General features: G+C 65.8%; 57 protein-coding genes and 1 pseudogene (1 of these 58 running past the window's edge). 29 read left to right on the forward strand and 29 right to left on the reverse strand.

Going from position 1 to position 55487, the window contains the following annotated elements:
• The 9 genes and pseudogenes from QQK95_RS12315 to QQK95_RS12355 form a co-directional block, all read left to right on the forward strand.
• Positions 1-517: LysR substrate-binding domain-containing protein (locus tag QQK95_RS12315; RefSeq protein ID WP_284272634.1), on the forward strand; the 517-nt coding region annotated here is incomplete at its 5' end.
• Positions 518-675: 158 nt separating this feature from the next.
• Positions 676-2589: a diguanylate cyclase gene (locus QQK95_RS12320; protein ID WP_284272636.1), complete on the forward strand. Its 1914-nt coding sequence runs from the start codon at positions 676-678 to the stop codon at positions 2587-2589.
• Between the two features lie 66 nt (positions 2590-2655).
• A complete protein-coding gene (locus tag QQK95_RS12325) occupies positions 2656-2988 on the forward strand; it encodes an ArsR/SmtB family transcription factor (RefSeq protein ID WP_284272638.1) in 333 nt (110 codons plus the stop codon).
• Positions 2989-2995: 7 nt separating this feature from the next.
• On the forward strand, positions 2996-3697 hold the full coding sequence (locus QQK95_RS12330) for an aquaporin (RefSeq protein WP_284272640.1): 702 nt from the start codon (positions 2996-2998) through the stop codon (positions 3695-3697).
• Positions 3694-4116 carry an arsenate reductase (glutaredoxin) gene (gene arsC, locus QQK95_RS12335; protein WP_284272642.1) on the forward strand — a complete coding sequence of 141 codons (423 nt, stop codon included), beginning with the start codon at positions 3694-3696 and terminating at the stop codon, positions 4114-4116. The genes QQK95_RS12330 and arsC overlap by 4 nt, the downstream gene beginning before the upstream one ends.
• A 65-nt stretch (positions 4117-4181) precedes the next feature.
• Complete coding sequence (locus QQK95_RS12340) at positions 4182-4502, forward strand: ArsR/SmtB family transcription factor (protein ID WP_284272645.1); 321 nt, start codon at positions 4182-4184, stop codon at positions 4500-4502.
• Positions 4503-4544: 42 nt separating this feature from the next.
• A pseudogene (locus QQK95_RS12345) lies at positions 4545-5937 on the forward strand (NAD(P)-binding protein).
• The gene (gene arsK, locus QQK95_RS12350) at positions 5934-7175 is read left to right on the forward strand and encodes an arsenite efflux MFS transporter ArsK (protein WP_284272646.1); all 1242 of its coding nucleotides are present in this window, start codon (positions 5934-5936) and stop codon (positions 7173-7175) included. The pseudogene QQK95_RS12345 and the gene arsK overlap by 4 nt, the downstream one beginning before the upstream one ends.
• A gap of 184 nt (positions 7176-7359) precedes the next feature.
• The gene (locus QQK95_RS12355; RefSeq protein WP_284272648.1) at positions 7360-7956 is read left to right on the forward strand and encodes a class I SAM-dependent methyltransferase; all 597 of its coding nucleotides are present in this window, start codon (positions 7360-7362) and stop codon (positions 7954-7956) included.
• Between the two features lie 21 nt (positions 7957-7977).
• On the opposite strand, the gene QQK95_RS12360 is transcribed toward QQK95_RS12355, so the two are convergent.
• From QQK95_RS12360 to blh, 5 genes are read right to left on the reverse strand one after another with little or no spacing between them, the layout of a single operon-like run.
• On the reverse strand, positions 7978-8760 hold the full coding sequence (locus tag QQK95_RS12360; RefSeq protein WP_284272650.1) for a sulfite exporter TauE/SafE family protein: 783 nt from the start codon (positions 8758-8760) through the stop codon (positions 7978-7980).
• Positions 8757-9191: a DUF6691 family protein gene (locus tag QQK95_RS12365; RefSeq protein WP_284272652.1), complete on the reverse strand. Its 435-nt coding sequence runs from the start codon at positions 9189-9191 to the stop codon at positions 8757-8759. Before QQK95_RS12365 ends, QQK95_RS12360 begins: the two co-directional genes overlap by 4 nt.
• Positions 9188-9598 carry a YeeE/YedE family protein gene (locus QQK95_RS12370; protein WP_284272654.1) on the reverse strand — a complete coding sequence of 137 codons (411 nt, stop codon included), beginning with the start codon at positions 9596-9598 and terminating at the stop codon, positions 9188-9190. The genes QQK95_RS12365 and QQK95_RS12370 overlap by 4 nt, the downstream gene beginning before the upstream one ends.
• A complete protein-coding gene (bigR, locus tag QQK95_RS12375) occupies positions 9595-9900 on the reverse strand; it encodes a sulfite-sensing transcriptional repressor BigR (RefSeq protein ID WP_284273007.1) in 306 nt (101 codons plus the stop codon). The genes QQK95_RS12370 and bigR overlap by 4 nt, the downstream gene beginning before the upstream one ends.
• Positions 9901-9926: 26 nt before the next feature.
• Positions 9927-11222, reverse strand: a complete 1296-nt coding sequence (gene blh, locus QQK95_RS12380; protein WP_284273009.1) for a bifunctional sulfur transferase/dioxygenase Blh — start codon at positions 11220-11222, stop codon at positions 9927-9929.
• A 163-nt stretch (positions 11223-11385) separates the two neighbouring features.
• Between blh and QQK95_RS12385 the strand changes: the two genes are divergently transcribed.
• Genes QQK95_RS12385 through QQK95_RS12395 form a run of 3 tightly spaced genes read left to right on the forward strand, consistent with a single transcriptional unit; the run spans position 11386 to position 13864 of the window.
• Positions 11386-12594 (forward strand): adenosylhomocysteinase, encoded by a 1209-nt coding sequence (locus QQK95_RS12385; RefSeq protein WP_284272657.1) that lies wholly within the window; start codon positions 11386-11388, stop codon positions 12592-12594.
• A gap of 44 nt (positions 12595-12638) precedes the next feature.
• A complete protein-coding gene (locus QQK95_RS12390; RefSeq protein ID WP_284272659.1) occupies positions 12639-13421 on the forward strand; it encodes an IclR family transcriptional regulator in 783 nt (260 codons plus the stop codon).
• The gene (locus tag QQK95_RS12395) at positions 13418-13864 is read left to right on the forward strand and encodes an SRPBCC family protein (protein ID WP_284272661.1); all 447 of its coding nucleotides are present in this window, start codon (positions 13418-13420) and stop codon (positions 13862-13864) included. The genes QQK95_RS12390 and QQK95_RS12395 overlap by 4 nt, the downstream gene beginning before the upstream one ends.
• A gap of 29 nt (positions 13865-13893) precedes the next feature.
• Here the strand turns inward: QQK95_RS12395 and QQK95_RS12400 are convergent, their stop codons facing one another.
• Positions 13894-14724 (reverse strand): helix-turn-helix transcriptional regulator, encoded by an 831-nt coding sequence (locus QQK95_RS12400; protein WP_284272663.1) that lies wholly within the window; start codon positions 14722-14724, stop codon positions 13894-13896.
• Positions 14725-14802: 78 nt separating this feature from the next.
• On the opposite strand from QQK95_RS12400, the gene QQK95_RS12405 reads away from it, so the two are divergent.
• Positions 14803-15687, forward strand: a complete 885-nt coding sequence (locus tag QQK95_RS12405) for an SDR family oxidoreductase (RefSeq protein WP_284272666.1) — start codon at positions 14803-14805, stop codon at positions 15685-15687.
• Positions 15688-15699: 12 nt separating this feature from the next.
• Here the strand turns inward: QQK95_RS12405 and QQK95_RS12410 are convergent, their stop codons facing one another.
• Entirely contained in the window at positions 15700-16398 is a 699-nt protein-coding gene (locus QQK95_RS12410; protein ID WP_284272668.1) for a RibD family protein, read from the reverse strand.
• 359 nt (positions 16399-16757) lie between these two features.
• Between QQK95_RS12410 and QQK95_RS12415 the strand changes: the two genes are divergently transcribed.
• The 3 genes from QQK95_RS12415 (at position 16758) to QQK95_RS12425 (ending at position 20400) form a co-directional block, all read left to right on the forward strand.
• The gene (locus QQK95_RS12415) at positions 16758-17705 is read left to right on the forward strand and encodes a substrate-binding domain-containing protein (protein ID WP_284272670.1); all 948 of its coding nucleotides are present in this window, start codon (positions 16758-16760) and stop codon (positions 17703-17705) included.
• Between the two features lie 83 nt (positions 17706-17788).
• Positions 17789-19387 (forward strand): sugar ABC transporter ATP-binding protein, encoded by a 1599-nt coding sequence (locus tag QQK95_RS12420; RefSeq protein ID WP_284272671.1) that lies wholly within the window; start codon positions 17789-17791, stop codon positions 19385-19387.
• Entirely contained in the window at positions 19384-20400 is a 1017-nt protein-coding gene (locus QQK95_RS12425) for an ABC transporter permease (RefSeq protein WP_284272674.1), read from the forward strand. The genes QQK95_RS12420 and QQK95_RS12425 overlap by 4 nt, the downstream gene beginning before the upstream one ends.
• A 209-nt stretch (positions 20401-20609) precedes the next feature.
• On the opposite strand, the gene QQK95_RS12430 is transcribed toward QQK95_RS12425, so the two are convergent.
• The gene (locus QQK95_RS12430) at positions 20610-21185 is read right to left on the reverse strand and encodes a flagellar basal body-associated protein FliL (RefSeq protein WP_284272676.1); all 576 of its coding nucleotides are present in this window, start codon (positions 21183-21185) and stop codon (positions 20610-20612) included.
• A 338-nt stretch (positions 21186-21523) separates the two neighbouring features.
• Between QQK95_RS12430 and QQK95_RS12435 the strand changes: the two genes are divergently transcribed.
• Complete coding sequence (locus QQK95_RS12435) at positions 21524-22789, forward strand: hypothetical protein (protein WP_284272678.1); 1266 nt, start codon at positions 21524-21526, stop codon at positions 22787-22789.
• A gap of 193 nt (positions 22790-22982) precedes the next feature.
• Here QQK95_RS12435 and QQK95_RS12440 read toward each other — a convergent pair whose 3' ends face one another.
• The 4 genes from QQK95_RS12440 to QQK95_RS12455 form a co-directional block, all read right to left on the reverse strand.
• Positions 22983-23564 (reverse strand): hypothetical protein, encoded by a 582-nt coding sequence (locus tag QQK95_RS12440; protein WP_284272680.1) that lies wholly within the window; start codon positions 23562-23564, stop codon positions 22983-22985.
• Positions 23561-24166, reverse strand: a complete 606-nt coding sequence (locus QQK95_RS12445) for a hypothetical protein (RefSeq protein WP_284272682.1) — start codon at positions 24164-24166, stop codon at positions 23561-23563. Before QQK95_RS12445 ends, QQK95_RS12440 begins: the two co-directional genes overlap by 4 nt.
• Positions 24163-24744 carry a hypothetical protein gene (locus tag QQK95_RS12450; RefSeq protein WP_284272684.1) on the reverse strand — a complete coding sequence of 194 codons (582 nt, stop codon included), beginning with the start codon at positions 24742-24744 and terminating at the stop codon, positions 24163-24165. Before QQK95_RS12450 ends, QQK95_RS12445 begins: the two co-directional genes overlap by 4 nt.
• A gap of 101 nt (positions 24745-24845) precedes the next feature.
• Positions 24846-25208, reverse strand: a complete 363-nt coding sequence (locus QQK95_RS12455; RefSeq protein ID WP_284272686.1) for a hypothetical protein — start codon at positions 25206-25208, stop codon at positions 24846-24848.
• Positions 25209-25381: 173 nt separating this feature from the next.
• On the opposite strand from QQK95_RS12455, the gene QQK95_RS12460 reads away from it, so the two are divergent.
• Entirely contained in the window at positions 25382-25684 is a 303-nt protein-coding gene (locus QQK95_RS12460; protein ID WP_284272688.1) for a hypothetical protein, read from the forward strand.
• Between the two features lie 162 nt (positions 25685-25846).
• On the opposite strand, the gene QQK95_RS12465 is transcribed toward QQK95_RS12460, so the two are convergent.
• Complete coding sequence (locus QQK95_RS12465; RefSeq protein ID WP_284272690.1) at positions 25847-26035, reverse strand: hypothetical protein; 189 nt, start codon at positions 26033-26035, stop codon at positions 25847-25849.
• A gap of 136 nt (positions 26036-26171) precedes the next feature.
• Positions 26172-26876 (reverse strand): XRE family transcriptional regulator, encoded by a 705-nt coding sequence (locus QQK95_RS12470; protein WP_284272692.1) that lies wholly within the window; start codon positions 26874-26876, stop codon positions 26172-26174.
• 74 nt (positions 26877-26950) lie between these two features.
• Here QQK95_RS12470 and QQK95_RS12475 point away from each other — a divergent pair, with 74 nt between their 5' ends.
• Both QQK95_RS12475 and QQK95_RS12480 read left to right on the forward strand, forming a co-directional pair.
• Positions 26951-27334, forward strand: a complete 384-nt coding sequence (locus QQK95_RS12475; RefSeq protein WP_284272694.1) for a hypothetical protein — start codon at positions 26951-26953, stop codon at positions 27332-27334.
• A 129-nt stretch (positions 27335-27463) separates the two neighbouring features.
• On the forward strand, positions 27464-28141 hold the full coding sequence (locus QQK95_RS12480; protein ID WP_284272696.1) for a GcrA family cell cycle regulator: 678 nt from the start codon (positions 27464-27466) through the stop codon (positions 28139-28141).
• Positions 28142-28143: 2 nt separating this feature from the next.
• Here QQK95_RS12480 and QQK95_RS12485 read toward each other — a convergent pair whose 3' ends face one another.
• Together QQK95_RS12485 and QQK95_RS12490 are read right to left on the reverse strand one after the other, a co-directional pair.
• Entirely contained in the window at positions 28144-28461 is a 318-nt protein-coding gene (locus tag QQK95_RS12485) for a DUF982 domain-containing protein (protein ID WP_409371685.1), read from the reverse strand.
• A gap of 84 nt (positions 28462-28545) precedes the next feature.
• Positions 28546-28827: a DUF982 domain-containing protein gene (locus QQK95_RS12490; RefSeq protein ID WP_284272701.1), complete on the reverse strand. Its 282-nt coding sequence runs from the start codon at positions 28825-28827 to the stop codon at positions 28546-28548.
• Between the two features lie 86 nt (positions 28828-28913).
• Here QQK95_RS12490 and QQK95_RS12495 point away from each other — a divergent pair, with 86 nt between their 5' ends.
• The 3 genes from QQK95_RS12495 to QQK95_RS12505 are packed head-to-tail and all read left to right on the forward strand — an operon-like array spanning position 28914 to position 30537.
• Positions 28914-29669 (forward strand): YdaU family protein, encoded by a 756-nt coding sequence (locus QQK95_RS12495; RefSeq protein WP_284272703.1) that lies wholly within the window; start codon positions 28914-28916, stop codon positions 29667-29669.
• Entirely contained in the window at positions 29590-29898 is a 309-nt protein-coding gene (locus QQK95_RS12500; protein WP_284272705.1) for a hypothetical protein, read from the forward strand. Before QQK95_RS12495 ends, QQK95_RS12500 begins: the two co-directional genes overlap by 80 nt.
• Before the next feature lie 45 nt (positions 29899-29943).
• On the forward strand, positions 29944-30537 hold the full coding sequence (locus tag QQK95_RS12505) for a DUF6456 domain-containing protein (protein WP_284272707.1): 594 nt from the start codon (positions 29944-29946) through the stop codon (positions 30535-30537).
• A gap of 57 nt (positions 30538-30594) precedes the next feature.
• Here the strand turns inward: QQK95_RS12505 and QQK95_RS12510 are convergent, their stop codons facing one another.
• The 8 genes from QQK95_RS12510 to QQK95_RS12545 form a co-directional block, all read right to left on the reverse strand.
• Positions 30595-30897, reverse strand: coding sequence for a hypothetical protein (locus QQK95_RS12510; protein WP_284272709.1), 303 nt, complete (start codon positions 30895-30897; stop codon positions 30595-30597).
• A gap of 314 nt (positions 30898-31211) precedes the next feature.
• Positions 31212-33188 carry an acyltransferase family protein gene (locus tag QQK95_RS12515; protein WP_284272710.1) on the reverse strand — a complete coding sequence of 659 codons (1977 nt, stop codon included), beginning with the start codon at positions 33186-33188 and terminating at the stop codon, positions 31212-31214.
• A gap of 141 nt (positions 33189-33329) precedes the next feature.
• Positions 33330-33827 (reverse strand): DUF2306 domain-containing protein, encoded by a 498-nt coding sequence (locus tag QQK95_RS12520; protein WP_284272712.1) that lies wholly within the window; start codon positions 33825-33827, stop codon positions 33330-33332.
• A 139-nt stretch (positions 33828-33966) separates the two neighbouring features.
• Positions 33967-34275: a hypothetical protein gene (locus tag QQK95_RS12525; protein ID WP_284272714.1), complete on the reverse strand. Its 309-nt coding sequence runs from the start codon at positions 34273-34275 to the stop codon at positions 33967-33969.
• A gap of 448 nt (positions 34276-34723) precedes the next feature.
• Positions 34724-35551: an ABC transporter permease gene (locus QQK95_RS12530; RefSeq protein ID WP_284272716.1), complete on the reverse strand. Its 828-nt coding sequence runs from the start codon at positions 35549-35551 to the stop codon at positions 34724-34726.
• A 2-nt stretch (positions 35552-35553) separates the two neighbouring features.
• Positions 35554-36834, reverse strand: coding sequence for an ABC transporter permease (locus QQK95_RS12535; protein WP_284272719.1), 1281 nt, complete (start codon positions 36832-36834; stop codon positions 35554-35556).
• Between the two features lie 6 nt (positions 36835-36840).
• Positions 36841-37893 (reverse strand): ABC transporter substrate-binding protein, encoded by a 1053-nt coding sequence (locus QQK95_RS12540; protein WP_284272722.1) that lies wholly within the window; start codon positions 37891-37893, stop codon positions 36841-36843.
• A gap of 48 nt (positions 37894-37941) precedes the next feature.
• Entirely contained in the window at positions 37942-39087 is a 1146-nt protein-coding gene (locus QQK95_RS12545; RefSeq protein WP_284272724.1) for an ABC transporter ATP-binding protein, read from the reverse strand.
• Positions 39088-39375: 288 nt separating this feature from the next.
• Here QQK95_RS12545 and QQK95_RS12550 point away from each other — a divergent pair, with 288 nt between their 5' ends.
• Both QQK95_RS12550 and QQK95_RS12555 read left to right on the forward strand, forming a co-directional pair.
• Entirely contained in the window at positions 39376-40764 is a 1389-nt protein-coding gene (locus tag QQK95_RS12550; protein ID WP_284272726.1) for an aminotransferase-like domain-containing protein, read from the forward strand.
• A gap of 30 nt (positions 40765-40794) precedes the next feature.
• The gene (locus QQK95_RS12555) at positions 40795-42039 is read left to right on the forward strand and encodes an NAD(P)/FAD-dependent oxidoreductase (protein WP_409371686.1); all 1245 of its coding nucleotides are present in this window, start codon (positions 40795-40797) and stop codon (positions 42037-42039) included.
• Here the strand turns inward: QQK95_RS12555 and QQK95_RS12560 are convergent.
• The 3 genes from QQK95_RS12560 to QQK95_RS12570 all read right to left on the reverse strand — a co-directional run bounded on the left by QQK95_RS12560 (position 42036) and on the right by QQK95_RS12570 (position 46024).
• Positions 42036-42710, reverse strand: a complete 675-nt coding sequence (locus tag QQK95_RS12560; RefSeq protein WP_284272729.1) for a GntR family transcriptional regulator — start codon at positions 42708-42710, stop codon at positions 42036-42038. The genes QQK95_RS12555 and QQK95_RS12560 overlap by 4 nt on opposite strands.
• Positions 42711-42862: 152 nt before the next feature.
• The gene (locus QQK95_RS12565; protein ID WP_284272731.1) at positions 42863-43627 is read right to left on the reverse strand and encodes a helix-turn-helix domain-containing protein; all 765 of its coding nucleotides are present in this window, start codon (positions 43625-43627) and stop codon (positions 42863-42865) included.
• A gap of 1365 nt (positions 43628-44992) precedes the next feature.
• Complete coding sequence (locus QQK95_RS12570) at positions 44993-46024, reverse strand: hydroxyacid dehydrogenase (RefSeq protein WP_284272733.1); 1032 nt, start codon at positions 46022-46024, stop codon at positions 44993-44995.
• Positions 46025-46229: 205 nt separating this feature from the next.
• On the opposite strand from QQK95_RS12570, the gene QQK95_RS12575 reads away from it, so the two are divergent.
• Together QQK95_RS12575 and QQK95_RS12580 are read left to right on the forward strand one after the other, a co-directional pair.
• Positions 46230-47282 carry a LacI family DNA-binding transcriptional regulator gene (locus tag QQK95_RS12575; RefSeq protein WP_284272735.1) on the forward strand — a complete coding sequence of 351 codons (1053 nt, stop codon included), beginning with the start codon at positions 46230-46232 and terminating at the stop codon, positions 47280-47282.
• Positions 47283-47344: 62 nt separating this feature from the next.
• The gene (locus QQK95_RS12580) at positions 47345-48199 is read left to right on the forward strand and encodes a sugar phosphate isomerase/epimerase family protein (protein ID WP_284272738.1); all 855 of its coding nucleotides are present in this window, start codon (positions 47345-47347) and stop codon (positions 48197-48199) included.
• 772 nt (positions 48200-48971) lie between these two features.
• Here QQK95_RS12580 and QQK95_RS12585 read toward each other — a convergent pair.
• Complete coding sequence (locus QQK95_RS12585) at positions 48972-50180, reverse strand: FAD-dependent oxidoreductase (protein ID WP_284272739.1); 1209 nt, start codon at positions 50178-50180, stop codon at positions 48972-48974.
• A gap of 89 nt (positions 50181-50269) precedes the next feature.
• Positions 50270-51793 carry a glucosamine inositolphosphorylceramide transferase family protein gene (locus QQK95_RS12590; protein WP_284272741.1) on the reverse strand — a complete coding sequence of 508 codons (1524 nt, stop codon included), beginning with the start codon at positions 51791-51793 and terminating at the stop codon, positions 50270-50272.
• 352 nt (positions 51794-52145) lie between these two features.
• Between QQK95_RS12590 and QQK95_RS12595 the strand changes: the two genes are divergently transcribed.
• Both QQK95_RS12595 and QQK95_RS12600 read left to right on the forward strand, forming a co-directional pair.
• Positions 52146-54212, forward strand: coding sequence for a GumC family protein (locus tag QQK95_RS12595; protein ID WP_284272743.1), 2067 nt, complete (start codon positions 52146-52148; stop codon positions 54210-54212).
• A 1-nt stretch (position 54213) separates the two neighbouring features.
• Positions 54214-55487, forward strand: the 5' portion of a protein-coding gene (locus tag QQK95_RS12600) for a VpsF family polysaccharide biosynthesis protein (RefSeq protein WP_284272746.1). It continues 100 nt past the right edge of the window; 1274 of the gene's 1374 nt are visible here — the first part of the coding sequence; the start codon lies at positions 54214-54216; its stop codon lies off the right edge, out of view.

The following is a 55487-nucleotide window of genomic DNA, read 5'->3' on the forward strand; positions in this document are numbered from 1 at the left end:
CAGTTTCGTCGACATACTGGCGAGCGGCTGCGACGCCGGCATCCGCTATGAAGAGCGGCTGGAGCAGGACATGATCGCCGTACCGATCGGTCCGCGCCGGCAGCACTACGCCACCGCCGCCGCGCCGGCCTATCTCGACCGGCATGGCCGGCCCGAGCACCCGCGCGACCTGCTGCGCCACGCCTGCCTGCGCGGCCGCTTCGCCAGCGGCCTGACGCCGCCCTGGGAGTTCGAACGCGACGGCGAGGTGGTGAGCGTCGAGCCGACCGGCCCGCTTCTGGTCAGCACCGGCACGGCCATGGCGCTTGCGCTTGAAGTGGCGGTCGCCGGCGGCGGCATCGTCTCGCTGTTCGAGGACTGGCTGCGCCCCTATTTCGACGATGGCCGGCTGGAGCCGGTGCTGGAGCCCTGGTGGCAGGAATTTTCCGGCCCGTTCCTCTACTACCCCGGCCGCCGCCTCACACCGGCGCCGCTACGCGCCTTCATCGATTTTGTCGGTGGGATGCGGTGGGGGTGATTTCGGGCTGATATCGCGCCGCCGGATGTGCCCGATCGGCCCTGCCTGCCACCGGCTCCTGAGCCACAGAGTCAAATGCCTGACGTAACACTTTGTTGTCATTGAGGGACTATCGAGGGGGCGATACGGCGAAAGCCCGGTGACAGGAAAGGCGCGCAATGGGTTCGCCCTGGTCCGAATTACTGGCCAATCTCGCGGTCGTTGCGATGTTCGTTTCGGTCTGGATCCACACGCATGTGTGGCTGGATCGCAGGCCGGCCGCGGTGAAGGCCACGGCCTTCGGCCTGCTGATGGGCGCCGGCGCCATCATCCTGATGCTGACACCCATGCAGTTGCAGCCGGGCGTGCTGGTCGATCTCAGGGCGACGATGATTGCGATTGCCGGCTTCTTCGGCGGCCCGGTCGCCGGCATCGTCGCAGGCGTCATGGCAGGTGCTTTCAGGACCTTCGAGGGCGGCATCGGCGCCTTCGCCGGAGCGGTCGGGATCGCGGCCACCATGCTGGTCGGTATAGCCGGCAATCTTGCGCTGAGGGGCCGCCGGCCGACAATGGCGGACATCATGATCCTGGGCGCCGCGACGGCGTGCGGATCGCTGCTTGGTCTCAGCGCCCTGCCACGGTCGATCGTACAGACGGTTCTGCCGCAGGTGGTGTTCCCCTCCACCCTGCTCATCTTCGTCTCCGTGGCGATGTCGGGGCTGGCGCTCTACCAGGAGCGGCGACGCCTGGAGGCGCTGCAGTCGCGGCGCATCTTCAAGGCCGTGGTCGAGACCTTGCCGGATTGCCTCAACGTCAAGGATCTCGACGGGCGGTTCATCGTCGCCAATCCGGCGACGGCCGAGCTGATGCAGGCGGCAAACGCGAAGGCGCTGATCGGCAAGACGGATTTCGATTTCTACCCCAGCGAAACGGCGCGGCAATTCCGCGAGGACGAGCTTGCCGTCCTGGCGTCCGGCGTTGCCTCCACGATCGAGCAGCGTCTTCACCATGAGGACGGCACCGATGGCTGGCTGGCGACGTTGAAGGCGCCGTTTCGCGACAAGGCCGGGGCCGTCATCGGCCTGATCACGCACAATCGCGACATCACCGAGCGCAAGCGGCTGGAGACCGAACTGGCGGAAAGCCAGGCAAGGCTGGGCGACGCGCTCACGCACATGGCCGACGGGCTGGTGATGTTCGATCCTGAGGGAAAGCTGATGCTGTGCAACGCCCAGTATCGCGCGATGTTTCCGAAGACGGCCGACATCAGGGTTCCCGGCACCGACTATCGCGACATACTGCGTGCCTCGGTCGCACGCGGCGAAAGCATCACGCCGCCCGACGCCGTCGAGGGCTGGATTGCCGAGATCATGGCAACGCAGACGCATGCCAGCCACCGCCAGATCCGGCTCGCCGACGGGCGTTGGCTCGACGTGCGGACCCGTCCGACCGGCAATGGCGGCAGCCTGAGCGTGTTTTCCGACATCACCGAGGCCAAGCAGGTCGAGGCCGAGCTGCTCGCCGCCAACGAGAAGCTGAACCTCCTGGCGCATCGCGACGGCCTGACCGAACTGATGACAAGGCGGGCCTTCGACGAGGCGCTCGCGCGCGAATTCGCCCGCGGCCGGCGCAACGCCACGCCGCTCAGCCTGCTCATCATCGATGTCGACTGGTTCAAGCGGTTCAACGATCATTATGGGCACCCTGCGGGCGACGAATGCCTGCGCGCGGTCAGCGGCTGCATCGAGGCGACGGCCCGCCGGCCAGCCGACGCCGCGGCCCGTTATGGCGGCGAGGAGTTCGCGCTCATCCTGCCCGAAACCGATGCAAGGGGCGCCTTCGTCATCGCCGAAACGCTGCGCGGCAAGGTGCGCGACCTCGGTCTTGCCCATGCCGGCAGCGAAAAGGGCGTCGTCACCGTCAGCATCGGGGTTGGCACTTTCGACGGGAGCGCCGACATCGAGATCGCCGATCTGCTGCGGCGCGCCGACGAGGCCCTCTATGGCGCCAAGGCCGCCGGGCGGGATCGCGTGCATGGCTGGCGCCCGCATCTGAGCGAACCAAGCTCGACGGGTTCCAAGCGCAAAGCGTAAGCCCTGGCTGTCACACCACTGTCATGGTCCGCTGCCATCAATCCATAAATCTGGATATGTGGATTGATGGGCAAGGCAACGGCATTGCAGGCGCTCGCAGCACTCGGCCAGGAAACCAGGCTGGAGGTGTTCCGGCTGCTGGTGCGGGCCGGGGCCGAGGGCGTGCCTGCAGGCGAGATCGCGACGCGGCTCGGCACCGTGCAGAACACCATGTCGGCGCATCTGAAGATCCTTGGCCAGGCCGGGCTGGTGCAGGCCGAACGCGACGGGCGCAGCATCCGCTACGCGGCCGACATGACCGGGTTTCGCGATCTGCTGGCCTATCTGATGGAGGATTGCTGCAATGGCGCGCCGGAGCTTTGCCAGCCGATCCTCCAGGCGGTGACCTGCAAATGCTGAGCTCGACATGACCGACCTTCGACGCCGCCTCGCAGCCGAAGCGCTGGGCACCGCCATGCTGGTCGCCACGGTGGTCGGCTCGGGCATCATGGCCAGCCGGCTGACCGGCGATACAGCGCTTTCGCTGCTCGGCAACACCATTCCGACCGGCGCCATGCTGGTGGTGCTGATCACCACGCTGGGGCCGGTCTCCGGCGCGCATTTCAACCCGGCCGTCACGCTGGTTTTCGGGCTGCGGCGCGACATCGGCTGGCTGGCGGCGCTGGGCTACATTGCTGCCCAGATTCTCGGCGGCCTCGCCGGCACGCTGGTCGCGCATGCCATGTTCGAGCTGCCCTTGCTCGAGGTGTCGGCGACGGTGCGCAGCGGGCAGGGGCAGTGGCTGGCCGAGCTGGTCGCGAGTTTCGGTCTGGTCTTCACCATCCTTGCCGGCCTGCGCTTTCGGAGCGACGCCATTCCCTGGCTGGTCGGGCTCTACATCACATCAGCCTACTGGTTCACGGCCTCGACCTCCTTCGCCAATCCGGCGGTGGCCATAGCGCGTGCCTTCTCCAACACGTTTGCCGGAATCCGGCCCTCCGATGTGCCGGCCTTCATGGCAGCGGAACTGGCGGGCGCGCTGCTGGCGCTGGCCTTGGCCGGCTGGCTACTGGCCGACCCCAAGACCCTCACTGACAAGACCGTTTCCGAGATGAAAGCCGCGCCATGACCATCACCATCTATCACAACCCGGACTGTGGCACGTCGCGAAACACGCTGGCGATCATCCGCCAGTCCGGCGAGGAGCCGCAGGTGATCGAATATCTGAAGACGCCGCCGTCGCGTGACAGGCTCGTCGAACTGATCAAGGCGATGGCGATGACGCCGCGCCAATTGCTGCGCGAGAAGGGCACGCCCTATGCGGAACTCGGCCTTGGCGACCCCAAATGGAGCGACGACCAGATCATCGATTTCATGCTGGCGCACCCGATCCTGATCAACCGGCCGATCGTAGTGACGCCGCTGGGAACAGTCCTGGCCCGGCCGTCCGAAGCGGTGCTCGATATCCTGCCCAACCCGGATATCGGCCCGTTCACCAAGGAGGACGGCGAAGTCGTCATCGACGCGACCGGCAAGCCGGTCGTCTGAAGTCTATTTCGATATTTTTCGAAATAGGGCTTGACGGTTTCCATCGTCGGCAGCATGCTATTTCCATGAAACTCGAACAAGCAGCGAAACAATTGGAAGCGCTCGGCAATCCGACGCGGCTGAACCTCTATCGCATCCTGGTGCGGGCCGGCGAGGCGGGTCGGCCGGTCGGTTACCTGCAGGAGAGCCTCGGCATCGCCGCCTCGACGCTGTCGCACCATCTGCACCGGCTGATCCTGACCGGGCTGGTCAGCCAGGAGCGGCAGGCGACGACCCTGATCTGCCGCGCCAACTACCCCGTGATGAACGATCTCATCGGCTTCCTGGCCGACGAATGCTGCGCCGATGCTGCCTGCAATCCGGCAGCGGATGACGCGGCCGCCTGATTTTTTGCCTGTTATTTCGATAATACCGGGAGGATAGAAGATATGGCCCTGCAAGAAGATCCGCCCATCGCCGTCATCGGCGCCGGCCCGGTTGGCCTGGCGGCCGCCGTTCATCTCATCGCCCGGGGCCTGCCGGTGAAGCTCTATGAGGCCGGCAGCGGCGTCGCCGCCAATCTGCGGGATTGGGGGCATGTGCGGGTGTTCACGCCCTGGCGCTATTGCGTCGATGAGGCGGCCAAGGCGTTGCTCGAAGCCCATGGCTGGCGGATGCCCGACGCGGAAGCCTTTCCCACCGCCGACGAACTTGTCGCGCACTATCTCGAGCCGCTCGCCAGCCTGCCGGAACTGGCGCCGGCGATCGAAACCAATGCGCGTGTCGTGGCCATATCGCGCTGGGGCGCCGACAAAGGTGCGCGGCAGTGAGCGCGGGACGCGGCCCTTCATGCTCGTGGTCGAGACCGCCGATGGCACAAGGCGCGACAGTGCCCGCGCGGTCATCGACGCCTCGGGGACATGGCGCACGCCCAACCCGCTCGGCGCCGGCGGCATCGCCGCGGAGGGCGAGGCGGACTTCGCCGACCGCATCGCATATGGAATACCCGACATTCTGGGCCGCGACCGCGCGCTCTATGCCGGCCGCACGACGCTGGTTGCGGGTTCCGGCCATTCGGCGGCCAATGCCTTGCTCGACCTTGCCAGGCTGGCGGAGGGCGCACCCGGCACGGCCTTCATCTGGGCGGTGCGCGGAACCGACCTCGTGCGCATCTATGGCGGCGGCGATGCCGACCAGCTGCCGGCGCGCGGCGAACTCGGCGCCGATGTGCGCGACCTCGCCGAAAGCGGCCGCGTCCAGCTGGTGACCGGCTTTGCGACGCTTGCCATCCGCGCGCATGACGGAAGACTGATCGTCGAGGGGCAAAGCGAGGAGGGGTTGCTGCAACTCGGCCCTGTCGACCGCATCATCGCCGCGACCGGGCAGCGCCCGGACCTGTCGCTGACCCGCGAGCTCAGGCTCGATCTCGATCCGTGGCTGGAGAGCGTCAAGGCGCTCGGTCCGCTCATCGATCCCAACGAGCATTCCTGCGGCGACGTGCCGCCGCACGGCCACCGCGAGCTCAGCCATCCGGAGCCCGGCTTCTATACGGTCGGCATCAAGAGCTATGGCCGCGCGCCGACCTTCCTGCTGCTGACCGGCTACGAACAGGTGCGCTCGGTCGCGGCGGCGCTCGCCGGCGACGTGGCGGCGGCCGACGCGGTGCAACTGGTGCTGCCGGAAACCGGCGTCTGCACGGTGCCGGCGGGCCGTGCGTCGCAGGGTTGCTGCGGCGGACCGGCGCCTGCGGCGACCGATGCCTGCTGCGTGGCGGATGCCGACGCCAAGGCCGCCGGCAAAATGGGTTGCGGCTGCGTCGGCAAGATGGAAGCGGCCGAGTGAGCGACGCCAAGATTCCTGCTTCCGCCATCTGGGCTCTGGGCACCACGCAGATCATCGGCTACGGCACGCTCTACTACAGCTACAGCATCCTGGCGCCGGCGGTGGCGGCGGAACTCGCCTGGTCGCAGCAATGGGTGTTCGCCGTGCTGTCGGTGTCGCTGCTGGCAAGCGCCATCCTGGCGCCGTTCGCGGGCAGCCTCGCGGACCGGGTCGGGGCAGGGCGCCTGATGGTGCCGGGATCGCTGGCGGCGGCGGGCGCATTGCTGTTGTGTGCGCTGGCGCCGGGGCGCGCCGGCTTTGCCATCGGCGTGCTGGCCATGGAACTCGCCTCCTGCTTCGTCCTCTACAGCACGGCCTTCGTCGCCATCGTGCAGCTCGGCGGCGCGCGGCGCGGCATCACCCATCTCACCCTGATCGCCGGCTTCGCCTCGACCCTGTTCTGGCCACTGACGACGCTGCTGCATCATCACCTCGGTTGGCGGGAGGTTCTCGCTCTCTTTGCCGCGCTCAACGCCTTTGTCTGCCTGCCGATCCATTGGTGGCTGGCCCGGCTTTCCAGCCATACCGTCAGGGCGCGGGAGCGGATCGTCCCGGACACGGCGGGCCTGTCGGAGCCCGTGCCCGGCGGGCGATGGTCGCTCCTGTTCGTCCTGGTGCTGGCCGGCTTTGCCATAGAGGGCTTCATGCTTTCGGCTGTTCTCGTGCAGATGGTGCCGCTGCTCACTTTGGTCGGCCTCGGCGGCGCCTCGGTGCTGGTCGCCAGCCTGTTTGGGCCGTCGCAAGTGGCGAGCCGGCTGGTCAACATGCTGTTCGGCCGGGGCCTGACACAGACATCGCTGGCGCTCGGTGCGACCGCCGCACTCGCCGGCGGCCTTGCGGTGCTGCTGCTGGTGGCACCCTCCGTTCCCGGCGCCATGCTGTTTGCCGTGCTTTTCGGCTTCGGCTCGGGCCTGATGAGCATTGTCGGCGGCACGCTGCCGCTCGAATTGTTCGGCCAGGAGCGCTACGGCTCCTATGTCGGCTGGATCACGGCGGCGCGACAATTCAGCTCCGCCTTCGCCCCGTTCGGCCTGACCCTGATGATATCGGGCCTCGGCGTTTTCCCGGCCCTGTGGCTCAATGTCGTGGTTGGCCTGTTCGGCATCGCCGCCTTCGCCGCCGTCGCGCTGATCAGCCGGCAGTCGCGCAGGGGTGAGGAGAGCGGCACGGCCGCGGTCGCGCCCAACGCGGCTGGATGACAGCCTCCGGTGCCCCGGCCACCAGAACTTATGCAGGGGCGCCGCCTTTGGTGCCGGGGCCGCAAGGGCTCAGGCAGATTTCGCCGACCGCCATCGGATCGATCCGTCGTCGGCAACGGAAGCGTTGCCTTTGGCGACGTGCCGGTCAAAGCTGCTCCGCAGCGCAATTCTAGAGCGTCCGCCCATGACTGGAATGTTTCCCGCCACCTCCATGCCTGACCGCGATTGGTGGGAGGCGCTTTGGCCGGACCCGTCGGGCCTCCTGCTGTCGTTGGGCGTTGAGCCGGGCATGACGGCTCTGGACCTGTGCTGCGGCGACGGCTATTTCACCGCCCCGCTTGCGAAAATCGTCAGTGGCCGCGTTTATGCGCTCGACCTCGACCCGGAAATGATCGTGGCGGCCAAGGCCGAGGTGAAGCATCTCGGCGTTTCGGTCCTGAAATGGATTGTCGCGGATGCCGGCGACGTCGCGGAACTGATTCCCGAAAAGATCGATTTTGCGCTGATCGCCAACACCTTCCACGGCGTGCCCGATCAGCCGGCCCTCGTCAAAGCCGTGGCTCGCACGCTTAAGCCGCGCGGTCTGTTTGCGCTCGTCAATTGGCATCAGCTGCCGCGAGAGCACACGACCGTGCTTGGTCAGCCCCGCGGCCCCAGGGCGGAGATGCGCATGTCACCCGAAGCGGTGGCGGCGGTTGTGGAAGCTGCTGGTTTCCGGCTTCTGCGAGTGGTTGATCTGCCGCCCTATCACTACGGGGCGGTGTTTGAACACAAGGGGTGATACGGAAGTCCGGATCGGCCGCTATCCCAGGGTGAACGCGCCGATGCTGCGGTAGAGGACATAGCCCGCAACGACAAAGATCAGCGCGGCAAAGATGCGGTTGAGCACGTTCTTGTAGGATGCCAGGCGGGTCGCCGCCAACATGCCGATCAAGCCACCACCAACGCCGCCAATGATGAATTCGCCGGCCAGCTGCCAGTCGACCATTCCCGATAGCGCGTAGTTGAAGGCCGTGGCGAGACCGAAGGCCGCGACGGCAAGCAGGGACGTGCCTATCGCATTGATTGTCGGCATTCCGGTGGCCAGGATCAGCCCGGGAACGATGAGGAAGCCGCCACCGATGCCGAAGAAGCCGGAGGCCGCGCCGGCGACGATGGCGACCGCTGCGGTCATCGCGCACATCTTGGCGTCGACGGGCCGGGCCGTGGCCGACGTGCCACGCCTGGGAAGGACCATCAAACCGCCAACCACCAGCATGAGCAGTCCGAACAAGAAAAGCAGGTGCGCCCCGTCGATCGACTTTCCAAGCGTCGATCCCGCCAGGGCCCCGACGGAACCCAGTGCGGCGAAGACAAGCGCGCAGCGCCACCAGACGTGACCCTTCAAGGCATGGCCGCCAAGGTTCGCGAATGCGTTGGCGGCCACCGCAAGCGCGCCTGTGCCGATGGCAATATGGGGCTGGGCGACGCCGACGACATAGAGCAGCAGCGGCGTGGCAAGGATCGATCCGCCGCCGCCGACAAGACCAAGGGTGAAACCAACCAGGCCGCCAGAGCCCAGGGTGGCAAGTAATGGAGCGCTCATGATGGCCGCCCGACGAAGAAGCGGTCATGGGCGACCATGCCCGCCAGCATGAAGGCCACGAAGACCAGGGTTGGCGTCAGCCCGAGCGACAGCGAAGCCACCGCCGGGCCGGGGCAAAACCCGCCCAGGCCCCATCCCAGGCCGAAGATTGCCGAGCCGACGACCAGACGGGCGTCGATCGGCGACTTCATCGGCAAATGGAAGCGATCCGCCAGCAGCGGCCGCGACATCCGCCGCAGCCAGGCCATGCCTGCCATCGCAACCGCGACGGCACCGCCCAGCACGAAGGCCAGGCTCGGGTCCCACGCGCCAAAGATGTCGAGAAAGCCCTGGACGCGGACAGGATCGAGCATGCCCGACAGTGCCAGGCCAAGCCCGAAAAGGGTGCCCGCGGCCAAGGCGGCAACAGGCTGCAGTTTGGTGTGTCTCACAGGACTGCTCCGCGAAGAAGCGCGACGGCCGCGATGCCGCTCGCAAGGAATGTCAGGACCGCGGCGATCGAACGTGGCGATAGCCGGGCCAGCCCCATCACGCCGTGACCGCTGGTGCAACCCGAGCCCATCCGGGATCCGAAGCCGACCAGCAATCCCGCGAGCATGACCAATGGCAGCGATGCCGTCACCGTCACGGTGGGCCAATGACGAAAGGCGGCGAAGTGCACCACCGGGCCAAGCAGCAATCCGGCGACGAAGGCGCCGTTCGTCCAGACACCGACGCCTTGCACCGCCCTGCCGACAATCCCGCTGACGCCGGCGATCCTGCCGTTCAGCATCAGCATTATGACCGATGAGAGACCGATAAGGGTCCCACCAAGAAGGGATACGAGATAAGAGGTCATGGTTGGCCTTCCGAACAGAAGATCGTGTAAAGCGCTGCAACCAGTTGAGCGGCCTTCTCGGCGGTCAGCCGGTAGAAGATCTGTTTCCCGTCTCGCCGCGTTTCCACGATGTTGGCGTCGCGCAACACCGTCAGTTGCTGGGAAAGGTTCGGTTGGTGGATGTCGAGCATCTCTTCCAGCCGGCTGACCGAATACTCGCCTTCGACAAGGGTGCAGACGAGCATCAGCCGCATCGGATGCGCCAGTGTCTTCAACAAGGCCGCCACTTCGCCGGCGCGCGATTCCATGGCGGCGGGCGACATGTTCACCACATCGGGCTGGATCTCGCTCACCACACGGCTCCTTGCAATGCGTCGAGGGGAAATTTCAGATAGCGCGTACCGTTTGCCTCCGGCTCCGGCAGACGCCCCGCCTGGATGTTGACCTGCAAGGCATGCAGGATGAGTCTCGGCATCGGCAGCGTTCGGTCACGCGCCGCTCGCAGTCCGGCAAAGGCCTCTTCGTCCACGCCGGCCAGGTGTGCATTGGCGCGCTTCTGTTCGCCGACCGTGCTTTCCCATTTCGGCGCGCGTCCACCCGGCTGGTAGTCATGGCCCGTGAACAGGCGGGTTTCGTCCGGAAGCTCCAGGATCTTCTGGATCGATTTCCACAGGATGCGAGCGTCACCACCGGGAAAATCGGCACGAGCCGTGCCGCTGTCAGGCATGAAGATGGTGTCGTGAACAAAGGCCGCGTTGCCGATCACGTAGGTGATCGACGCCAGGGTGTGACCGGGCGAAAACATCACGCGCGCGGCTATGGAGCCGACCTTGAAAGTGTCGCCATCCGAGAACAGCCTGTCCCACTGCGAGCCGTCGACGCGAAGTTCCGGCCAGTTGTAGATGCCCCGCCACAGGCGCTGGACATCGACCACCGGCGCGCCGATCGCGGTCGGGGCGCCCGTCTTCTCTTTCAGATACTGCGCGGCCGACAAATGGTCGGCGTGAGGATGGGTGTCGAGAATCCATTCGACGCTCAACCCGTTCTCGGCAATGTAGGAAAGCATCGCGTCGGCGTTGCGCGTCGTGGTCGCTCCGGACTTCTCGTCGAAATCAAGAACCGGATCGACAATGGCGCATTTTCGGGTGTCCGGGTCCGAAACCACATACTGCGCGCTCCCTGTCCGGGGATCGAAGAATCCCTTCACGTCAGGTCGCAGTTGCCTGTGCGCTTCGAACCATCGCGCCGCCGCCGACAGGTCGATGCCGAGCTTCTGTCCGAGAGCCGCGATATCCTGGGACGACATACGGCCGTCGAGCGCTTCGCCCAATGCATACAGGGTCAGGGCGCGCGTGCCGGTCTTGCAATGCGCAAAGACCGGGCCGCCGGTATCGGCCATGGCCGCCTGGAAGGCCCGCACGTCCGCCTCGGTGATGGTCGGCATCGTGACGGGTATGAAGGTGTAGGAAACATCGGCGTGATCAGCCGCCTCCCGCTCGGCGACGTTTCCGGGCTGGGAGGCCTCTTCCCCGTCAGGCCGGGCGTTGATCAATCCCGCAAACCCATGGCCGGCAAGCGACCGGATTTCGGAGATCGAGGGCTGGGGGCCAACGCTCAGCACGTCATTTACACGGATCATGGTCATATCGAGCACCTGGGGTTCTCATCAATATACAATTGCAAATAATGTATAATGATGACTCGCGCAAGGTGCCTGCCTGGAAATTTCGCGGCCGGGTTGCCGGCTTGACGAGCTTCTGTCATATTTGACATATGCAAAAAACTTTTTTGTATGTGTTGGAGGTGGAATGACCCAGGTCAATCCGGCGAATGCGGAACTGGTCGAGCTTGGCCGCGGCCGTGTTGCCTGGATCCGCTCGCGCATGGCGATGCTGGCCACGCTGCGTGAAGAGTTCCGCGCCAATCGCCCCTTCGCCGGCAGGCGCATCGGCATGTCACTGCATATCGAGCCGAAGACGGCGGTTCTGCTGGAAGTGCTGGCCGGAGGCGGTGCCGAGATAATCGGTACCGGCAATCACGGTTCGACGCAGGACGATGTCGTCGCCTTCCTGCAAAGCCAGGGCATCGGCGTGTTCGGCCGCCGCGCCGATACGCTTGCCGATCATCATGCCAATCTGGCGCGGGTGCTGGACGCGCAGCCCGACATGCTGCTCGACAATGGCGCCGACCTTGCCGCCGGCATTGTAGAACGCGGCAGGGCGGCGTCCATCCTGGGCGGCACCGAGGAGACGACGTCGGGCGGTGACCGGCTGCGCGGCGAACTGGCCGGGAAGGTGCCATTCCCCTCCATCGTCATCAATGACAGCCCGCTGAAGGCGATCGGCGAGAACAAGCACGCGGTCGGCCAGTCGGTGGTGGAAAGCTTCATGCGCATCACCAATCTGATGATCCCCGGCCGCCGCTTCTGCGTCATCGGCTATGGCTGGTGCGGGCGCGGCATCGCGCAATATTTGCGGGCACTCGGCGGCCGGGTCGCGGTTGTCGAGATCGACGAGATCAAGGCGCTGGAGGCCGCACTCGACGGCTACCGGGTGGCGCCGCTGGCGGAACTGGCACCGTGGGCGCAGGTGTTCATCACAGCCACCGGTCGCGCTGGCGTGCTGCCGGCCGAGGCCATCACCGCCATGGCGGATGGCGCGGTGCTGGCCAATTCCGGGCATTTCCCTTGGGAGATCGACACCGAGGGTCTCGCCGCCGTGACGACCAGCACCACCGATCTCGACGGCACCTTGCGGCGTCTCGACCTCACCAATGGAAAGCATGTCATCCTCGTCGCCGAGGGGCGCATGTTCAACCTTGCCGGCAGCGAGCCGAAGGGCAATTCGATCGAATCCATGGATATCGGCTTCATGCTGCAGGCGCTGTCGCTGGAGCGGGTGGTGAAGGGCGAGGGGGCTGCGGGCGAAAGGCCGGCGGCCGGCGCGCAGCCGGTGCCCGACGACATCAACAGGCGCATCGCCCGGCTGATGATGGCTACGATGGGGGCAGCACGCTGACTATACTTCCCCGCGGTTCCTGATTCTGGTCCTGGAAAGCTTGCATGGCTGGCAAAATCGCGGATGCGCCGGACTATTCGGTTCCGGCCCTGGAAAAGGCGTTCGACATCATCGAACTGCTGGCCGAGCAGGAGGACGGGCTGAACCAGGGCCAGATTTCCGAGGCGGTCGGCCGCTCGATCCACCAGATCTACCGCGTGCTGCAGGCGCTGGAGCGGCGCGGCTACATCTTCCGCGACCGCCCGGCCGGGCTCTATTTCCTGTCGCCGCGCCTGTTCGAACTGGCGCATCGGCACGAGCCGCTGCGCGGCCTTGTCCAGGCGGCGCTGCCGTCGATGCGGCGGCTGTCCGACGCCATCCAGCAATCCTGCAATCTCGGCGTCCACAATGCCGGACGGGTGCTGATCCTGGCGCAGGTGGAAAGTCCGGCGGCGTTCGGCTTCCGCGTCCGCGTCGGCGCCGAGTTTCCGCTGTTTGCCACCGCCACCGGCCGCGCGCTGATGGCGTTCCAGCCGCAGGACAGAATCAATCAATGGCTGCAAGCCTCTGGTATCCCTGATGAAAAGGCCGGCATGCATGACGCGCTTGCGCGCATCCGTGCCGCCGGCCGTGAGGAGGTGGCGGACGGACTGCAGCCGGGCGTGATCGATCTTGCCTTTCCGGTCATCGGGCCGTTCGGCCAGTCGGTCGCGGCACTCACCGTGCCCTATGTGGCGACCACCTACAGCACGCTCGACATCGCCACCGTGCGCCGCCATGCCGCGCAGGCGGCGCAGGAGATCGGGCTGGTGCTGGTGCCCGAGCCGTCAGGCGAAAGCGCGTCGTGACCGATCCCTCCGCGCCGATCGTCAAGACCATCGCCATTGCCGCCGCGCCGGCCAAGGTTTGGCACGTGCTGACGACGCCTGGAATGATCCCGCAATGGATGTCGGACGAGGACCTGACCGTCAGCCTGGAAGCGCATGCCGGCGGCGCGATCGTGATAAGCGGGCTGCTGCACGGCATGGCGTTCGAGAACCATGGCACCGTCCGCGCCTTCGAGCCGGAGAAGAGCTTCGCCTACGGTTACTGGAGCACGCTGTCGGCCTCGCGCCTGGCGGACCTGCCCGAAAACCACACGCTGGTCAGCTTTGCTCTCGCGCCGGCGGATGGGGGAACACGGCTGACGCTGACGCTCAGCGACTTCGCCGAACCGGCGATCCGTCCGCACGCCAATCTCTACTGGGGACCGACCTTGCAGATCCTGAAGACGATGTGCGAGCGGCGTTGAAGAGGGGCGCCATCGCGGCGGCGCCGGTCTTACCTCTGGCGCTTGGCCAAAGCCCGGATGCGGTCGGCGACATCGCTGTCGACAGGGTTATAGACGGTCAGGTTCAGATCCGGCCGGCCGTCGACCGCGAAGGACGAGTATTCCAGCTCGATGTCACCCAGTTCCGGGTGCTTCAGGCGCTTTGTCCCGTCGCCATGGGCGAGCACGTCGTTCTCCTGCCACAGGGTGGCGAATTCGGCGCTGCCGCTGCACAGTTCGTCCACCAGTTGGGTGACCTCGGAGACCGCGCCGGCGCGCGCCGCATCGGCCCGGAACGCGCCGACCACGAAACGGGCAAGGTTTTCCCAATCATGCTGCTTGGCGCGGATATGGGGCGTGAGGAACATGAAGCGCAATATGTTGCGCCGGCCGGCGGGGATGGTGCCGTAGTCGGTCAGCACGATCTCGGCGGCGCGGTTCCAGGCGACGACGTCCCAGGTCGCGGTCTTGACCAAAGCAGGGCTGGCCTCGAGCGTGTCGATGAGGCGCTGCAGCCGGGGGCTGACGCCCTCGTCGCCCCGGTAGCGGACTTCGGGCGGGCGCCCGAGCCCCAGCATGAAGAGGTGTTCGCGCTCCGCTTCGGTCAAAAGCAGCCCCTTGGCGATGCGGTTCAGCACATCGGCCGAAGGCGCGCCGCCACGGCCCTGTTCCAGCCAAGTGTACCAGGTCGGGCTGATGTTGGCGCGCTGGGCGACCTCTTCGCGGCGCAGCCCCGGCGTGCGCCGTCGCCCGGAAAAGCCGAACGAGGCGGGATCGAGCCGGGTGCGCCGGTCTTTCAGGAAGGCTGCGAGCGAACCGGGGATGGGCATCCTGTTAGCCATTATACCATGATAAGATCACTACTTTAATGGAATAATAGACCGTCGATACTGCGCAGGCAATTGTGCAGGAGATTTTGCATGCGTATCTTTTTGACCGGCGCCACCGGGTTCATCGGCTCGGCGCTCGTTCCCGAACTCATTCAGGCCGGCCATCAGGTGATCGGCGTCACCCGGTCCGACGCCGGCGCCGAAGCACTGGCGGCCGCAGGCGCCGAAGTGCATCGCGGAACCCTCGAGGAACCGGCAGGCCTGCGCGACGGCGCGGCGAAGGCGGACGCCGTGATCCACACCGCGTTCGACCATGATTTCTCGCGCTTTGCCGAGAACTGCGAAAAGGACAGCCAAGTCATCGCGGCGCTCGGCGAGGCACTCGCCGGATCCGACCGGCCGCTGGTGATCACGTCGGGCGTCGGCATGGGCAGTCCCGGACATGGCCAGCTGGCGGTCGAGGACGTCTTCAACGCCAGCCATCCCAATCCGCGCATCGCCTCGGAACTCGCCGGCAATGCCTTGCTGGAGGCCGGCATCAATTTGTCGGTCGTGCGCCTGCCGCAGGTGCACAATCCGGTCAAGCAGGGGCTGATCTCGCCGCTCATCGAGATCGCGCGTGAAAAAGGCGTCTCGGCCTATGTCGGCGAAGGCCGCAACCGCTATTCGGCAGGGCATCTCCTTGACGCCGCGCGGCTCTACCGGCTTGCCGTCGAAAAGCGCCAGCCGGGCGCGCGCTACCACGCGGTCGGCGAGGAAGGCGTCGAGGTGCGCGCCATTGCCGAGGCGCTTGGCCGGGGCCTGAAATTGCCGGTCGTCTCGATTGCGCCGGAAAAGGCGGCGGAGCACTTTGGCTGGATGGGAATGTTTGCTCCCATGGACCTGCCGGCCTCCAGCGCGCTGACCCAGGCGCGGCTCGGCTGGCAGCCGACCGGCCCGACGCTGATCGCCGATCTCGACGCCATGCGCTATTGAGGCGCTGCGGCCTCAGCCAGGCCTGACGGCGTAGCGCAAGTGAACAAGCCCGTGCGCCAGCGTTTCGCAGCTTGTCAGCGACAGCTGCATCCTGCCGGCGAGGCCGCTTTCGCCGAACTCGACAAAACCCTGGTTTCCCGCCCGCGCATCGAGCGCGGGCGCGACAAGCAGGCTTAGTTCGTCGACAAGCCCGGCCGCGAAGAAGGAGCCGTTGATGCCGGCGCCGCCTTCGAGCAGCAGCCGGCGGATTGCGAGCTCCCGTCCGAGCACATCGAGCATGGCGGCGAGATCGATCTCGGCCGTTTCCGACACGATGTAGGACACGCCGTCGGCGGCGAGTTCCGCCAGATGGCTGTCGGCGACGTCACGCCCGAGCAGCACCACGACATGGTCGCCACCGACATCGGGCTTGGCGAAGTGGAGCTTGCCGGAGGCATCGAGCGCCACGGCGTAGGTTCCCGCGTCGCGCTGCGCGAAATGATGCGGCCGCTCGACCTTGCCGATCTGCGCCGGCGGGTGCGCGCCGGCCTTGCTCATCTCGGCCATGGTGACACGCCCGACGATCCAGGCGTCGCCCTGGAGGTCTGCGTGGATCTGCTCATAGAGGCCCGACCATTCGGCCCGGGTCCCGTCCGGGCTCGCGGTGTAGCGGCTCGGATGAAGACTGCCATCGAGCGAGGCGAGCATATGGCAGATGACGTGCGGCTTCATGCAATTCTCCAGGGATGGACTGATCTTCAGGAATGACTGGGCCTCAGGAATGAATCGGGGTTCAAACTAGGGCCGCGGCGCCGGAATGGAAGCCGAGGCAGGTCGGTTTGATCAAAATTCCGACAATTCCGATAATTCGCCTGCCAGCACTGTTATATCGATGTTGCACAAATGGTTGACCCTGGGTTAGCATCCATTTGCTGATGCCGATGGGAGGCAGTTTTGCTACGGCGATCAGTTGGAGCGGCATGCGCTGTCCCGCGCAAGGAGGATGCTCCAACACTTTGAACCGACGCATGGTCCTTCCTGAAACCGTCCCGGTTTCCGGGGCGTGCGTTCTCGTGGAGGAGGATCAACCCATGAACAGACGTGAATTCCTGATGACGTCCGTGGCCGCCGGCGCCATGATGCTGGCCGCGCGTTCGGCATTCGCCGATGACAAGCTCACCATCCTTGGCTCGGTGCCCAATCTCGGCTTTCCGTTCTTCGTGCACATGCTGAACGAGATCAAGGCGGAAGCGCAGGCGCAGGGCGTCAACCTGACCGAAAGCGACGGCCAGAACTCGGCCACCAAGCAGACCGCCGACATCGAGGCGGCGCTGGTGCAGAAGGTCAACGCCATCGTGATTTCGCCGCTCGACGTCAACGCGCTGGCGCCGGCGATCGAGGAAGCGGTAAAGGCCGGCGTTCCCGTGGTGACGATCGACCGCCGCGTCGACGGTGTCCAGGGCATCCTCGCCCATGTCGGCGCCGACAATGTCAAGGGCGGCGAAGCGGAGGCCAGTGCGATGGTGGCGGCGTTCCCCAACGGCGCCAAGCTGTTCCACCTGCAGGGCCAGCCGGGCGCCGGCCCGGCGATCGACCGCAACAAGGGCGTGCACAATGTGCTCGATCCCTTGAAGGACAAGTACCAGATCATCTTCGAGCAGACCGCCAACTTCGCTCGCGCCGAGGCGCTGTCGGTGACGGAAGCCGGCCTCGCCGCCAACGGCAAGCCGGACGCCATCATCTGCGCCAATGACGACATGGCGCTCGGCGCGCTCGAGGCGTGTGCGGCGCGCAACTTCACCGACGTCAAGATCTACGGGTTCGACGCGCTGCCGGAAGCACTGGTCGCGGTGCGCGACGGCAAGCTCGCCGGCACGGTCGAACAGTTCCCCGGCCAGCAATCGCGCACCGCCGTGCAGATCGCGGTCGCCTACGCCAAGAACAAGACCGAGCCGAAGGAGAAGCTGGTGCTTCTGACGCCGATCGTCATCGGCAAGGACAATCTCGACAAGGCCGAGAGGTTGAGCGAGACGAAGTAGGGGCTCGTGAAAGCTGAGCACATGAAGGAGGGGACGTCGCGTTTTGTCGCCCCCTCTGACCTGCCGTAATACGGGAGCAACCCTTGCCAGCTGAAGCCGCACCCGTCCTGCTTGCCGTCGAGGGCGTCACCAAGCATTTCGCCGGTGTCACCGCGCTGAGCGACGTCTCGCTCGACATCCACCCCGGCGAAATCCTCGGCCTGCTCGGCGAAAACGGCGCCGGCAAATCGACGCTCTTGAAAATCCTGTCCGGCGTCATGCCGCCGTCCAGCGGGCGCATCACTTTCGACGGCGCCGACTACGCGCCATCCAGCCCGCAGGATGCCAAGCGGCTCGGCATCGTCACCATCTACCAGGAACTCAGCCTGATCCCGACGCTGACGGTGGCGGAGAACATTTTTATCGGCCGCGCGCCGACAGGTCCGCTGGGACTGGTGAGCTGGAAGCGCATGGAGCGGGACTCGCGCGACATCATCGCCCGCGTCGGCCTTTCCATCGATCCGATGACGCCGGTCTCGGCGCTGTCGGTGGCCGAGCAGCAGCTGGTCGAGATCGCCCGCGCCCTGTCGCTGAGGAGCCGGCTGATCATCATGGACGAACCGACCTCGGCGCTGACCGAGACGGAGGTGCAGCGGCTCTTGTCGATCATGGGCCGGCTGCGCCAGGACAAGGTCGCCATCATGTTCGTCACCCACCGGCTGGAGGAGGCCTCCGCCATCTGCGACCGCATGACGGTGCTGCGCGACGGCAGGCTGGCCGGGCATCTCGACCGCGACAAGGGGCGGCCGATCCTGCTGCCGCGGATCATCGAGAAAATGGTCGGCCGCGCGGCTTCCGAACTTTATGCAAGGCCGGCACAGCGCGCGGTGGCCGGCGACATCGTTTTGTCGGTGCGCGGCTTGCGCACCGTGCGCGATCCCGAGGCGCCGCATGCCATCGTGCTCGACGGCGTCGACATCGATCTCAAGGCCGGCGAGATCCTCGGCGTCGCCGGGCTTGTCGGCTCGGGCCGCACGGAACTGGCGCGCGCCATTTTTGGCGCCGACCGCATCGCGGCGGGCACGATCATGCTGGACGGCAAACAGATCGCGCCGGCATCGCCGGCGGACGCCATCGCGCTCGGCATCGGCCTGGTGCCGGAGGACCGCAAGCACCAGGCGATCTTTGCCGCGCTCGGCATCCTGCCGAATTTCTCCGTCGCCTCGCTGGGCACGTTCAGCAACGGCTTCGGCTTCATGGCCGAGCGGCGCGAGCGCGATGCGCTGTCGGGTTTCAGGAAAATGCTGTCGATCCGCATGGCCTCGGCCGAGCAGGCGATCGAGGGCCTGTCGGGCGGCAACCAGCAGAAGGTGATCCTGGCGCGCTGGCTGGCGCGCGATCCGAAAGTGCTGATCGTCGACGAGCCGACGCGCGGCGTCGATGTCGGCGCCAAGGCGGAGGTGCACCAGATCCTGGTGCAATTGGCGGCACGCGGCATCGCGGTGATGATGATCTCGTCCGAGCTGCCCGAAGTGCTGGCGGTGTCGGACCGCATCGTCACCATGCGCCGGGGCCGCATCACCGGCGAGATGCCGGGCGTCGAGGCAAACGAGGAAAAACTGATGGAACTGATGGCGCTCGACAGCCAAGATGCGCTTGGGCAAGACGCGCTTGGGCAGGATGCGGAGGATCAGGCACGATGAGCATCGCCGAAGAGCAGAGCCAGCGCGGCGGCGCGACGATCGCGCGGCTGTTGATGAGTTTCGGGCCGCTGCTGTTCCTGGCGGCGCTGGTCGTCGTCTTCACCGTTTTGAAGCCGAGCTTCATCGACCCGATCAACCTGTTCAACATCACCCGGCAGATCTCGATCACCGGGCTGATCGCGCTCGGCATGACCTTCGTCATCCTCACCGCCGGCATCGACCTGTCGGTCGGCTCGCTGCTGGCCTTCTGCGGCATGGTCGCGGCCGTCGTCGCCAAGGGCGGCGCGGCCAACACGCTGTCGCTGTCGACGTCAGGAACGCAGGGCTATGGCTGGTTCGCCGCACTGCTCGCCGCCGTCATTGTCGGCGCCGCCGCCGGCGGCGTGCAGGGGCTTGCCATCACCAGGCTGAAAGTGCCGCCCTTCGTCGTCACGCTGGGCGGGCTGACGGTGTTTCGCGGGCTGACGCTGACCATCTCCAATGGCGGCCCGATCTCGGGCTTCGACGCCTCGATGCGCTGGTTCGGCACGGGGTTGATCGGCCCGGTGCCGGTGCCGGCGATTATCTTCGCCATCGCCGCGATCCTGTGCCACATCGTGCTGCGCTACACGCGCTATGGCCGCGCCGTCTATGCCGTCGGCGGCAATGCCGAGGCCGCACGGCTGTCGGGCCTGCGCGTCGACCGCATCCTGATCTCGGTCTATGTCATCGTCGGCTTCTTCGCCGGGCTCGCCGCCTTCGTGCTGTCGGCGCGGCTCAATTCCTCGGAAGCGGTCGCCGGCATCGGCTACGAGCTGACGGTGATCTCCGCCGTCGTCATCGGCGGCACCTCGCTGTTTGGCGGCATCGGCTCGGTCGGCGGCACGGTTGTGGGGGCGGCGCTGATCGGCGTGCTGCAGAACGGGCTGCAGTTCAACAATGTCTCGTCCTACACGCAAAGCATCGTGATCGGGCTGATCCTGATCCTGGCGGTGGCGTTCGACCGGTGGCTGAAGTCGCGGGTGCGGAGATGAGCGCTCTTCCTTCCCCCCCTTGTGGGGGAAGGTGGATCGGCGCGAAGCGCCGAGACGGATGAGGGGTGTTCGACGGAACGAGGCGTTGATGATTTTGCGCCGATATACCCGCCGCAGAACAAGCGTGGCGCCAAGCTGGAGCACTCCTCATCCGTCTCGGCGCTGACGCGCCGATCCACCTTCTCCCACAAGGGGAGAAGGAAGAACCATCACCCCGGCAACTTCTCCTCGATGATCCGCGCCGAGCCCGGCACCAGATGCCCGGCCTGATCGAAGCGCAGCACCACCACCCAGTTGAAGACATCGCCGGGCCATTTCCCGTTCGGCAGCAGCGCCTGCGGGTCGGCGCCGAAGGCCGTGATGAGTTTTCCCAGCTGGCCGTGATGCCAGGCGATCAGGATCGACTTGCCGTGGGTTTCGCTGGAGAGTGCCGCGACGAGAGCTTTGACGTCCTTGTCGGCGAAGCGCTGGTCGATGGGCAGTTTCAGCGCCTGGCTGAGCGGCGTCAGCGTCAGCCGCTCGCGCGCGCTGTTCTTCGAATCGGCAGTGGCCACCAGCACATCGGGCCGGAAGGCGACGCCATCGAGCATGAAGGGCTGGAAATAGGCGACATAGGCCTGTGCGCGGGCTTCGCCTTCGGGCGACAGGCCGGGGCCGCTGTCGGGCTTCTCGCCATGGCGCACGATCAGCACAGTGGCGTCGGCAAGCCCTGATGTGCCGTCGCGGGCATGGGCGGACAGGGCAAGCGCCATCATCCACAGGGCGGCGAGAAAAAGGGTTTTCATGGTGGGTCCTTCCGGCGATTCTCAAGGCCATCAATCTGCGCAGCAATTCGACGGAATCAGGGCTGGTGGAGCTTTCCCTTCCCCCCTTGTGGGGGAAGGTGGCCTCGCGAAGCGAGGTCGGATGAGGGGTATTCCAGCTTGGCGATGTGGGTTCCCATGACGGTGCGCTGCGCGGACTCGACGCAAACGCGGCATTCCGTGTAGCACCCCTCATCCGTCTCGGTGCTGACGCACCGATCCACCTTCCCCCACAAGGGGGGAAGGGAAGGCCGGCCCGGTTGCAAAACGATCGGGCCTTGCTAGAAAGACCCGGGGCGGGTGGCATCGTGAGAGACCTCATGTTTGCCGATATCATCAGGCCGATCAGCTTGAGTTTTTCGCTGCTGCGCCGCTTCTGGCCGCAGCTTGTCGCACTGGTGCTGGCCGGGGTGCTGGCAGGCGATCTCCTGTTGCAGCTGGCGGCGAAAGTGGCGCTCGCCAATCATTTCGCCGGGCTCGCCATGCTGACCCTGGTGGCGCTGGCGCAGCTGGTGGTGACGGTGGCGATGTTCCACGTGGTGCGCCCCGGCCTGCCGCATCTCTTGGCCGCGCAGCGCGGTGCCGACAAGGCCGCCGAGGAGCAGGATACTGGCGACCGGCGCGGCTCGCGGCTGGTGCGCATGATCACCATCGCGCTGCTGCCCTTCTTCGCCTATTACGCGGCCTGGGGGTTCCTCGGCGATATCGTGCGGCAATATTCGCGCGCCACGCTCGACCAGGCCGATTTCGGTCAGGCCGGAAATGTGCTCGACGTGCTGGATTCGCGCTGGCTGCTGATCTCGGTGGCGGTGTCCTGGCTGATCCGCCGGCTTGCCAAGTTCATGCAGACCAAGACGAAAACCGCCTCGTTCTGGCAGATCGTGGTGGTGATCTGCGAGACCAACTGGATCTTCGTCGGCCTCTATGTGATCAGCCGCTGGAAGGACACGGCGCTGCAATGGCTGATGAGCCGGTCCTTCTGGTCGGTGCTGCAGGCTGCCGCCGACGGGCTGGCGAGCCCGGTGCCGGTGGCGACGGCGGCCCCGATGGTGCCGGTCGAGCTCACCTCGGTCGCGCCTTCGACGCTGGCCATCAACCTGTTCTTCTACATGCTGCTGCCGCTGATCTGGCTGGTCATGGCGGCGCTGATCTACGGCTATGACGTGCGCGACGATGCCGCCCTGATGCGCGTGCACAATCGCGTGGAGCGGTTCGGCAAGCGCTATGCCGGCCTGCCGAAATTCCTGCGCGACTTCGTCGAACATTTCGTCGCCGGCTACCGCTCGCGCTATCTGCCGATCGCCAATGGCGTGCGGCTGACGGTGAGTTCCAGCCTGCTGCTCCTGTGCACGCTGATCATCGGCTATCGCCTCATCGACTGGGGCGCCGCCTGGCTATGGCTCGGTGCGACGCGGCTGATCGGCCCGCACGACCTCGATGTCTGGCAGATTTTCTCGCACGGCGTGACGCTGCTGTTCGGCAGTCCGTTCCAGGATTCCTCCACCGGCATTTTGATCGAGCCGATCAGGATATGTTTTCTGGCGGCGGTGCTGGAGACGGCGTTTTCGCTGAGCAAGGGTAGATGAGCTTCCTTCTCCCCGTCGCTATACGGGGAGAAGGTGCCGGCAGGCGGATGAGGGGCGGCGCTGGCATGGCAGAATAGAGCGCCTGGATTGTGTCAGCTGTCGCAATCCTCAGCGGCCACTTATCGGAGCGCTGGCGCTGCCCCTCATTGCGCTGCCGGGCATTTCTCCCCGTATAGAGACGGGGGGAAAGTACCTATTTCGGCGGCCGCTGAAAGCGCAGATACCATGGCCGCTCGCTGCCCAGCCCGACCGCCGGCCGGATGGTCTTGATGGTGTCCTCCGGCACGATGAAAGTGTCGCCGATGGTGACGACGTCGCCCTTCCTGGCGCCGGAGAAGATCGCCGAGCTGCAGTTCATCACACCCGCCGGCAGGCTGACGCCGCTGATGAAATCCGGCAGCCAGCGGCGCCCGGCGGCGTCGGTCAGCATCAGCTTGCAGCCCAGCCACTGCTTCTGCAGGTCGGGGTCGCCGATGGTGACGGTGAAGGTGGCGATGACGGCGAAGGCGTGGTCGGGCAGGCGGCCGGCCTTGCCGCCGCGCAGATCGGCCAGCTTCCAGTCGCTGCCGCCGAACGGCACCGACTGGCCGAAATCGACATCCCGGGCGATGAGGTCCTCGCCACGCAGCCATTCGCGGGCGCTGTCATAGCTGGTTTCGGCCAGCGTCAGCGGCAGCAGGATGGCGAGCGCCACAAGGCTGCGCCGCCGCCATTTTTTCTCGGGCTGCGTTTCTTCGCTGACGATCGGTCCGCTATCGGTAGAAACGGCGCTCATGTCTTGCCTTGAGGTGTCTGGGCCTGCGGGGCGTCGAGGTCGTATTCCGGCAGCACATCCGCCGGCTGGCCGTCGGCGGATGTCGGCACCCCATCGAGGCTGATGCGGGCCTGGGCGTCGAGCGGGCCGAACTGGCGCGCTGATATCAGCAGGCTGGCGCCGCTTATCTGGTCGGGCGGTATTTCGAACACGAACAGCCCGCGCTTCTCCAGGCCTGGATCGACGCCATGCGGCGGCATGTCCTGGCGGTAGCCCAGCCGCTCCGTCTGGTGGTAGCGCAGCCCCGCCGGGCCTTGCCAGGTGCCGTCGGCGACCGTGGTGGAGGCGGCGGTGGCGGTGAGGCTGGTCGACACCACCGCCCACAGGCCACTGGTGGTCAAAAGCTTTTCCTGGCCGAACTGGTTGGTCTTGAGCTGGCGGGCAAAGACGACCTTGTCCAGCCGGACATCGAAGCTGCGCGCGCGCACTGTGTCATGCATGGCGCCGTCGACCGGGATCGGCGCGGTGAGATCGGCATAGTGCGGCTTCGTCACCTGCATGCCGTAGCTCACCGCCACGGTGGCGGCGAGGACGACGAGATTGCCGAGGACGCGGATTCTCATGAGCCGGTTCCCTGCACGTCGGCGACCGGCAAGGTGATGGTGCCGAGCCGGTAGGGATTGAACCAGCCCGGCATGCCAAAGAGGTTGTCGCGCGGCTTGAAAATCTCGGCGGTGACGCCGAAGCTCAGGCTGGCCGGGACAGTGGCGTCGCCGGCCAGCGGCCAGACATAGGCCATGCGCTCGGTCATGCCGGGATGCAGTTCCGGCGTCAGCGTCGCATCGCGCGTCAGCGCGATCATCGGCATGGGATCGGGCAGGGCGATGCCGTCCGGCTTGAAGACATCGAAATAGGCCTTGTCGGATTGCGCGGTGCGGTTGGTCATGTCGGCCTCCAGCACCAGCGCCTTCTGGCCGGGCTTCAAAAGCACGCCATAGACCCTGGCGTGGCTGACATAGGCGCGCACCGGCTGGACGCGCCAGCGCCCCGCATCGATGGCGGCATCGAGCGGCAATTGCGGCGGAGCGTGGGCGGGGAGGGCGCCGAAAGCGCCCATCAGGCCGGCGACGAACAGCGCCGCGAAGGTTCCCGCGCCGGCCGTGATCCAGGTTTGAACTTTTGAGCGGGCAGTCCTGAACATTCCAAATCATGCACGTCGAACGAACAGCCACCCCTGGCGCAATCTAGGAAGAAACAGAGCCGATTGAAACCCGCAAATGGCTGGTCCAGCACGGCCGGTCCTCAGGCCGCTTCGAGCGCCCACAGGCGATGGCCGTAGCGGCGGAAGAAGCGCGCAATGAGACGCTGCTGCCTGGCCCGGACGAGATCGGGCAGGCGCCGCTCCTGGCGCCAGCGCGGCATGTTGCGCCAGCAGGCGATGAAGCGGGCGGTGTCCTCGATGGCCTCCTGCGCCGACAGCGCCGGGCCGATCGCCGCCAGGAACAGCGGTTCGGATTGTTTCAACTCGTCGATGACGGCCTTACGCCGGAAATGATCCTGGCGTGCCTGCGCGATGCCGTTGCGGCGGATCGCCTCGAAGGCTTCGAGCAGAGCAGGGCTGTCGCCGGTGTAACCGCAGGCGCGGGCGAAATCGGCGGCATCCATCATTGCTCCCGGGTCTGATGCGGCAGGCGACTCACATTTGTGAGATTATGAAAGCATAACTCAAAAATTGATAAAAGAGAAACTTGTGGGAAAGTGTTAAAACTGCGACTCGACTCCCGGCTCAAAACGCAGGAATATACGAACAAATCAGGAACAAACGGGGTGGAGTGGCAATGGCATTGCCGGGCAGGAAACCAGTCATCGGGCATGTCGTCTCGATATCGGTCGAGTGCGCCGATTGTGGCCGCAACAGGTGGTGGAAACCGGATGAGCTCCGGCGTTTCGGCGTGACGGGCAGCACGCCGCTGGCGGAGCTTTCCGGTCGTATCGTCTGCTCGGCCTGCCGCGCCGACGGGCTGCCGGGCACGGCGATCTCCATCCAGGCAGCCTTCATCGACGAGCGCCAGCGCGTGCGCAGCGAGGCGCAGATGCTGAGCGAGCGCGAGGTGCTGCTGGAGGGGGCGAGGCGGGCTTGAGTTTTTGGAGGGGCGTCAGCGCTGGAGAAGGGAAGGACGCGCTGCCTCCAATACCCCAGCAATTCCTTCAGCCGTATCGCCCGCCAGACATGCTCGATTGCATAGTGGTCGAAGGGTTGCGTTTCTCAATCGTCGGCTTCGCGTGGGCTCAATGTTGGCGCGTCAAGGTTTGGGTATAGACACCTTGAACGTTCCATCTCGATCTCGCGAAACTTTTATCGGATGATCGGGAATCGTAGGGGGCGGCGCCATGTTGGCCGCCATTCCGTCTTCCAGCCGGTCCGCTCGCAGCAGTTCTTCCGCTCTTGCGGTCTTGAGTCGCTCCAACTGGTCGATAAGAAATCCGGACATCGAATTCTCCGAGGCAACGGCAGGCAGTTTCCAGCAACTATGCATGTATGCAAATGTTTGCTGCGCGGCAAGAAATTGGTTTTTTGTTCGCTGGGCGAGCGCTTCTCATTCACAGGGAAGCGGGGAGGATCTGCCTCTAATACCCCAGCAATTCCTTCAGCGGTATAACCCGCCAGACATGCTTGATCGCATAGCGGTTGAAGGTGATCGTCTTGGGCGGATTGTACTGCTCGACCACCAGCTCGCCCGCGGTGCGCTTGACCAGCTTCTTGACGAAGGCCTTGCCGTTCTTCTCGTTTTCTTCCGGAAACGTCTCGATCACCACATGGTCGCCGGGCACGGCGTCGCGGCCGCCGCAATAGATGAGGTCGCCGGGTTCGTAGCGCGGCACCATGGAATCGGACAATACGTGCAGGGCGAACACTTTCGGCAGGTTGCGCACGCCGGGCGGGCGCTGGACGTAGCCGGCGGGTTCGCCGTTGAAGGTGAAGTCGCCGTCATCGCCGCCGACCGCGGCGCCCAGCACCTCGATATCCATTGAGCCGGCGGGCATCGGGCCGGCATCGGTGACGATCTCGGCATCGGCCACCGGGCCGGCATCGTCGAGGAAGACGACCTCGCCTTTGCCAAGCGCCACCGGGTCGACACGCAGGAAGGCGGCGGTCTTCAACAGGTTCTCGGTCTTGGGCAGGTTGCGGCCGGTTTCCCAATTGCCGACGGCGGCGACATCGGTGTCGTTGTGCTCGGCAATGTGGCGCATGACCAGGCCGCGCTGCTTGCGCGCCTGGCGTATCGCCGCTCCGACCTTGATCGACAGTTCCGTTTTGGCCATGGCACCCATGTGAGCGATGAAAGCGGCTCTCGTCTATGAAAGAATGGCTTGCATCTATTTTTGAGTTATGCTTATATCTGGCCATGCAGAACCTGTCCAGCTTTCACAGCGCGGTAGCGCCAGCCTCGCATGAGACGAACAAGGCAACCGATGTCGCCAGTCATTCCCTTCCGTTCCGGCCGTCCTCCTCCCCGGCCGGGGCGAAGCCCGAGCGCCTTGGTGCCTCGGGTCCGGTCCGCCCGTCCCTGGCGACCGGAACGGCCGGAGCCGCCGCTCCCCTCGGCTCCGGCCCCCAATTCGACCGGCCTGCCGCCGGTCCATACGCGCGCTCCTGCATCCGCACGCAGGACGGCACCGTCATCCTGTTCGAGCCGATGACGGGCAGGGCGGTTTCCGCGCCCGACAGGAAGACGGCTGAGGCGCGGCTGGCGCGCCTGACCGCGGGGCATTCGATCCGCTCCGGCTGATACCGGCCACGAGCCGGCTTTCGTACCGAACCCCCTGACCGTGGCCCGGACCGGGCCCGAACCCTGACGCCTGACCGACGGCGCGCTCGCAAGCGCGGCCGAAGGCCGACCCTGGATGGAGCCTGGACAATGGCAAGCTACAGCGACGCCGAACTGCAAGAGATCGCCCGCTGGCTGAAGGAGGGGCTTTCGGCCTCGAGGATCGCGGCGTCGTTCAGCGCGCTGCGCGGCAGCCCGGTCTCACGCAACGCCATCATCGGCATCGTCCACCGCAACGCCATGCTGGGTGCGATCGGCTTTGCCCATGGCCGGGGGATGCCACCGGTCGCGAGGCAGGCTGCCGGCGAACAGGCGACACGCAAGCCGGCGGCCGCAAAGCGGGCAAACGGCAAGGCCAGCGGCAAGGCGATGGCGCAAAAGCGCGCCGGCATCCATGCCGCCGAGGGCGCGCGCAAGAAGAAGGCGTGGACCCGGCGCGATTCCACGCCGGCGTGGCTGCCGCCGCGCCTGTTCGTGCGTGAGGTGGGCTTGCTGATCGCCGATGGCGAGGCCTACCGTCTAAAGGCGCCCGCGCCGCAGCGCGGACCGATCGGCCGCCAGCCGCATGGCGTGGCCATGCGCTTCATCGATTGCCTGTTCGACCGCTGCCGCGCGCCGCTCGACCTGGCGCTGGAAGAGGACCCGGAGAACGACGCGCCCGGCGGCCGGCCAGGTGCCGACATGCTGTGCTGCGGCATGCGAACCAAAGGGCTGAAAAGCTACTGCGGCTACCACCAGGCGCGGTTTCAGAGGCGGGTTTGCGCGTGAGCCTATTTCGGTATCTGCCGGCCCTGCTTGGGCATGCGGCTCTGCACGGTGCGTGCCTCCAGCCGCATCGGCGGGCCACCTTCGGCTACCAGGATGCCGGCGACGCGGGCAAAGCCGGTGAATACCTTTATCGCGTCGGATTCGGAGATCTGCGCGGCGATCGCGGCACTGCAGGCGTTGAGCGCGCTGCGGTAAACATGGCCGCGCCGCTCGATCGGCCAGCGCTGCAGAAAATCGGCCGCGTCGCTGACGCTGTCGATCTCCTCGACCTGCCCTTCCAGGCTGACTTTGAGCGGCACTCCGGTTTTCAGCGTACCCACGGCGTTCACCTTCGATCTGAGCGAGACTATAAAGCCCGCGCTTATAAACGCGCAAGGCCGCCACGCGGTTGCATCGCCCCAGCGTCACGGGCCGACGGCGGCGTCGAGCCAGTCATGCGCGCGGCTTCTCGGCCTGGCCACCAATATGCCTTGTTGCCGGGCGGTCTTGCTGAAGGCCTCGAAGGCGGTGCGCGGGCAGCAACTGCCCTCGACCGCCAGCCGGACCAGCCTTGCGGCTTCGATATAGGCGGGTGCTGTCTTGTCGGGCCACTTGTGCCGCAATGCCGTCTCGGCGTCGGCCACCGAGCCGACCAGCATGGTCTTGTTGTCGCAAAAACGCAGCGTAATCGGCATGAACGCCGTCATCGGCAAACCTCCCCTTGGCACGGACGCGTCATAACGTGCGGGCCGGCGGCTGGTTCCATTAGCTTGCGTGCAAGCATGGGGCCGGCATGAGCGAGCGGCCCTTCATGCAACTCTACGTCTCCGATTTCGTCGGCGACACCTTGCAGCTCTCCACCGAGCAGATCGGCGCCTACATGCTCATCCTGATGGCGATGTGGAACGCCGGCGGCCGGCTGCCCGATGACGACGCCAAGCTCGCGCGGGTGGCGCGCCTTTCCCTCAAGAGATGGCGCGCCATCAGCGCCGATCTTTTGAGCTTCTTCGAGCGCGAGGCGGGCGAGATCGGCCACAAGAGGCTGGCGAAGGAACTGCACAAAGCGCAGGTCAAAAGCGAAGCGAGGGCCGCCGCCGGCGCACGCGGCGGTGCCGTCACCGCCTTGAAAACAAGGGCGCATGGGGCGGCAAATGCCGGCACTTTGCCGCGGCATTCTCCAGACTCCAGAAACCAGAATGAAAAAGCTTCCGCTTTTTCCCCTGAAAATGCGCAGCATTTTTCGGCTCGTGGAGAGCAAGAAGCGGGGGCGTCCTCCCCTGAAAATGCGCAGCATTTTTCGGCTCGCGGGGAGCAAGAAGCGGGGGCGTCCTCCCCTGAAAATGCGCAGCATTTGTGCCCTGTGGGCAGGAACAGACCGCATCGCGGTCGTTCGGGAAAGAAACCCGGCTGGCACCGGCCGAAAACCCATACCGACGCCGCCAACGCCATCATCGAGGAGATACGCACCCATGACCGCAGCCGAACTGCAGCAGGCGACGAAGGCGCTGGCCGCGATGTTCTCATGCTTCCCGCAATCCGCCCTGACTGATGTCGAGATGCAGATGCGTGGCTATCTCGGCGCGGTGCGCGACGCCGAACTCGCCGATCTGCAGGCCGCCATCCAGCGCTTCGTGCGCGGCGAGGTAAGAACCGGCAACGCCCAGTTCTGCCCGTCTAGCGCGCAGCTCTGCATCGAGGTGCGGGAGCGGCGGACGATGCGCGAGCTGATGGCGCGGCGGGCGGTGCAAGCGCCCGCGAAGCAAGTGATTGCTCGATGATCTCTCCAACCAGAAACGCCTCAGCCCAAACCCAAGGAGCCACCCATGCCCAAGAAAGCCAAAGCCGCCAAAGCGCAGGCGCCGAAACTGCCGAAGGGCGAGGCCGAGCAGGTGCGCATCCGCCGCGAAGTCGGCCATGATTTCGCGCTGAAAGACGACGCCTTCGGCCGCAAGCGGCTGGCCGCCGGCACGGCTGAAGCACGGCGCGTCTACGAGGTCTCGAATGATGGCTACACCTCCACCGGCGGCATTGTACGGGTGCGCAATGTCGATCCGTTGCTGGGCATCACCTCACTATCGCGCCAGCAGCGCGAGGCCGGCCAGCGCTACCGCGAGGATTTCCAGTGCAGCCAGCAGGCGGGCGTGAAACCGATGCGCTGGAGCGAGCGCGTCGACGGCGGCCGCCAGGGCGGCGGCATCGCCGACAGCGTGCTCGACGCCGGTCGGGCGCATGCCGCCGCCACAAGGGCGCTGGGTCACTGGGAAGTGGCGGTGGTGGTGCGACAAGTCTGTTGCGCCGGCGGGTCGATCAAGAGCCTGGCGGAGCAGACGGGCGAGGGCAGGGACGTGGTGACGAAGCTGTTGAAGGTCGGGCTGGACCTGCTGGCGGTACATTATGGGATGATGATGGGGCGGTGAGGGCCGGCCAAACAATCCGGCCGGCGATGCCGGCCGGATCAGTTCACAGGGATCAGATTATCCGCAGACGCGGACTTCCTCGGTGATCCTGTGATGATGGCGCCAGTGATTGATCACTTCGATGTGGCAACGGTGGTGCCGGTGGAAATAACGCGGCCTGTAACCGTCATCATAGGGGTCGTAGGGGCTGTAGACATAACGCCCGCCGCCATAGTCCCCATAGCCATCGTAATAGTCATTGCCGTAAGAATTGTCGTAGCCGCCGATGCCGATAAAGACGTGACTGCGGGCGGCCGCCGGGGCGATCATCGCCGCAGCCGAAGCAATGGCGATAACCGAGACAAGCAGGAGCTTCTTCATGGCTACCTCCTTTTCAGGTTGATCTAATATAACTCCCGGAAGGCGGGCGCGTTCCATGGATTTTACGATCCACCGACCAGATCAGGGCGCGGAATGTGACGCTTTGGCGCTACGTGGCGGAGCTGGTTGATGCCGGCTGAGGGCTCTTCCCTTCTCCCCTTGTGGGAGAAGGTGGATCGGCGCGCAGTGCCGAGACGGTTGAGGGGTGGGTGCCGGAGTGCCGTCGGTGCCAAGCTGGAGCACCCCTCATCCGACCTCGCTTCGCGAGGCCACCTTCTCCCACAAGGGGAGTAGGGAACACCCGCTTTACCCCTCTAAAACAGCGCCTTCTCCAGCGGCCCCTCCAAGGTCTCCGCAAAGGCCGTCGCCAGATGGTGGCGGTCACGAAACGCGAGTTTGCCACCGATGAAGACATGGCACTGGGTCGGACCGCAGAAGCGGTCGGTGAGGTCGACATAGCGCGTGTCGGGGACGCTTTTGACCACGGCGCGCTCTTGGGCGGCGGCGCCGTCATTCGCGGCCTGCGCCCGCGGCGTGTCGCAGCGCGAGGGGGGCTCGCGCCACCACAGGGCACGGGCCACGCAGGAATCGGCAAAGCTGTCGCCGATCGGCGTGTCGCGGATGACGGCGGTCTCGACGCCGGCCTGGCTGAAGGCCTGCAGCGTGGAGCGCAGGCCGGCCTGCCAGCGCGCGGTCTCGGCCTTGCGGCCGGCGGCGGGCATGTCGCGCGTCAGGTTGCCGATCGAGAATTCCGAGATCACCACCAGGCGCGGCTTGCGGCGGATGATGTCCGCGATCGCCTGCTCGCGCCAGGCGTCGCATTCGGTGTAGTCGCGCTTCAGCACCGTGTTGAAGGTCGACAGCCGCGAGGCGCGGCACGAGGATTTGAGATAGGTGACCACCTTGGTGTCGTTGCGCCTGGCCGCCTCGACCAGCGGCGTCGACCAATGGTCGGCATGTGAATCGCCGAACAGCACGATGGTGTGGGCAGCATCCACCGGGCCGAAGGTGCAGGGCTTCGGCTTCACCGTGTGGAAGTCGAGCAGGCAGTTTTTGTCGGTGGCGCGCGCGATGGAAGGCTGTTCGGCCGCCTGTTCGATGCCGCGCTGGGCGGGGTCTATGTTGCGGGTCGCCAGATGCGCGTTGGCATAGGCCGCCGCCACGCCCACGCCGGTCAGCGCCAGGGCGGGGGCCAGCGCTCGAGCGCCCGCCATCAGCCAGCCGCCGCGCCGCGCCGGGTTCTCGATCAAATGATAGGTGAGGAATGCCAGCGCCAGCGCCAGCGCGCCGCAGCCGAAGCGCTGGAGGACGCTGAGATCCGGCGCCAGCATGCCGGCATAGACGATGATCGGCCAGTGCCAGAGATAGAGCGAATAGGAGAGCGTGCCGACCCACTGCAGGGGCGGCAGCGAAAGCAGGGAAGCGGGCGCGAGGGCCTGCCAGCGGGCCGGGCTGGTTGCCGCCGCATGGTTCTCTTCGCCGGCGCCGCTCAGCAGCACCAGCACCGTGCCGGCGACCGGCAGCAGCGCGTACCAGCCGGGGAAGGGCAGGTCCTCGCTCAAGCTGAGATAGGCGACCGCGATCAACGCCAGGCCGAGCCAGCCCTGCGCCGATCGCAGCCATGGCCGCTGTTGCCACAAGGCCGCCGGCGCCAGCGTCGCCAGGCCGCCGGCGGCGAATTCCCAGGCGCGCAGCGGCGAGAAGTAGAAGGCCCAGGCCGGCGAGAGGCTGGTGAGCCACAGGCAGGCGGCGAAGGAGGCGAGGCCGGCGACGCCGATCACCGCCACCGCCATGCGCCGGCCTGGACGCAGCCAGGCGGCGAACAAAAGCAGCGCCGGCCAGACGAGATAGAACTGCTCCTCCACCGACAGCGACCAGAAGTGGATGAAGGGGTTGCTCAAGGCATCGGCGGCGAAATAGTCGAACGACCAGCGCAGCAGCCACAGATTGATGGCATAGGCCGAGGCGAACATGGCGCCGCGCGAATAGAGCGCCTGCTCCTGCGGCGCCAGGATGAAATAGCCGGCGCCGAGCGTCGCCAGGATGACGAACAGGGCCGCCGGCAAGAGACGCCGGGCGCGGCGGGCATAGAAGCGCCAGAGGTCGAGCCGGCCGGTCTCGGTGATCTCGCCCATCAGGTGCGTCGTGATCAGCCAGCCGGAGATGACGAAGAAGATGTCGACGCCGGCAAAGCCGCCAGGCAGTGCCGAGAGGCCGAAATGATAGGCCACGACGCCGCCGACCGCCAGCGCGCGCAATCCCTGTATGTCAGGCCGAAACGATGCCGCCACGACAGCTCCTTCGTTGCGCCCAGCCCGCCCCGCGTGTCTCGGCCTGGCCGGCCGCTATCGCAATGCAACATGCTTTTCGCAGTGCAACATGGCCAGAACAAGGAAACGGTCGGAAAGGGCGGCGGCTTCGCCGACTGATACTCAGCCTGGCACCCGCGCACTGCGCGCGGCGTAGAGGCCCGCCGCCGCCGCGAGGATGACCAAAGCGGCGAAGATCGCCAGCTTCTGTGGTGTCGCGCCCTGCGGGCCGAAGGCGACGGCATACATGGTGCGGCCGGGAATGAAGGTCAAAAGCCCGGTGATGATGAGGCCGAAAATGTAGGTGCCCTGCATGATGCGGCGGTGGGCGGCGATGTTGCCGCCGCGCGCGGCGCGCACGCCGCGCCACAGCATCACCAGCACCAACAGCGACAGAAGGTGGATCGGGCTGAACGGCCCCCACAGCCGGATCGTCCAGATGAACAGGCCGGAGCCGGCGACCGTCGCCATCAGCGCCACCCAGACGCGGCCAAGCGCGCGGTGCAGCCGGTCGCCCTTGGTGCGCCACAGCTGAACGGCGCCGAGCAGCAGCGCCGCGATGGCAATCAGCGCATGGAGCTGGATGACGGGCGAGGCGGTGAATAAAGGGCTGAGCGACATCGGTGTTCTCCGCGATACGGCGGATTATGGCCGATGAGGCGCTGGGGCGGCAAGGGTATGCGGTGGCGAGCGCTCGATCCCGCCGCCAGCAAAACAGCCCCGCGAACGGGGCTGTTATTCAACGGTCTCAAGGCAGCGTTTACTTGCTGCCGCCGACCTGTTTCACGTTGCTGCAGAATTCCGGATGGGTGTTGGTGGGATTGGCGTTCTTGACCTCGTCGGCGCAGGCCGTCATCATCATCTTCTGGTCTTCGGGCGTCAGCGCTTTCCAGGCCTTGATGAACTCGTCATTGCTGCGCATCTTCTTCATGGTGGAGTCCGTGTAGAAGGGCTGCATCTTGGCCGGATCGTCGAGAGCGGACGTACCGGTGCTGCCCGATGCGGCGAGAGCCGAGCCGGCGACCATCGAAAGCGCCATGGCGCCAAAGCAGATCATCTTGATATTCATGATAGATTCCTTCCCTGTTGCTTCGTGACCGTCTAAGCAACGATCAAGGGTTTAACGGGAGGGTTTGGGTAAAAGTTCCAATTTTTCGCACAATATGAACTCGGTTTTCCAAGATATATGATGCGAAAGCTTGAAACGTTCCCGTTTTTTCATTCATATGCCCAAGCGAAAGTCCCGTTTGTTGTCGGATAGCTGCGCAACAACCTGCCCCCGACGTCGACCGTGGCCAGCGCCAGAGTCGGTCGGACGTCGCAGCATCCAGCGATTTGAAAACTTCCCGGCCCTCTGATTGTTCCGCGCCGGCGGCCGCAAAAAAGGCCCCGCCGGCAGGCCGGCGGGGCATTGATCGGAGGTCTGCGATCGCCCGGGAGGCGATCCCTAAAGCAACGGGAGCGGCGTGCGAAAAGTTTCACCGTTCGATGCGTCGGGCTGTCGCCGATGGCGGAGCTCAGCCGCTTGCCGCCCGGCGGCCCTGGCTACGCCGGGCCAGAAGGTTCGCCACCACCAAAAGCACGATCGACAGCGCCATCATCAGCGTCGCGGCGGCGGTGATGGCGGGCGAGAGTTTTTCGCGCAGGCCGATGAACATTTCGAGCGGCATGGTGCGCTGGCCGGCGCTGGCCAGGAACTGCACCACCACCACCTCGTCGAAGGAGGTGACGAAGGCGAAGGCAGCGCCGGAGAGTACGCCGGGCAGGATCAGCGGCAGCATCACGCGGAAGAAGGCGGTCAGCGGTTTCGCGCCCGAGATGGCGGCGGCGCGCATCAGATTGCGGTCGAAGCCGGTGAGGCTGGCGCCGACGGTGACGACGACGAAGGGGCTGGCAAGCGCGGTATGCGCCAGGATGATGCCGGCATAGGTGCTGGCGAGCCCGACGCGGGCGTAGAACAGATACGAGCCGACGGCGGTGATGACGACAGGCACGATCAGCGGCGAGAGCAGCAACGGCATGACGATGCGGCGGCCTGGGAATTTCTCATTGGACAGTGCGATCGCCGTCAGCGTGCCGAGCGTGGTGGCGATCAGCGTGGTGCCGAAGGCGACGATCAGGCTGTTGCCGATCGCCGATTGCCAGCGCTGCGTGCCCAGCACCACCTCGTACCAGCGCGTCGACAGGCCTTCGAGCGGGAAGATGAAGAAGGCGCCGCTGTTGAAGGAGAGCGGCACGGGGATGAGGATCGGCACCAGCAGGAACAGGATGACCAGCCCGCACCACAGCCAGAGCAGCGCGACGCGGATGCGTTCACCAGGGGTGGGGTAGGGCGAGAGGAGCATGGCTACACCATCTTCAGGCGGTCGAGGCCGAGGATGCGGGCGAAGATGCCGAACAGAGCCAGGGTGAAGACCAGGAGGATGAAGGACAGCGCCGCCGCCATCTCCCAGTTCAGTTCGACATTGACGTAGTTGGCGATGAAATTGCTGATCAGCTGGTCGCTGGCGCCGCCGATCAGGGCAGGGGTGATGTAGTAGCCCAGGCACAGGATGAAGGTGAGCAGGCAGCCGGCCATGACGCCGGGGAAAACCTGCGGAAGGTAGACGCGCCGGAAGGCGGTGAAGGGTTTTGCGCCGAGCGAATAGGCGGCCTTCATCTGCGAGGGCGCGATGGTGCGCATGACCGAGTAGATCGGCAGCAGCGTGAACGGCAGCTGGATATGCGTCATGGCGATGATCAGGCCGATGCGGCTGTACATCAGGTCGAGCCGCTCGGAGGCGAAGCCGAGCCACAGAAGCAGGCCGTTGACCAGGCCGAATTTCTGCAACAGCACCGTCCACGCGGCGGTGCGCACCAGGATCGAGGTCCAGAACGGCAACAGCACCGCCACGATCAGGATCGCCGCCAGTCCCTTCGGCACGCTCGCTATGAGATAGGCGAGGGGAAAGCCGAGCAGCAGAGTGGCAAGCGTCACGGCGGCGGCGACGAAGAAGGTGCGCAGGAACACTTGCAGGAAGATCGCCTGCTCGGGCGGCACGCGCTCGATGCCGCCATCGGCGTTCCACCTGAGGTCGAGGGCGCTGAGCAGATAGAACGAGGTGAGGGCGTGGGTGCCGTTGGCGATGGTCGGCCAGGTGCCCGGCGCCGACCAGAAGGGCACGGCCTTCATGATGTCGAGCGGCGGCTTGCCGGCGGCGCCTTCGAGCTGGCGCACGGTCTTCAGCACCTGGCTGCGGGCGCCGGGCAGGCGGGCGTTGAGCGCCTTGGCCAGCTCATAGGCGGTGCCCTTGGCTTGGCTGTTGCTCAGGTCCGCAGCCAGCGCGATGTAGGCGGCATCATCAGGCAGGCCCTGGCCGTTCCAGTTGCCGAGCGCCTGGCTGGTGCGCGGCAGAGCGTCGGCGATGGTCGGGTCGTAGACGGCGCGTGAGAGCAGCAGCACGATCGGGATGCCGAAACTCAGGGCCAGCAGCAGGAGCAGGGGCGCTGCCAGCGCCAGCGAACGCAGCCGGTCGCCGAATTCGGCGCGCCGCAGCGCCGCCGACGCGGTTTTGGGATCCGCGCCGGCGGCCGGCCGGCCGCGGGCCAGCGCGGGCCGGTCGAGTTCGCTGGGCTGCAGCGCCGACATCAGGGCCTACTGCGCCAGCCAGGCGTTGAAGCGCTTGACCAGGTCCTCGCCATAGTCGCCCCAGAACTCGGTGTCGGCGACGAGATAGGCGCCGGCGAGATGGTCGGGAGCGTTGGGCAGTTTCGGCAAGGCATCGGCCGCGACGAAGGATGCCGCGTCGCTGCGCACCGGCCCATAGGTGATGTAGCTGGCGAGCTTGGCGTTGTTTTCCGGCTTGGAGATATAGGCCAGGTATTTGTAGGCGAGCTCGGGGTTCTTGGCGCCCTTCGGAATGGCGATCATGTCGTATTCGAGGATCTGGTTGTTCCAGACGATCTTGAAGGGCTTCTTGTCGGTGTCGATGGCGTTCTGGATGCGGCCGTTCCAGGCGGTGGTCATCACCACTTCCTTGGAGGCGAGCAACTGCGCCGGCTGCGCGCCGGCATCCCACCAGACAATGTCCTTCTTGATGGTGTCGAGCTTCTTGAAGGCGCGGTCGACGCCTTCGGGGGTCGCCAGCACCTTGTAGACGTCGGCGGGCGCGACGCCGTCGGCCATCAGCGCCCATTCCAAGTTCTGCGCCGGGAATTTGCGCATGGCGCGCTTGCCCGGGAACTTCTTGGTGTCGAAGAGGTCGAGCACCGAGGTCGGCGCTTCCTTCAATACGGTCGGGTCATAGGCAAGGATGTCGCCGTAAGCATCGAGACCGACACCGCAATCGAGCGCCGAGCCTTCGATGAATTTATCGCGCGGGCCGATCTTGGAATAGTCGAGGCGCTCCAGGATGCCGGCGTCGCAGCCCTGCAGCACGGTGGCGGTTTCGACCGTCACCAGGTCGATCGGCACGTTGCCGGTGTCGACCATGGCTTTGACCTTGCCGAGATCGCCGAGATATTCCTGCTCGAGGATCTTGGCGCCGGTTTCCTTGCTGAACGGCTCGAACCAGGCCTTGCGCTGGGCATCCTGCCAGGCGCCGCCGCTGGCCATGATCGACAATTCATCGGCAAGCGCGGCGTGGCCGATGCTGAACAATGCGGTGGCCGCGGCGAAAGCGAGCATCCGGGTCTTTGCGATTTTCATTTTTTCTTCCCCTGTTTTCGAGATGGATCCGTTCTTGAGATTGCCGGTTCAGGGCGGCCCTGCCTTGGCGGCCGCGGCATCGGCGGGAAAGGCACGGCAGTCCTGGGCCGCGCAGGAGACCGTCACAGCCTCGCCATTGGCCATGGTCGCCTCGGGGCCGACCTTGACGGTCAGCACCTGGTCGTTGCCGAGCCGGGCGAGAAGGCGCAGATGATCGCCGAGATAGATGCGGCCGTCGACCGTCGCGGGCAGGGCGTTGGCGCCGGCCGGCGCCAGGCTCAACCGTTCGGGACGGATGGCGACATGACAGGCGGAGCCTTGCGCCACGCCGATGGCGAGCGCTGTGAGTTCGCCGCCGCCGGTCAGCTTGACGCGGCATTCCTTGCCCGAAACGCGGTCGACGACGCCTTCCAGCGTGTTGTTCTCGCCGATGAAGCTCGCCACGAAGGAACTTTGCGGGGCGTTGTAGAGATCGTCGGGCGCGCCGAGCTGGGCGATGGCGCCATTGTTGAAGACGGCGACGCGGTCCGACATGGTCAGCGCCTCGCTCTGGTCATGGGTGACATAGACGATGGTGACGCCGAGCATGGTGTGGATCTGCTTGATCTCGAGCTGCATGTGCTCGCGCAGCTTCTTGTCCAGCGCGCCGAGCGGCTCGTCCATCAGCACCAGGCTCGGCTCGAACACCAGCGCGCGGGCCAGCGCGACGCGCTGCTGCTGGCCGCCGGAAAGCTGCGCCGGCTTGCGGTCGCCGAACTGCTTCAGCCGCACCATGTCCAGCGCGCGGCCGACGCGGCCGGCAATGTCGGCCTTGCTCACCTGGCGCACGGAGAGCGGGAAGGCGACGTTCTCAGCCACACTCATATGCGGGAACAGCGCGTAGTTCTGGAACACCATGCCGATGTTGCGCTGGTAGGGCGGCAGCCGGTCGACCGGCCTGCCTTCCAGCGTGATGGTGCCGCTGGTCGGGCGTTCGAAGCCGGCCAACATGTTGAGCGTCGTCGTCTTGCCCGAGCCGGATGGGCCGAGCAGGGTCAGGAATTCGCCGCGTGCCACGCCGAGGTTCAGCCTGGTCACCGCGAAGGTGCGGCCATCATAGGATTTCTCGACATCGACGAAATCGACGAAAGCCGGGCCAGGCGCGGGGGCCGAAGTGGGCGATGAGGGCAAAGCGGCCTGACGGGCGGCGCTCATCGTGCGCACTCCCGAAACGCAGGTGCTGAAACGCTATGCGGCTTGTGATGCATGTTTCCGTCCCACTGGAAGTCCGCATCTCGGCGGGTCGCCCAAACTTGTATGCTCACACAATCTATCTGAAATCGAGCATAGATGCATACAACTTTGACCGTCAAGCCGGTATTTGCCGCGATTGTGTGATATTTTCAGCTGGAGAAGCCAAATTGATGTCACACAAGAGCTATTGTCCGGCGAATTGTCTTATGCTAAGCCCTCGACAAAGCCGAAGCCCCGAATCCATCCAGCATGCTCAGCGATCTCCGCCTTACCGAGGATGAAAGTCCGGTCTATCGTCGTCTCGCCGACGCGATCGCCGAGCGCATTACCGCCGGCACGCTGGCGGTCGGCGACCGGCTGCCGCCGCAGCGCGACATAGCGCGGGCGCTCGGCATCAACGTCACCACGGTGACGCGGGCGCTGGCGACGCTGCAGCAGCGTGGCCTGCTGGAGGCGCGGCCGGGGCGGGGCACGACGGTGGCGGCCAGGCAGGCCGGCGAGCGGCCCGGTTTCGTCTCGGCGCCGAGCGACGAGAGCGGCATCATCGACCTCTCGGTCAATCGCCCCGCAACCTCGGCCTATCTCGACGCGCTGGCGGCGCTGCTGCCGCGCCTGCCGAGGGATCCGCACTATGCCTCGCTGCAGGACTATCATCCGCCGGAAGGGCCGCTCTGGGCACGCGCGGCGGTCGCCGATTGGCTCAAAGCGGTTGCCGGCGACGGCGACCCCGGCCGCGTCGTGCTGGCGGCCGGCGCCCAGCATGGGCTCGATTGCCTGCTCGGCGCGGTGACGCGGCAAGGCGAGGTGGTGCTGGCCGATGAGGTGACCTATCAGGGCATCAACGCGCTCTGCCGGGTGCATGGGCTGGATCTCAGGGGCGTCGCCATGGATCGCGGCGGCATGCGGCCTGACGCCTTCGACGCCGCCTGCGCGCAACTTCGCCCGCGCGCTGTATTCCTGGTGCCGACGCTGCACAACCCGACGACGATCACGCTGAGCGAAGCGCGTCGCCACCAGCTTGCCGCCGTGGCGCGCCGCCACAATGTGCTGATCATCGAGGATGACGTCTACCGGCCGCTGGCCGACGAGGCCTTGCCTTCCTTTGCCAGCCTGGAGCCGGAGCTGACGGTGCATATCGGCGCCTTGTCGAAATGCCTGGCGCCCGGCTTGCGGCTCGGCTTCGTCATCGCGCCGCGCGCCATTGCCGGCCAGGTGGCGGCGGCGCTGCGCATCAATTGCTGGAGCATCAGCCCGCTGACCGCGCTGATCGGCGCGCGGATGATCGAGGACGGCGCGGCGGCGCGCATCATCGAGGTGCAAAAGCAGGAACTGCGCCAGCGCCAGGCGATCCTGAGCGAAATCCTCGGCGGCTACGATGTGCAGAGCCAGCCGAGCTCCACCCATGCGTGGCTGCGCCTGCCCGAGCCGTGGCGCGGCGCCGGCTTTGCCCGCACCTGCCTGGAACGCGGCGTGGCGCTGCTGCCGGGCGACGCCTTCGCCGTCGGCCGCGAGCCGGTGCAGCACGGCGTGCGCATCAATGTCGGTGCCGCGCGCTCGCAGGACGACCTGCGCACCGCGTTGACCACCATGGCCGAGCTGCTGTCGGCCGGGCATCTGCAATTGCCGGGTTTTGTCTGATGCCCCAATGCTTTGCCTGAGGGAATTCGCGTGACCAGAACTGTCGAGATAGCTGTCATCGGGGCGGGCGTGGTCGGGCTGGCGACGGCGCTGCGCCTGGCCAGCGACGGCCGCGAAGTCCTGCTCATCGATCCCAACGAGCCGGGCTCCGGCGCCTCGTTTGGCAATGCCGGGACGCTGGCCGAATATGCCTGCATGCCGGTCGGCAACCCGGCGGTGCTGCGCGCGCTGCCAAAACTGCTTCTCGACGCCGACAGCCCGTTTTCGCTGCGCTGGACGGCGCTTCTGCATCTGGCGCCGTGGCTGCTGCGCTTCGTCAGGCAATCGCTGCCGGCCGCCACCCATGCCAACGCCGTGGCGATGGCCGGATTGCTGGCCGATTCCCTGCCGGCCTGGGAGGAGATGGCTGTCGAGGCCGATGCCGCGGATCTGCTGCGCCGCAATGGCTGCCTCTATCTCTACCGTCGCCCGGGCGATCTTGCCGGCGGCGCGTCGAGCCGGGCGTTGCGCGCCGAATTCGGCGTCGACCAGGCGGTGCTGAACCCCAGCGAAGTGGCAGCACTTGAGCCGAACCTGCCGGCGGTGCAGGGCGGCGGGCTGTTCTTTCCGCAGTCGATGAACCTGACCGATCCCCAGACCATGATGGCGCGACTGCTCAAGGCGGCGACAGGCCGGGGCGCCGCCTTGCTGCGCGGTGAGGTGACGGAGCTGCGGGCCGATGCCGGCGGTGTCGACCTCAGCGGTCCCGGCGGCCTCAACCTGCGCGCCCACAAGGTGGTGATCGCCGCCGGCGCCTTCTCGCGGCCGCTGGCGGCACAGGCCGGCGACCGCATCCCGCTCGAAACCGAGCGCGGCTATCACCTCGAATTCGCCACACCGACGCCGGCGCTGACGCGGCCGGTGTGCCCGGTCGATCTCGGCTTCTACATGACGCCGATGGCCGGCCGGCTGCGCGTCGCCGGCACGGTCGAGCTCGGCCGGCTGGCCTCTGCGCCCAATCCGCGCCGGCTGGCGCTGCTCGATCGCGGCGTGCGGCAGTTCTTCCCCACGCTCGGCCAGCCGTCGTCAAAATGGCTGGGCTTCCGTCCCTCGCTGCCGGATTCGAGGCCGGTCATCGGTCCGTCGCCTGGCAATGCGAACGTGATCTACGCTTTCGGCCATGGCCATCTCGGGCTGACGCTCTCGGCCGTCACCGCGCGGCTGGTCGGCGACCTCATCGCCGGCCGGCGACCCAACAGCGAAAGACTTGCGCCTTTCGCCGCCGGCCGGTTCTAGCCGCCGCTGGTTGCCGGCGCCGTCTCGATCTCCTGGAGGTAAAACACCTTGCTCGGCTGCAGGTGATCGACGCAGAGCTGCGCCAGCACCCAATTGTCGCGGCGCTTCAGCGCCTCGATCATCATCGCGTGGTGCTGGCGCGAGACGTCGAGCTTTTCCCTGTCGGCCAGCGAATTGGCCCGCACCGGCAGGCTGAGGCGCATGTAGTGTTCGATCGAGGAGACGAGATAGGCATTGCCGCAGGCCGAGAACATGGTCAGGTGGAAGCGGTCATTGGCCTCGTGGATGCCCCTGAGATAGCCATTGTCGACATGGCCGCTGTAGATGCGGTGGATCTCCTCCAACTGCGCGATCAGCGCCTCGCTGACCGGCAGCGGGATCATCAGCGCCGCCTGGCGCTGCAGCATTTCGCGCACTTCGTAGATCTGCCGCACTTCCTCCGGCGAGAGCCGGCGCACCATGGCGCCCTTGTTGCGCTCGCGCGTGACGATGCCCAGCCTCTCCAATTGGTAGAGCGCCTGGCGGATGATGTGGCGCGAGACCGGGAAACGGGCCAACAGCACGTCCTCGACCAGGCGCGTGCCGGGCGCCAGCCGGCCGAAGATGATGTCCTCCTCCAGCGCGTGCACCGTTTCGGCTTCCTTGCCGCCATAGTCGAAGCTGTTGAGCATCGCGAATCCCTGCTGCGCCCGGCTTCCTGTCCGCCGGAAATGCCAGTCTAAGACTGTTCATCGTTTCACGGAAATGCCTGACCGCCGCATTTGCATGTTCGGCACAATTCCCAAGGGGAAAAGCGCCACGCGCTTTTCCCGGGAAAATCGTTTCACACCATTGCTGGAATGGCCTGGCCTTCGCGCACAAGGCTGACGACGAACTGGTCGAGGAGCGGGTCGTCGAGGCTGACGGGCCGGCACATCCCCAGCACCTGCCTGAGGCTGAACCTGCCGACTGCCTGGCGCATGATGACCGATACGCAGGCCGGTCCGGAGCCGGTCAGGACAAAGGCCTTGCCGACCAGGACCGGGTCCGAGAAGGGTGCCCATTGCACGGTGATGAGCGACGGCTCCGTGGTCTGGCGGCGGTTGACGCCGGCGAAATAGATCCAGTTCAGCCGGGAAATGGCCCCGCCATAGTGCCAGCCCAACGCCCGCGGTCCACCCTGGCGATGGCCCTCGGCCCAGCGGGTCACGCGCCTGAAGGTCACCAGCTCGGCCTCGCGCCGCACGAAGGTGACCGACCGCATGACAAGGTCGGAGCGGTCGGGAACCGTGAAGTAGGTGAAGTAGGTGCCGCCGGCGATGGCGGGAGCCGGGCCGCGCACCATGTTCTCGTAGAGCGTCTGGTGGATCGGCAACAGGGCCTTGCGTTCGGGCGCGGGGGCTTCAGGCGCGCGGTACAATTCATCCTCTTCAATGCCGAAATAGGCGCAGATCAGCGTCGCGGTGGCCCGGTTGGGCACGCTCTTGCCTTGCAGATAGCGCTCGAACTGCGTGCGGTTCATGTTCAGCCCGCGGCATACGGCGGCCACCGACGCATGGCTGCTGACCAGCCGTCGCAGATTCGCGGCAAGATTCCTGCGAATTGGCACGACACCGCCCCCTCGACAGCTGTCCGAACCATTATTAAGCAATCTCTTATATTGCGCCAATCTCGCACAAGATCGCGCCGCCGCGAATGGGACCTTTGGCCAATAGCGTGGCATGAAGGCCGATACGAAAAGGCCCGCCACCAATACCAATCGTGACGGGCCTTCTCGAGCAGGCCGGGCGTCCCACCGCCCGGCCTTTGACAAAACCTGTCAGCGGGACGATCGTTCCATCACAAGGAGAAGCCCGCCGGCTTCCGGGCTTGCGGATCAGCCAAAGCTTCCCTGTACGAGGTCGCGAGACCTCGCCTGTTCCTCAAGCTTTCGACAGGCCTTCGGTTCAGACGCAAACCGAGGTGCAAGCAACCGCGGTAATTACCGAGAGTTTCTGACGCTTCAAGAGCGTCGGCTTGGCGTAGGTTTTCTTCATGGCCTATTCCCCCGTATAGAAATCACGTTGCGCAAGGATTCGAAGGAGTGCATGCAGCGGTTACGGCCGACAGCCTGTCACGCTTCACCAAAAGCGGCTTCTGGTAAGTCTTTTTCATGCAAGCCCCCTTTGCTTGGCAATGGCTGAGGTAAGCGCGTGCGGGCGACTTTTGTCAAGTTGACGCTAAAATCGGTAGTGTCTCAGTTTGAAATTTTGGCTGGGGGCTGAGATTTCGCCGTATCGATTTGTATTGGCAAGCCAAACCCGTTAATCGCCGCGATAATTACAAGTTGCCGATCACGTCTGCGGGGCGCTTCTGGCCCTTAGGTCCGGTTGGCATGAGTAGTTTCCAGTTGAGTGGCACGAATGACTTGTTGCCCGACTCGTATCCAAGGTCGAGCGTCTTTGAATGGGGGAGTCCGGGAAGCGTCTATGGCCTCGCCCAATGTCTCGAAGCGTGTAGCACTGAGAGACGAAAACGCCCCTCGACTTGGCTCGCCGTTAGATGCCGGCTCCCAACGAAGAAAAGCAGGCCCGTTTGTAGCCATAGGCACCTCCATGCTTTCCGCTAAGCATATAGGAGATCGGCGCGTCGTGCGACAGTCGGTTGACGCTGATTGACGGCGGGTCAAATTTCAAACTGAGACACTACCCTAAAATCGCCGCTGCGGTGCAGAATCCTGCTCCGTTACGCGCGCGACGGATGCTGCCTGCCTGCCGGTCGGTCAAAATGCGTCGAGACCCTAGCCGACCGGGCCGATCGGGCCGCCGCCCGAGACCGCCGCCTGCGCTGTCAACGCCGCCAGCTTCTGCCGCTTGACGAGGGTGGGCTTGTCATAAGGCTTTCGCATTGGAGTCCTCCGCCCGTTCGAAGGGTTGAGGTTCGTTGGATGCCGGCTCATTGTCAAGCAGGCAGGCCGGCGGAGTGTGCCGGCCCGTCAGTTCCTGTCCACAGGCTTTGAGCGCATCCTGGACACCGTTTCGCGCTCGGCGCGCTTGGAACGCAGCGGCGGCAGGCCGCGGTCGATCAGGTCCATGTCCTCCAGCACCATGTCGCCCATGCGCTTGAAGGCGATGTCGAGCGCGCCGGCGCGGTGGGCGGAGCGCAGGAAACCGGGCAGGGAGCGAACCGGATGATCCCGTGCCGGCGGCTCTTCCGGAAAGACATCGCTGGCGGCAACGATGTGGCCGCTCTTCACCGCCGCCATCAGCGCGTTAAAATCGACGACGCCGGCGCGGCTGAGCAGGATGAAGGCGGCACCCCTGCGCATCGAGGCGAAGGCGTCCGCGCCAAGAAAGCCCTGGTTCTCCGAGGTCACCGAGGCGACGACGAAGACGAAGTCGCTCGATGTCAGGACGTCGTCCAGCGAGGCCGGCTCGACGCCATTGTCGATCAGGATCGACGGCGGCAGCCAGGGATCGAAGACCTTGGTCCGGGTGCGGAAGCCCGTCAGCAGCCGGTTCAGCGCGCGGCCGAGATCGCCGAAGCCGATGATGCCGACATTGGCGCCGGACAGGAGCCGCGCCGTCTGGTTGCCGTCGCCGCCCCACAGCTCTTCGCCCTGCCGGAAGGCGAGGTCGGCATCGACGATATCGCGGGCAAGGTTCAGCGCCATGGCAAGGCCAAGCTCGGCCACTGGCTCGGCGAAGACCAGACCGGTGGTGACGACGTGGATGCCGCGCGCGAACAGCGTCTCGTAAGGCATGTTGTTGAGGAGGTTGGACTCGACATTGAAGACGCAGCGCAGCGCCGTCATCTGTCCCAGCGTCTCGGAGGAGATCGGTGGCTGGCCGACGATGTATCGGGCCTGCGCCAGCACATCGGCCGGCAGTTTGGCGACGCCGTCGGCCGTGGTCTCGACGATGCGGTATTTTGCCCGAAAGCGGGCCAGCTGCGGCGGCGTGAAGATCAATTCCAGCGACCGCGGTTCCGGCGCGCTGATCACCAGCGGCAAATCCTTGTCTGGCACGACGATTCCTCCCGGCGCGGTCCGACGCCGCGCATCTTTGTCTTGCCCGTGTCATTGTCCCAAAACCGTTTCACATCATTGGGCGACATGTGGCTCTACAGCTAAAATACCGCCGATGAACCGATTTACAACTGTGAAAAATCGATTTACTCATTTCTCCAGCGGGCAGAAATTGCCTCTGTCCGCGCCTCGGGAGGAGGAGCAGATGGCGCACAGGCAGGACCAGCAGCGGCGTGCGTCGATCCACGATGTGGCCCGCCGCGCCGGCGTGTCGGCCGCCACCGTTTCCAAGGTCATGGCTGGCGTCGCCACGGTGAAGCCCGAGAATGCGCAGCGCGTCCTGGATGCCATCGAACAGCTTGGTTACCGCGTCGATCCGCTGGCCTCCGACATGCGCCGGGCCAAGCGCCGCATCATCGGCGCCATCATGCCGGAATTCGAAAGCGAGTTCTTCGGCCAGATGGTCACCCAGCTCGAGAGCCTCGCCGAACAGCGCGGCTACACGCTGGTGGCGGCGTCGAGCCGCGAATCCGAAGCGCGCGAAACGGAAATCCTCGCCCGCATGCATGACTGGCGGGTGGCCGGCGTGGTGCTGGCGCCGGTGCGCAACGAGCATGGCCCGGCGGCCGCCTTCATGAAGGCCAACGGCATGACCGGCGTGCTGATCGACCGCGTGCTGTCCGACGACGCCTTCGACACGGTGTCGGCCGACAGTGCCGCGGCCAGCGCCGAAGTGGCGGGCCAACTGGTCGGCAAGGGCCATCGCCATATACTGGTGGTCGGCCTTGGCGAGCAGGCGGCGACGGTGCGCGCCCGCCTCGACGGGTTTCGCACCACGGCGCTGCGGCTGGCGCCGGATGCGCGCATCGATGTCGTGCTTGCCGAAAGCGATGTCGAACCGCTCAGGGCGCAGCTGCGCGACTATTTTGCGAAAGGCGAGCGCCCGACGGCGGTCTATTCGCTGTTCCTCAAGGGCACGCTGGTGGCGCTTTCGGAGTTCCGGCGGCGCGGCTGGCACTGCCCCGACGACATTTCGCTGGTCGGCTTCGACGACGCCGAATGGATGCAGGTGACATGGCCGGCCATCGCCGCCGTGGTGCAGCCGGTGCGCCAGATCGCCGGCCACGCCATGGAGGCGCTGTTTGCCAGGATCGAAGGCGGGGAGGGGCCGCCGACCGCACGCCTCGAACCTTGCCAGGTCTTGATGCGGGAATCCGTCGGCTCGCCAGGCAACGGCCCGCATCCGGCAAACCAGTAATAGCCGATTGGTCGGTGGTGGCGACACCAGCGTCGCGGCGGCGCGCCAACAGAGAGGCCGAGATGAACGTTTTTGGACTGCACACTTTCGCCATCGCCCCGGTCTGGGACCTGGAACTGATCGAGCCGCAGATGGAGCGGCTGAAGGGGCTCGCCATAGGCCTGCTCGAGATCCCGCTGCTGCGGCCGGAAGAGATCGACACCCAGCGCACGCGCGCTTTCGCCGAACGCTGGAATGTCGAGCTTGTTCCGTCGCTTGGCCTGCCGGCTTCACTTGACGTCGCGGCACGGCCGGACGAGGCGCTGGCCTTTCTCGAACCGGCCTTCGGCGTCTGCGAGGCGGTGGGCGGCAAAGCGCTGGGCGGCGTCACCTATGGCACGATCGGCAAGACGTCGGGACGGGCGCCGACCGAAGCGGAGATCGACGGCATGTGCCGTTTCCTGGTGCGCGCGGCCAGGGCCGCCAAGGCGCATGGGCTGAAGCTCGGCATCGAGCCCTGCAACCGCTACGAGACGCATCTGATCAACCGCGGCATCGATGCCGCGCGCATCATCGAACGCGTCGGCGCCGACAACATCTTCATCCATCTCGACACCTACCACATGCATATCGAGGAGGAGAGCTTCGAGGCCGGCTTCAAGGCGGCGGCGCCCTATCTCGGCTATGTCCATGTCTCGGAAGCCAATCGTGGCGTGCCCGGGCGCGGCATGCTCGACTGGGCGGCCTGCATGAAGGCCATATCAGATATCGGCTACACCGGCGCCATCACGCTCGAAAGCATGAACCACGTCGATGTCGACATTGCCGGCGGGCTCGCCGTGTGGCGGCCGGTGGCTGACAATCCCGACGATGTGATCGGCGTCGGCCTGCCGTTCCTGCGCGAGGCGGCGAGGAAGGCCGGGTTGCGGCTGGGCTGAGGATGATGCGTCCGTCTGGCGACCGCGCATGAAAAAGCCCGCTGGCAGGAACCAGCGGGCGATAGAGGCCCCCTAACCTGGTGGCCTGTTTCAGACAGGCAGGCAGGTCGATGGCGTGCAAGCAGCGGTGACGGCCGAAAGCCGCTCGCGCTTGAGCAACACCGGCTTCTGATAGGCCTTCTTCATGTGCAGTCCCCAGTTTTCCCCTCAGGCCAGGAGCCTGCTCGGGCCACCGAGGATTGTCAACGGAAGACGCTAATACAGCTCGGCCTAAAAGTGGGCGGTGTTGCGGATGTGCAATAGTGCGATGACGACAGGCGCCTGGGGCTCCGGTGCGGGTGGAGGGATCGGAGGCTCTTGGCGGCCGTCGACAACTATGCCGAGGCGGGGGCTCCCGCCTGTCATCGCGATGTTGGGAACCTCTCCTGGTGCAATTGACTCCGCGCGCAGAAGCGGTTTGTGTGCCACTGCACCCAACGCGGAGGGCACTACCGGTGAAAAAATACGAGAAGCCAAGCTGGCAGAAGCGTGAGCGGCTTTCGGCCGTCACGGCCCAGGCAGCCCCTTCATCAGGTTCGCCGCCGCCACCCTGAGCGGCTTGGCGCATTCGCCTGAAGACATACGAGGCGCGGTCGGTTGATCGCGCCTCGTGCTTTTGGGGATGGCCTCGCCTTCCGCCACGCCGCCCGCATTACAAGGCTGGCGCGCTTCCCTTCTCCCCGGGTGAACGAGAGGCGAAGACGCCTCTGCCTTCAATGGTGGAAGAGGCCCCTCACGCCATTCCGGGCTGCCGTCGTGGTCCCAAATGGCGCATCTTGCGGCCGATGATCATCAGTTGACGCGCCGTGTTGTTGCGCAGGCGCCGCACGCGCCATTCCAGTCCGGTTTCGGTGGTGATCTGCTTGGCGTAGAAGCTCACGCGCATGCCTGCCTTGTCGGAGGCCACCTTGACCGGGTCGTCATAGAAAGCGCCGATCTTGTCAGCCGCCATGCCTGGTGTTTCCAGCCAGCGCGGAATGTGGACGGAATGGAGCTGATCGACATCGACCATGACCCGCCCGATGCCGACGCCCGGCGTCGGGCATGTCGTGCTGAATGCGTCGCCGATGAAGACGACGCCGTCGCGGCGATGGCCTTGCGTCGTGGTCAGATTGACCTGCCTCACCTCGACCGGGCTCGTCACCTCGAAGTCACCGCACCGCGCCGATATCTCCGGCATCAGTTCGCGAAGCATTTTTTGCGGATCGGCGCGGAAGTCCCGCGTCCATTGTTCGGCGACGGTGCGATAGACGAACATGTTCGCGCGCATCTTGTCGCCGATGGGAAAGACGGTGAGATAGGCGACACGGTCAGAGGCTCGCTTGCCGTAGCAGGTGACCGCCCCAAAGGCGCAGTCACGCCGCGCAAGAGCGAGGTCGAATCCCATCGACAGCGAATGCGCCTTCGACAATTCGATGCGCTCGACGCCGATGGCGCGCCGCACCGATTCGCTGTGGCCGGTGGCCACCACCAGCAGGCGGGCATCGATGACGGCGCCGTCGGCCAGCACAAGCCGCTGCCGGTCGGGTCCGGTCGTGATCTCGGCCACCTTGCCGACCGTGATCGGCACTTGCGGCGGCAGTGCGTCGCGCAGGCCGTTGATCAGCTTGCCATAGGAAAATGCGTACTCCCATTTCTTTTCACGGGCGAAGAATTGACCGAGGCGGAAGACATCTATGTCGGTATACGGGGTGACGAGCGGCATGACCATCTTGTCGAGGCCGAGCTTCTCGAACAGCTGCATTTGGTCCGCACCGATCTTCTCGGCCCGGAACTCGTCGTGATGCACGCGGTGCGGATCGATCAGCGCCACCTTGCGGCCGGCGTTTCCCAACGCCGTCGCCAAGGTGGTGCCGGCCATTCCGGCGCCGATGATCGCGACGTCGACTTCGGTCGGGCCAGCCGTGGCGGTGGTCATGTCGTTGCCCTTTCTGCCGGTCATCTTGCGCCTGCGCAATCTGCAGTGGAAATATCTTCCCGACCCATATCAACCTCAAGCAACCAGCACGGGTGGCTGGTAGTAACGATTGTTTACGTTAACGGCGAACGCTTCTGTTTCCAGCGCGGCGCGATCGCCGAGCCATCGATGAATTCCAGGCCGCCCGCTTCGTTGAGCGTGTGCAGCTTGCGCCCATTCCATAGCGCGCCAGGAGTTAAGATGGTCTCGACGACTTGCTCCATGCCGTTCAAATCAAGGTGAGCGACGCGTGCGATGCCAAGGGCGGCGCCGTAGCTCCTGCGGCAATCCTGCACCGGACGCAGCAGGTCGTTGCCGCGCCTGACCATGCGGCCGGCCGGCCGCGCCGAGGCGATGTCGACCAGCACGGGGTTTTTGGGATGCGGCGTCCAGGGTCCGCGGAAATCCGGCGCCGACCACAGATGCAGCGCATCGGAGAAGGCGCCGCCGCCGTCGCGGACAGTGGCGAACAGCCACCAGCGCCCGCCATGCTCGACCAGGGTGGCGTCGCTGGCGACGATGTCGGACAAGAGCGTCGCTTCCTTCACCCATCCGCCGGGGAAGGCGGTGGCGCGGTAGAGATCGACGGTGCGGTTGGCACAGCTTTCCGGCACCATCCAGACCTCGCCGTCGCGCTCGAAGACGAAGGGGTAGGAAAGGTGGTAGGGCAGGTCGAGAACCGGCTCCGGACGTCCGATCGGTCCCGCCGGGCCGAAGGGCACGGCGGAGATGATGGCCCGGCCCAGGCGGTGGATATAATCCTCGACGAACAGGGTCACCTGTCCCCGGTACAGGATCGGGAACGGATCGGCGTAGAAGCGGCTGCCGTCGTCGGGCAGCACCTGCCAGCCGGTCGCCGGATGCGCGCGCAGGTCGAACAGATCCTGCCCCCTGGTCTCGCGCCAGCCAACCTTCCAGTGCGGGGCGTTGTAGCAGAGATGGTAGATCTTCTGGACGATGCGCCGCGCCAGCGCCTTGCCCGCCCTGATGCCGAGCCTGGTGGTGGAGGGTATCGCCGGCGGGGCGCCGGCTTGCGCTGGTTCCGGCAGCACCGGCAAAGCGGCTCGCGCCGCGCCATTCATTGCCGAGGGGGGCATCGCCGCGAGGATCAGGCTTGCCGTGCGCGCCAGCATGTCCTGGAAGGAGGCCAGCGCGATGCCGCCATATTCGGTGCCCAGGCGTCCTTCGGCGACGGTGGCGCCGCTCTCCTCGATGCGGGCAATCGGGGTGCGTCCGTCGAGGATCAGCGCCAGCAAGGCCGCTTCGCCGGCGGCGCCGTCATAGGTGACGCGCCAGACCCGCGGTCCTTCCAGGCTCACGTCGCCGCAGAGGTCGATCACCAGATCGGGAGAGGCGGGCGGCTGCGTCCGATAAGGCGCCAGCGCCGACAGCGGCAGGCGCTTGGCCAGCCCGTCCGCCGGCAGGCCATGGATGGCTTTCTCAAGCTGGAACAATGCCGCGGCGCTGCCTGGAATGCCGCTTCCTGCCGGCCTGGCATCGACGGACACCTCGACCTGCGCCAGTGCCGCCAGGCGCTGCAGCAGCAGCAGGTGAAAAGCACGGACGCAGTCGCCGTCCAGGCGCAGGCTCACTTGCATGTCGCACCCCTAGCATCTTGATCGGTATCTGGCTGGTGTTCGAAAATTGGGCACGGGAGATGGCCGCACGGATGGGCTGGACTGATCTGCTGCCCCATTTCCACCCGTCTCCTGCTCGCCAATCCCGTGTCGACACGCACGTACCTTTATTAGGCAAACTCCGTGCCAAAAATCAGAAGAGCTCCCAACATAATTAACAGTGTTTTAACAGTTGGAGGAATAGCTAGGTCGAAGCTGCAATTTAAACTTGCAGGCACATGGAGTGTTGTCGGAGCGACCTTTGCAATCATCCCTGCTCTCGTTGCCGCAACAACCCGCTCCGGAGGCCATGCAATATGCTGCCCCGGAGCCAATGCCGACGGCCTCCTATGCATCCTCGACCGTCGAGCTGGGTGACCTGAAGCGCATATTGGTGCGCCGCCGTTTCCTGATCTTGCTGACCGCCGCGCTGCTGACCCTTGGGGCGCTGCTCTATGGGCTGTTCACGCCGGCGCTTTACAGTTCGGTTTCGGAAATCCTAATCGATCCGCAAGACCTGCAGGTGGTCACCAACGACGTCAATCCGAGCCGCGTTCCGCCCGATGGCGGCATCACCATGGTGGAAAGCCAGGTCAGCGTCGTCCAGTCGACGGGCGTGCTGCTGCGGGCCATCCAGGCGACTAACCTGACCGAGGATCCGGAATTCAACGGAGAGGGCGGGTTGCTGGGCCGCTTGCTCGGCGGCGTGCTGGGCTCGGGCTCGGCCGAAACCGACAGGACGGGCAAGACGCTCGATGCGCTGCGCCGGCGGCTGGCGGTGAAGCGTGCCGACAAGGTGCTGGTGCTCGACGTGATCGTCACCGCCAAGAGCGCCGACAAGGCGGCAAAGCTCGCCAACGCCATCGCGCAGGCCTATCTGGCCGACCAGGCGAGCGCGCGCGCGAAGATGGCCACCGACGCTTCCGATTCCATCACCGCGCGGCTGGACGAGCAGCGCAAGCGGGTGCAGCAGGCCGAGAACGCCGTCGAGGCCTATAAATCCGCCCACAACATGGTGATGGCGGCGGGCAATCTGGTCAGCGACCAGGAACTGACCGAGCTCAACACGCAGCTTTCGGCCGCGCAGAGCCGCACCGCGGCGCTGAAGGCGCAGGTCGACCAGTTGCGCCGCTCCGGTGGAGCGCCGGACGCGACTTCCGAAGCCATGCGCTCGTCGGTCATCTCCAGCCTGCGGGCACAGGAGGCGACGCTTGTCGACCAGGTGTCGCAGCTTGGCACGGAGCTTGGGCCGCGCCACCCCTCGATGATCGCCGCCCAGCAGCAGCTGCGCGACACGCGCGCCCTCATCGCGCGCGAACTCGGCCGCATCGGCGCCGCCGCCGAAACCGACTACGAGCGGGCGCTGGCCAACCAGCAGGCTTTGGAGGCCAAGGTCGCCGGCATGAAGAGCAAGTCGCTCGACACCGACCAGGCCTCGGTCAGGCTGCGCGAATTGCAGCGCGACCTCGAGGCGGTGCGCTCGGTCTACGCCACCTATCTGCAGCGGGCGCAGGAAACGCGCGAGCAGATTAATGTCGACAGCACCAATGCGCGCATCATCTCCAATGCCATGCCCGCCTTGAAGAAGAGCTGGCCGCCTTTGCCGCTGCTGGTTTTCGGCGCCCTCTTCGGCGGGCTGGGGCTGGGCACCGCGCTCGCGCTGATCGCGGAATATTCCTCGCCGACCGTGCTTTCCAGCGCGCAGATGCAATCGGCGATCGACGCGCCGGTGTTCGGCGTGCTGCCGGCAAAATCGGGCAGTGGCCGCCGCTGGTGGCCTTTCGGCGGCGGCGCCGCCGCCGCGGCCGGGCAGAAGATCGATGCGGTCGCGGGCCTGGCGCTGAGGCGGCTGTTCGCCTCCAGCCGGCGTCCGCCGAACTGGCCGCTGGTGCCGTCCATCCTGCTGACGTCGCCGCCCGAAGACGCCGCGCATCGGGGCCGCGTGGCGCGGCTGCTCGCCAATGCCGCGGCCGCCAGGGGCAGCCGCGTCCTGTTCATCGACACCAATGCGGGCAGCGGCAAGAAGGAGCCGCAGCCCGGCCTGCTCGACGTGCTGCGCGGCGAATATGCCTTCGAGGCGCTGAGCCAGCACACCCCCGGCAGCAATGTCGCGGTGCTGGGCAGGGGCCGGCAAAAGGCCGTCTTCTCCGAGGCGCAGGGCGTCTATTTCACGCAGCACATGCTGGCCCAGGCGGGCCGCAACTTCGATCTCGTCGTCGTCGACGGCGGCGCGCTGGCCGACAATCTCAACGCCTCGCCGCTGGTCGCCATGGTCGACGAGATCGTGATGGTCGCGACGCTGAACTCGACGCCGATGCGCGACGTCAAGGCGGCCTCGCAGGCCATTTCCGTCATGGGGCGGCTGCCGACCGGCGCCTTGCTGGTCGACGAGGCGGCCTGACATGGCCGCGACCGGGACCGGCACCCGGGCCGCCACCCCGGCAGCCGGCTGGGCCGGTTCGGGTCAAGCTCGCGCCGGCGATTCCGTCGATTGGGTCACGCGCTTCGGCCTGGTCGCGACGGTGGCTTTGCTGTTCGCCATCTCCGGCGGCATGCTGTGGCTGGTGGGCTACAATTACGATGGCCTGACCGGCAACCCGGCGACCAAGATCCATACGTCGACCTATCTGCTCGTGCTGGTGTTTGCCTGGCGCGCCTGCACCTTCGGCAATCCGGTCGGCTATATGGTGGCCGTCGCCGACCGGCGGCCGGCCAGCACGCTGATGGCGGTCATCTCGATCGTGCTCCTGGTGGTCGTCGTCGCCAGGCAGCGTCCCGGCATGGCCGGCATGATCGACACTTTCGTGGCGCCGGCGCTGCTGGTGATGATGCTGGCCGAGGACGACGACAGGACATTTGCCCGGATGCAGACCGTCGTTCACGGCATCATGACCGTGAACGCGCTGCTCGCCCTGTTCGAGTTCGCCACCAAGACGCTGATCTTTCCCTATCGCCTCGACGGCGAGGTGTTCATGAGCGATCTGCGCTCGACGGCGCTTCAGGGCCATCCGCTGTCCAATGCCACGGTCACCTCGATCTATGTGCTGGCGCTGCTCTCCGGTTCGAGATCCCTGTCCATGCCGCTGCGGCTCGGACTGATCGGCCTGCAATTTGCGGCTCTCGTCGCCTTTGGCGGCCGCTCGGCGATGGTGCTGACCATCGTGCTCGGCGGCTGCTACCTGCTCATCCAGGGGCTGCGCGGCTTGCGCACGGGGCGCGTCAACCTGCTTGGCGCGGCGCTCGGCCTGATCCTTGCCGCGCTGGTGCCGGTGGTCATCGCGGTCGCGGCGGCATACGGCTTTTTCGACGCGCTGCTCGAGCGCTTCGTCTCGGACTCCGGCAGCGCCAATGCCCGCGTCGAGATGTTCGAACTGTTCAAACATTTCGAACTGCGCGACCTGATCGTCGGGCCGGACATCGATCTCATCGAAAGCCTGCGCCGCATCAGCGGCCTCGAACAAGGCATCGAGAACCCGATCATCCGCATGGTGCTCTACCAGGGCGCCTTCTTCACCTTGCTGTTGTTTGTCGGCTTCGCGCTGTTCATGCACGAAGTGGCGCGCCGCTGCCATGCCGGCATCTGGCTGCTGATGCTGGGCTGGCTGATCCTGCTCAACACCTCCGAAAGCCTGGCGTCGAAGACGACGCTGATGACCAAATTCGTGGTGATCGCGCT

Origin of the sequence: Mesorhizobium huakuii, from assembly GCF_030160235.1 — a bacterium.
Taxonomy (GTDB): Bacteria; Pseudomonadota; Alphaproteobacteria; order Rhizobiales; family Rhizobiaceae; genus Mesorhizobium; species Mesorhizobium huakuii.

Coding starts and splice junctions, on each gene's coding strand:
- QQK95_RS12320 (WP_284272636.1), top strand. CDS start 676: ATGGGTTCGCCCTGGTCCGAATTACTGGCCAATCTCGCGGTCGTTGCG.
- QQK95_RS12325 (WP_284272638.1), top strand. CDS start 2,656: ATGGGCAAGGCAACGGCATTGCAGGCGCTCGCAGCACTCGGCCAGGAA.
- QQK95_RS12330 (WP_284272640.1), top strand. CDS start 2,996: ATGACCGACCTTCGACGCCGCCTCGCAGCCGAAGCGCTGGGCACCGCC.
- arsC (WP_284272642.1), top strand. CDS start 3,694: ATGACCATCACCATCTATCACAACCCGGACTGTGGCACGTCGCGAAAC.
- QQK95_RS12340 (WP_284272645.1), top strand. CDS start 4,182: ATGAAACTCGAACAAGCAGCGAAACAATTGGAAGCGCTCGGCAATCCG.
- QQK95_RS12355 (WP_284272648.1), top strand. CDS start 7,360: ATGACTGGAATGTTTCCCGCCACCTCCATGCCTGACCGCGATTGGTGG.
- QQK95_RS12360 (WP_284272650.1), bottom strand. CDS start 8,760: ATGAGCGCTCCATTACTTGCCACCCTGGGCTCTGGCGGCCTGGTTGGT.
- QQK95_RS12370 (WP_284272654.1), bottom strand. CDS start 9,598: ATGACCTCTTATCTCGTATCCCTTCTTGGTGGGACCCTTATCGGTCTC.
- bigR (WP_284273007.1), bottom strand. CDS start 9,900: ATGTCGCCCGCCGCCATGGAATCGCGCGCCGGCGAAGTGGCGGCCTTG.
- blh (WP_284273009.1), bottom strand. CDS start 11,222: ATGACCATGATCCGTGTAAATGACGTGCTGAGCGTTGGCCCCCAGCCC.
- QQK95_RS12385 (WP_284272657.1), top strand. CDS start 11,386: ATGACCCAGGTCAATCCGGCGAATGCGGAACTGGTCGAGCTTGGCCGC.
- QQK95_RS12390 (WP_284272659.1), top strand. CDS start 12,639: ATGGCTGGCAAAATCGCGGATGCGCCGGACTATTCGGTTCCGGCCCTG.
- QQK95_RS12400 (WP_284272663.1), bottom strand. CDS start 14,724: ATGGCTAACAGGATGCCCATCCCCGGTTCGCTCGCAGCCTTCCTGAAA.
- QQK95_RS12405 (WP_284272666.1), top strand. CDS start 14,803: ATGCGTATCTTTTTGACCGGCGCCACCGGGTTCATCGGCTCGGCGCTC.
- QQK95_RS12410 (WP_284272668.1), bottom strand. CDS start 16,398: ATGAAGCCGCACGTCATCTGCCATATGCTCGCCTCGCTCGATGGCAGT.
- QQK95_RS12415 (WP_284272670.1), top strand. CDS start 16,758: ATGAACAGACGTGAATTCCTGATGACGTCCGTGGCCGCCGGCGCCATG.
- QQK95_RS12425 (WP_284272674.1), top strand. CDS start 19,384: ATGAGCATCGCCGAAGAGCAGAGCCAGCGCGGCGGCGCGACGATCGCG.
- QQK95_RS12430 (WP_284272676.1), bottom strand. CDS start 21,185: ATGAAAACCCTTTTTCTCGCCGCCCTGTGGATGATGGCGCTTGCCCTG.
- QQK95_RS12435 (WP_284272678.1), top strand. CDS start 21,524: ATGTTTGCCGATATCATCAGGCCGATCAGCTTGAGTTTTTCGCTGCTG.
- QQK95_RS12440 (WP_284272680.1), bottom strand. CDS start 23,564: ATGAGCGCCGTTTCTACCGATAGCGGACCGATCGTCAGCGAAGAAACG.
- QQK95_RS12445 (WP_284272682.1), bottom strand. CDS start 24,166: ATGAGAATCCGCGTCCTCGGCAATCTCGTCGTCCTCGCCGCCACCGTG.
- QQK95_RS12450 (WP_284272684.1), bottom strand. CDS start 24,744: ATGTTCAGGACTGCCCGCTCAAAAGTTCAAACCTGGATCACGGCCGGC.
- QQK95_RS12455 (WP_284272686.1), bottom strand. CDS start 25,208: ATGGATGCCGCCGATTTCGCCCGCGCCTGCGGTTACACCGGCGACAGC.
- QQK95_RS12460 (WP_284272688.1), top strand. CDS start 25,382: ATGGCATTGCCGGGCAGGAAACCAGTCATCGGGCATGTCGTCTCGATA.
- QQK95_RS12465 (WP_284272690.1), bottom strand. CDS start 26,035: ATGTCCGGATTTCTTATCGACCAGTTGGAGCGACTCAAGACCGCAAGA.
- QQK95_RS12470 (WP_284272692.1), bottom strand. CDS start 26,876: ATGGGTGCCATGGCCAAAACGGAACTGTCGATCAAGGTCGGAGCGGCG.
- QQK95_RS12475 (WP_284272694.1), top strand. CDS start 26,951: ATGCAGAACCTGTCCAGCTTTCACAGCGCGGTAGCGCCAGCCTCGCAT.
- QQK95_RS12480 (WP_284272696.1), top strand. CDS start 27,464: ATGGCAAGCTACAGCGACGCCGAACTGCAAGAGATCGCCCGCTGGCTG.
- QQK95_RS12490 (WP_284272701.1), bottom strand. CDS start 28,827: ATGACGGCGTTCATGCCGATTACGCTGCGTTTTTGCGACAACAAGACC.
- QQK95_RS12495 (WP_284272703.1), top strand. CDS start 28,914: ATGAGCGAGCGGCCCTTCATGCAACTCTACGTCTCCGATTTCGTCGGC.
- QQK95_RS12500 (WP_284272705.1), top strand. CDS start 29,590: ATGACCGCAGCCGAACTGCAGCAGGCGACGAAGGCGCTGGCCGCGATG.
- QQK95_RS12505 (WP_284272707.1), top strand. CDS start 29,944: ATGCCCAAGAAAGCCAAAGCCGCCAAAGCGCAGGCGCCGAAACTGCCG.
- QQK95_RS12510 (WP_284272709.1), bottom strand. CDS start 30,897: ATGAAGAAGCTCCTGCTTGTCTCGGTTATCGCCATTGCTTCGGCTGCG.
- QQK95_RS12520 (WP_284272712.1), bottom strand. CDS start 33,827: ATGTCGCTCAGCCCTTTATTCACCGCCTCGCCCGTCATCCAGCTCCAT.
- QQK95_RS12525 (WP_284272714.1), bottom strand. CDS start 34,275: ATGAATATCAAGATGATCTGCTTTGGCGCCATGGCGCTTTCGATGGTC.
- QQK95_RS12530 (WP_284272716.1), bottom strand. CDS start 35,551: ATGCTCCTCTCGCCCTACCCCACCCCTGGTGAACGCATCCGCGTCGCG.
- QQK95_RS12535 (WP_284272719.1), bottom strand. CDS start 36,834: ATGTCGGCGCTGCAGCCCAGCGAACTCGACCGGCCCGCGCTGGCCCGC.
- QQK95_RS12540 (WP_284272722.1), bottom strand. CDS start 37,893: ATGAAAATCGCAAAGACCCGGATGCTCGCTTTCGCCGCGGCCACCGCA.
- QQK95_RS12545 (WP_284272724.1), bottom strand. CDS start 39,087: ATGAGCGCCGCCCGTCAGGCCGCTTTGCCCTCATCGCCCACTTCGGCC.
- QQK95_RS12550 (WP_284272726.1), top strand. CDS start 39,376: ATGCTCAGCGATCTCCGCCTTACCGAGGATGAAAGTCCGGTCTATCGT.
- QQK95_RS12560 (WP_284272729.1), bottom strand. CDS start 42,710: ATGCTCAACAGCTTCGACTATGGCGGCAAGGAAGCCGAAACGGTGCAC.
- QQK95_RS12575 (WP_284272735.1), top strand. CDS start 46,230: ATGGCGCACAGGCAGGACCAGCAGCGGCGTGCGTCGATCCACGATGTG.
- QQK95_RS12580 (WP_284272738.1), top strand. CDS start 47,345: ATGAACGTTTTTGGACTGCACACTTTCGCCATCGCCCCGGTCTGGGAC.
- QQK95_RS12585 (WP_284272739.1), bottom strand. CDS start 50,180: ATGACCGGCAGAAAGGGCAACGACATGACCACCGCCACGGCTGGCCCG.
- QQK95_RS12590 (WP_284272741.1), bottom strand. CDS start 51,793: ATGCAAGTGAGCCTGCGCCTGGACGGCGACTGCGTCCGTGCTTTTCAC.
- QQK95_RS12595 (WP_284272743.1), top strand. CDS start 52,146: ATGCCGACGGCCTCCTATGCATCCTCGACCGTCGAGCTGGGTGACCTG.